Origin of the sequence: Candidatus Arsenophonus lipoptenae, assembly GCF_001534665.1 — a bacterium.
In the GTDB taxonomy this organism is placed as follows: domain Bacteria; phylum Pseudomonadota; class Gammaproteobacteria; order Enterobacterales; family Enterobacteriaceae; genus Arsenophonus; species Arsenophonus lipoptenae.
Map to the genome: position 1 here is coordinate 288,357 of NZ_CP013920.1, position 57,671 is coordinate 346,027.

General features: G+C 27.0%; 39 protein-coding genes and 1 pseudogene (2 of these 40 cut by a window edge). 14 read left to right on the forward strand and 26 right to left on the reverse strand.

Annotated features, from left to right (window positions below):
• A protein-coding gene (locus AUT07_RS01245) for an ATP-binding cassette domain-containing protein (protein WP_083495542.1) crosses the window boundary here: on the reverse strand, positions 1–668 show its 5' portion. 88 nt of this gene lie to the left of the window's left edge; the window shows 668 of its 756 coding nt (coding positions 1–668); the start codon lies at positions 666–668; its stop codon lies beyond the left edge, outside the window.
• A gap of 1 nt (position 669) precedes the next feature.
• Complete coding sequence (locus AUT07_RS01250) at positions 670–1,593, reverse strand: metal ABC transporter substrate-binding protein (RefSeq protein ID WP_083495543.1); 924 nt, start codon at positions 1,591–1,593, stop codon at positions 670–672.
• Between the two features lie 914 nt (positions 1,594–2,507).
• On the opposite strand from AUT07_RS01250, the gene thrS reads away from it, so the two are divergent.
• The 7 genes and pseudogenes from thrS (at position 2,508) to ihfA (ending at position 9,548) form a co-directional block, all read left to right on the forward strand.
• Positions 2,508–4,430, forward strand: a complete 1,923-nt coding sequence (gene thrS, locus AUT07_RS01255; protein ID WP_066283119.1) for a threonine--tRNA ligase — start codon at positions 2,508–2,510, stop codon at positions 4,428–4,430.
• Between the two features lie 4 nt (positions 4,431–4,434).
• Positions 4,435–4,987: pseudogene (gene infC, locus AUT07_RS01260) on the forward strand (translation initiation factor IF-3).
• Positions 4,988–5,058: 71 nt separating this feature from the next.
• On the forward strand, positions 5,059–5,256 hold the full coding sequence (rpmI, locus tag AUT07_RS01265) for a 50S ribosomal protein L35 (RefSeq protein ID WP_066283122.1): 198 nt from the start codon (positions 5,059–5,061) through the stop codon (positions 5,254–5,256).
• 51 nt (positions 5,257–5,307) lie between these two features.
• A complete protein-coding gene (gene rplT, locus AUT07_RS01270) occupies positions 5,308–5,652 on the forward strand; it encodes a 50S ribosomal protein L20 (RefSeq protein ID WP_066283125.1) in 345 nt (114 codons plus the stop codon).
• Positions 5,653–5,859: 207 nt separating this feature from the next.
• Positions 5,860–6,843 carry a phenylalanine--tRNA ligase subunit alpha gene (gene pheS, locus AUT07_RS01275; protein ID WP_066283128.1) on the forward strand — a complete coding sequence of 328 codons (984 nt, stop codon included), beginning with the start codon at positions 5,860–5,862 and terminating at the stop codon, positions 6,841–6,843.
• 13 nt (positions 6,844–6,856) lie between these two features.
• Positions 6,857–9,244: a phenylalanine--tRNA ligase subunit beta gene (pheT, locus tag AUT07_RS01280; protein WP_066283131.1), complete on the forward strand. Its 2,388-nt coding sequence runs from the start codon at positions 6,857–6,859 to the stop codon at positions 9,242–9,244.
• A 4-nt stretch (positions 9,245–9,248) separates the two neighbouring features.
• Complete coding sequence (gene ihfA, locus AUT07_RS01285) at positions 9,249–9,548, forward strand: integration host factor subunit alpha (protein WP_066283133.1); 300 nt, start codon at positions 9,249–9,251, stop codon at positions 9,546–9,548.
• Between the two features lie 4,919 nt (positions 9,549–14,467).
• On the opposite strand, the gene brnQ is transcribed toward ihfA, so the two are convergent.
• The 8 genes from brnQ to ribF all read right to left on the reverse strand — a co-directional run bounded on the left by brnQ (position 14,468) and on the right by ribF (position 27,518).
• On the reverse strand, positions 14,468–15,775 hold the full coding sequence (brnQ, locus tag AUT07_RS01290) for a branched-chain amino acid transport system II carrier protein (protein WP_066283136.1): 1,308 nt from the start codon (positions 15,773–15,775) through the stop codon (positions 14,468–14,470).
• A 435-nt stretch (positions 15,776–16,210) separates the two neighbouring features.
• Entirely contained in the window at positions 16,211–19,435 is a 3,225-nt protein-coding gene (carB, locus tag AUT07_RS01295) for a carbamoyl-phosphate synthase large subunit (protein ID WP_066283139.1), read from the reverse strand.
• Positions 19,436–19,448: 13 nt separating this feature from the next.
• The gene (carA, locus tag AUT07_RS01300) at positions 19,449–20,621 is read right to left on the reverse strand and encodes a glutamine-hydrolyzing carbamoyl-phosphate synthase small subunit (protein ID WP_066283146.1); all 1,173 of its coding nucleotides are present in this window, start codon (positions 20,619–20,621) and stop codon (positions 19,449–19,451) included.
• 600 nt (positions 20,622–21,221) lie between these two features.
• The gene (dapB, locus tag AUT07_RS01305) at positions 21,222–22,031 is read right to left on the reverse strand and encodes a 4-hydroxy-tetrahydrodipicolinate reductase (protein WP_335338715.1); all 810 of its coding nucleotides are present in this window, start codon (positions 22,029–22,031) and stop codon (positions 21,222–21,224) included.
• Between the two features lie 137 nt (positions 22,032–22,168).
• A complete protein-coding gene (gene ispH, locus AUT07_RS01310) occupies positions 22,169–23,110 on the reverse strand; it encodes a 4-hydroxy-3-methylbut-2-enyl diphosphate reductase (protein WP_066283150.1) in 942 nt (313 codons plus the stop codon).
• Positions 23,111–23,255: 145 nt separating this feature from the next.
• Entirely contained in the window at positions 23,256–23,771 is a 516-nt protein-coding gene (gene lspA, locus AUT07_RS01315; protein WP_236860975.1) for a signal peptidase II, read from the reverse strand.
• Positions 23,740–26,550 carry an isoleucine--tRNA ligase gene (gene ileS / locus AUT07_RS01320; RefSeq protein WP_066283155.1) on the reverse strand — a complete coding sequence of 937 codons (2,811 nt, stop codon included), beginning with the start codon at positions 26,548–26,550 and terminating at the stop codon, positions 23,740–23,742. Before ileS ends, lspA begins: the two co-directional genes overlap by 32 nt.
• An 8-nt stretch (positions 26,551–26,558) precedes the next feature.
• On the reverse strand, positions 26,559–27,518 hold the full coding sequence (gene ribF, locus AUT07_RS01325) for a bifunctional riboflavin kinase/FAD synthetase (protein WP_066283158.1): 960 nt from the start codon (positions 27,516–27,518) through the stop codon (positions 26,559–26,561).
• 435 nt (positions 27,519–27,953) lie between these two features.
• On the opposite strand from ribF, the gene rpsT reads away from it, so the two are divergent.
• Positions 27,954–28,214 (forward strand): 30S ribosomal protein S20, encoded by a 261-nt coding sequence (gene rpsT / locus AUT07_RS01330; protein ID WP_066283161.1) that lies wholly within the window; start codon positions 27,954–27,956, stop codon positions 28,212–28,214.
• Between the two features lie 320 nt (positions 28,215–28,534).
• Here rpsT and dnaJ read toward each other — a convergent pair whose 3' ends face one another.
• The 3 genes from dnaJ to AUT07_RS01345 all read right to left on the reverse strand — a co-directional run bounded on the left by dnaJ (position 28,535) and on the right by AUT07_RS01345 (position 32,565).
• Positions 28,535–29,677: a molecular chaperone DnaJ gene (gene dnaJ, locus AUT07_RS01335; RefSeq protein ID WP_066283163.1), complete on the reverse strand. Its 1,143-nt coding sequence runs from the start codon at positions 29,675–29,677 to the stop codon at positions 28,535–28,537.
• Between the two features lie 136 nt (positions 29,678–29,813).
• Entirely contained in the window at positions 29,814–31,733 is a 1,920-nt protein-coding gene (gene dnaK, locus AUT07_RS01340) for a molecular chaperone DnaK (RefSeq protein ID WP_066283167.1), read from the reverse strand.
• A 436-nt stretch (positions 31,734–32,169) separates the two neighbouring features.
• Positions 32,170–32,565 carry a DNA polymerase III subunit psi gene (locus tag AUT07_RS01345; RefSeq protein ID WP_066283170.1) on the reverse strand — a complete coding sequence of 132 codons (396 nt, stop codon included), beginning with the start codon at positions 32,563–32,565 and terminating at the stop codon, positions 32,170–32,172.
• 441 nt (positions 32,566–33,006) lie between these two features.
• Here AUT07_RS01345 and pgl point away from each other — a divergent pair, with 441 nt between their 5' ends.
• Entirely contained in the window at positions 33,007–33,996 is a 990-nt protein-coding gene (pgl, locus tag AUT07_RS01350) for a 6-phosphogluconolactonase (RefSeq protein ID WP_066283171.1), read from the forward strand.
• Positions 33,997–34,019: 23 nt separating this feature from the next.
• On the opposite strand, the gene bioA is transcribed toward pgl, so the two are convergent.
• Positions 34,020–35,303, reverse strand: coding sequence for an adenosylmethionine--8-amino-7-oxononanoate transaminase (gene bioA / locus AUT07_RS01355; RefSeq protein WP_066283172.1), 1,284 nt, complete (start codon positions 35,301–35,303; stop codon positions 34,020–34,022).
• Between the two features lie 97 nt (positions 35,304–35,400).
• Between bioA and bioB the strand changes: the two genes are divergently transcribed.
• From bioB to bioD, 4 genes are read left to right on the forward strand one after another with little or no spacing between them, the layout of a single operon-like run.
• Positions 35,401–36,435, forward strand: coding sequence for a biotin synthase BioB (gene bioB, locus AUT07_RS01360; protein ID WP_066283175.1), 1,035 nt, complete (start codon positions 35,401–35,403; stop codon positions 36,433–36,435).
• On the forward strand, positions 36,432–37,598 hold the full coding sequence (bioF, locus tag AUT07_RS01365; RefSeq protein ID WP_066283177.1) for an 8-amino-7-oxononanoate synthase: 1,167 nt from the start codon (positions 36,432–36,434) through the stop codon (positions 37,596–37,598). The genes bioB and bioF overlap by 4 nt, the downstream gene beginning before the upstream one ends.
• 2 nt (positions 37,599–37,600) lie before the next feature.
• Positions 37,601–38,365: a malonyl-ACP O-methyltransferase BioC gene (bioC, locus tag AUT07_RS01370; protein ID WP_066283179.1), complete on the forward strand. Its 765-nt coding sequence runs from the start codon at positions 37,601–37,603 to the stop codon at positions 38,363–38,365.
• Positions 38,358–39,038, forward strand: coding sequence for a dethiobiotin synthase (gene bioD, locus AUT07_RS01375; protein WP_066283185.1), 681 nt, complete (start codon positions 38,358–38,360; stop codon positions 39,036–39,038). Before bioC ends, bioD begins: the two co-directional genes overlap by 8 nt.
• Positions 39,039–39,975: 937 nt before the next feature.
• Here the strand turns inward: bioD and rhtA are convergent.
• A complete protein-coding gene (gene rhtA, locus AUT07_RS01380; RefSeq protein ID WP_066283188.1) occupies positions 39,976–40,872 on the reverse strand; it encodes a threonine/homoserine exporter RhtA in 897 nt (298 codons plus the stop codon).
• A 1,054-nt stretch (positions 40,873–41,926) separates the two neighbouring features.
• Between rhtA and AUT07_RS01385 the strand changes: the two genes are divergently transcribed.
• A complete protein-coding gene (locus AUT07_RS01385; protein WP_066283192.1) occupies positions 41,927–42,502 on the forward strand; it encodes an anthranilate synthase component II in 576 nt (191 codons plus the stop codon).
• 91 nt (positions 42,503–42,593) lie between these two features.
• Here AUT07_RS01385 and crp read toward each other — a convergent pair whose 3' ends face one another.
• The 11 genes from crp to fusA form a co-directional block, all read right to left on the reverse strand.
• Positions 42,594–43,226, reverse strand: a complete 633-nt coding sequence (crp, locus tag AUT07_RS01390) for a cAMP-activated global transcriptional regulator CRP (RefSeq protein WP_066283195.1) — start codon at positions 43,224–43,226, stop codon at positions 42,594–42,596.
• A gap of 442 nt (positions 43,227–43,668) precedes the next feature.
• Positions 43,669–47,889: a DNA-directed RNA polymerase subunit beta' gene (gene rpoC, locus AUT07_RS01395; protein ID WP_066283200.1), complete on the reverse strand. Its 4,221-nt coding sequence runs from the start codon at positions 47,887–47,889 to the stop codon at positions 43,669–43,671.
• 133 nt (positions 47,890–48,022) lie between these two features.
• On the reverse strand, positions 48,023–52,051 hold the full coding sequence (rpoB, locus tag AUT07_RS01400; protein WP_066283202.1) for a DNA-directed RNA polymerase subunit beta: 4,029 nt from the start codon (positions 52,049–52,051) through the stop codon (positions 48,023–48,025).
• 383 nt (positions 52,052–52,434) lie between these two features.
• Positions 52,435–52,806, reverse strand: coding sequence for a 50S ribosomal protein L7/L12 (gene rplL, locus AUT07_RS01405; protein WP_066283203.1), 372 nt, complete (start codon positions 52,804–52,806; stop codon positions 52,435–52,437).
• A gap of 60 nt (positions 52,807–52,866) precedes the next feature.
• Positions 52,867–53,364 carry a 50S ribosomal protein L10 gene (rplJ, locus tag AUT07_RS01410; protein ID WP_066283210.1) on the reverse strand — a complete coding sequence of 166 codons (498 nt, stop codon included), beginning with the start codon at positions 53,362–53,364 and terminating at the stop codon, positions 52,867–52,869.
• A 264-nt stretch (positions 53,365–53,628) separates the two neighbouring features.
• Complete coding sequence (gene rplA, locus AUT07_RS01415; RefSeq protein WP_066283212.1) at positions 53,629–54,330, reverse strand: 50S ribosomal protein L1; 702 nt, start codon at positions 54,328–54,330, stop codon at positions 53,629–53,631.
• A 3-nt stretch (positions 54,331–54,333) separates the two neighbouring features.
• Entirely contained in the window at positions 54,334–54,762 is a 429-nt protein-coding gene (gene rplK, locus AUT07_RS01420; protein WP_066283215.1) for a 50S ribosomal protein L11, read from the reverse strand.
• A gap of 163 nt (positions 54,763–54,925) precedes the next feature.
• Complete coding sequence (gene nusG / locus AUT07_RS01425; protein WP_066283218.1) at positions 54,926–55,471, reverse strand: transcription termination/antitermination protein NusG; 546 nt, start codon at positions 55,469–55,471, stop codon at positions 54,926–54,928.
• A 3-nt stretch (positions 55,472–55,474) separates the two neighbouring features.
• Complete coding sequence (gene secE / locus AUT07_RS01430; RefSeq protein ID WP_066283221.1) at positions 55,475–55,858, reverse strand: preprotein translocase subunit SecE; 384 nt, start codon at positions 55,856–55,858, stop codon at positions 55,475–55,477.
• 277 nt (positions 55,859–56,135) lie between these two features.
• Complete coding sequence (tuf, locus tag AUT07_RS01435) at positions 56,136–57,320, reverse strand: elongation factor Tu (RefSeq protein WP_066283224.1); 1,185 nt, start codon at positions 57,318–57,320, stop codon at positions 56,136–56,138.
• Positions 57,321–57,399: 79 nt separating this feature from the next.
• A protein-coding gene (gene fusA / locus AUT07_RS01440; protein ID WP_066283227.1) for an elongation factor G crosses the window boundary here: on the reverse strand, positions 57,400–57,671 show its 3' end. The gene runs 1,840 nt beyond the window's last position; 272 of the gene's 2,112 nt are visible here — the last part of the coding sequence; its start codon lies beyond the right edge, outside the window; it ends in the stop codon at positions 57,400–57,402.

A 57,671-nucleotide genomic window follows, 5' to 3' on the forward strand; every position in this document is an offset into this window, starting at 1 on the left:
GTTCTATTAATCAAAATCACTTGATCACAAAACTTAGGTACACTACTTAAATCATGAGTAGAGATTAAAATTAAATAACCAAGATTACGCAATGATAGTAATAATTCAATAATTGTACTTTCTGTTTTTATATCTACACCCGTAAATGGCTCATCAAGTAGGAGAACTTTTCCTTCTTGAGCTAGTGCACGTGCAAAAAAAACTCTTTTTTTTTGACCACCAGAAAGTTCACCTATTTGCCTGTGTTTTAAACCTAGAAGATCAACACATTCTAGTGCATTATTAACAATTTCTTTATCTTTTTTGCTTGGAATACGCAAAATGCCCATTTTACCATAACGACCCATCATAACTACATCAGAGACTAAGATTGGAAAATTCCAGTCAATTGCTTCTGTTTGAGGTACATAAGCAATAATATTTGCTTTAAGTGCTATTTTAATAGTAGTATTATTTAATGTTATATTACCTTTTGTTGGTATAACTAAACCCATAATAGTTTTAAATAAAGTTGATTTACCGCTACCATTAACTCCTAAAAGACCACAAATTGATCCACCAATAACATTAAAACTAGAATTATAAATAGCGGTATATCCATTACTATATATAACAGTAATATTATCAACAACTAAATTAGGGGTTGTTTGAAAAAAATATTTTTTCATATTATGTACCAAACCCTTTAGCAATAGTATCAATTGTAGTTTTTAATAATTCTATATAAGTAGGAACTGGTCCTTCAGATGTAGATAAAGAATCAACATAAAGCACGCCACCATATTTAGCCCCTGTTTCTTTACTAACTTGTTTTGCTGGTTTATCAGAAACAGTGCTTTCACTAAATACTACTGGAATATGGTATTTTTTTACAATATTAATTACTTTACTAACTTGTTTAGGTGAACCTTGTTCTTCTACATTAATTGGCCATAAATAAACTTCTTGAAAACCATAATCTTTAGCTAAATAACTAAAGGCACCTTCACTAGTTACTAACCAACGTTTTTGTAATGGTATTTGTTCTAATCTTTTTCGCAATTGTATATCTATTTTATTAATTTTATTATAATATATTTTAGCATTTTTATTATAAACATTTGCATTTTTAGGGTCATATTTTACAAGTGCTGCTCGTATATTTTCTATATATATATATATATTTTTTGCAGACATCCAAGCATGAGGATTAGGATTACCTTTATATTCACCTTCTTGAATTGGTATAGGCTTTATACCCTTAGTGACAATAATAATAGGAATATGTTTAAAATCATCAAAAAAACGATGAAACCATATTTCAAGACCTAATCCATTCCATAAAATTAAATCAGCATTATGTAATTTTAATATATCTTTTGGGGTTGGTTGGTATCCATGAATTTCTGCACCAACTTTAGTAATAGACTGGACATTAGCAGCATTACCAGCAATATTTTTTACTATATCTTGAATAATAGTAAAAGTAGTAACAACAGTAATTTTTTTTGCATATGTAATTGGATTAATAAGAAGAATAAACACAACAATCTTGAAAAGATTAATAAAAAAATTTATTGGATACTTAGATAAAAAAATATTTTTTTTATACATAAATGTTACCTAACCTAAAATTTATTTAATGAGAATCATTATCAATTATATAAAAAAATGTCAAGGTAATTTGATTCATTATTATAAATGATTAATATAATTAAATTATATGCTATTTAATTTAAAGTTAAATTAAATAATCTTTAATTCTAAAAGAGAAGATTAAGATAAAGAAAATAAGCAACAATCATATTTATGGAATAAATTCCATGAAATTATAAAATTGTTATAAATATTAACTTTCATTATAACTTATTTAATGTGATCATATAAAATTTAATCTAAAACAAATAAACTTAATTAAGTAAAATAAGTTTAAATTAGGATTAAGCAATAACAAACAATAATAATAGATAAATAAATAAAAAATTTAAGTAAACATTTTTTAAAAATTTAAAAACATTAACATAATATTTTATCTTATATAAATATTTTATTATAATAAAACGATCTAATTTTATCAAAAAAATTCTTAAAATGATATGACTAAAACATTACTTACTTAATACTATAATTATAGTAATAATAGTAATATATTTAATTATTTATAATTAATTCATTAAAAATTAATTACTGAAAATCTATAAAACATAATACTCATATAAAAATATTTTTATGATAAATTTATCTTCTACTAATATAGTTTATACCGAAATTTTAAATTTACTAAAATTTAATTATTAATATAATTTTATAATTACAAATATTATATAATTAATTTTTTATCTAATTAATAAAAACTTAAAATTTTATAATCTAATATAAATATTATATCTATATTTTTATTAACATTATAAAATAATAAATTAAAAACATTACTTAATATAGATACAGTATAATTTATAAAAAATTTGCATATCATATGTTAATGATATACTTGATTATAAATTTAGTAATTAAAATAAGGATTTTTAATGCCAGTTATCACTTTTCCTGATGGAAGTTTACGTAAATATCAAAATGCTGTTTCAGTAAAAGATATTATAAAGGATATTAATTCAAATCTTATAAATGACTGTATAGCAGGTAAGATTAATGGTCAACTTATTGATATAAGTGATATAATTAACAATGATGTTAAATTAGATTTTATTACTAATAAAGATATAGATGGATTAAAAATTATTCGTCACTCATGTGCACATTTACTTGGTCATGCAATAAAACAATTATGGCCAACAACTAAGATGGTAATTGGGCCTATTATTGAAAACGGTTTCTATTATGACATTGATCTTGCATATAACTTAACAAAAGAAGATTTAAATAAAATTGAACAAAGAATGCATCAACTTGCTAAAAAAAATTACGATGTTATTAAAAAACTAGTAAGTTGGCAAGAAGCAAAAGATACTTTTATTTTACGTGGAGAAGATTATAAAATTCAAATTTTAAATGAAAATATTAACAAAGATGATCATCTTGGACTTTATTATCATGAAGAATATATTGATATGTGTCGTGGGCCTCATGTACCTAATATGCGTTTTTGTCATTATTTTAAACTACAAAAAGTTTCCGGTGCATATTGGCGAGGTAATAGTAATAACAAAATGTTACAAAGAATTTATGGAACAGCTTGGGCTAATAAAAAACAATTAACTAGCTATTTATTACGTTTAAAAGAAGCAATTAAACGAGATCATCGTATTATAGGTAAACAACTTAATCTTTATCATATGCAAGAAGAAGCGCCAGGTATGGTATTTTGGCATAATTATGGCTGGATAATATTTCGTGAATTGGAAACTTTTATTCGAAATAAACTAAATGAATATCAATACCAAGAAGTAAAAAGTTCATTATTTATGGATCGTATTATTTGGGAAAAAACAGGTCATTGGGAAAATTACAAAGAAAATATATTTACCATATCATCGGAAAATAGAGATTTTTGCATAAAGCCAATGAATTGTCCTGGGCATGTGCAAATATTTAATCGATCTATAAAGTCTTATCGTGATTTACCATTACGGATTGCAGAATTTGGTAGTTGTCACCGTAATGAACCAACCGGTGCACTACATGGTTTAATGAGAGTGCGTAGTTTTACACAAGATGATGCTCATATTTTTTGTACTGAAGATCAAATATTAGATGAAGTAAAAAATTGTATCAAAATGATTTATGATGTTTATTCAATATTTGGTTTTCAAAAAATCACTATTAAATTATCGACCAGGCCAAAAAATAGTATAGGTACTGATATACAATGGAATATTGCAGAAAATAGACTTGCTAAAGCACTGGAAAATCTTAAATTTGATTACCAACCAGGAGAAGGGGCATTTTATGGACCAAAAATTGAATTTACTTTGTATGATTGTTTGGAGCGAGCTTGGCAATGTGGTACTGTACAACTTGACTTTTCATTACCTATTCGTTTAAATGCTTTTTATATCAATGAAAATAACAAACGACAAGTACCAGTAATGATTCATCGTGCTATCTTAGGATCAATGGAACGTTTTATTGGAATTTTAATAGAACATTACGCAGGGTTTTTCCCAACTTGGTTAGCCCCTTTACAAATAGTTATTATAAATATAACAGATTCACAAATTGATTTTGTAAAAAAAATAGTAAAAAAATTGGCTAATTTAGGTATTCGTGTAAAAGCAGACTTGAGAAACGAAAAAATAGGATTTAAAATACGTGAGCATACATTAAAACGTGTTCCTTATATGTTAATTTGTGGAGAAAAAGAAGTTGAATCACATCAAGTATCAGTTAGAACTAATAAAGGGAAAAATTTAGGAACATTCAATATCATGGAATTTATAAAAAAAGTACTCAATGAAATTCGTACTCGTAGTATTTATCAATCTGAGGAATAATGTAATTAAGGGTGGAAAAAAATCAAATGATACGTCAGAATCGTATTAATACAGAAATTCGTGCTTCTGAAGTTCGTTTAACTGGTTTAAATGGTGATCAAATTGGTATTATCAGTCTTAAAGAAGCTCTAAAAAAAGCTGCAGAAGCTGGTGTTGATCTGGTAGAAATTAGTGCAAATGCTGAACCACCTGTTTGTCGAATAATGGATTATGGTAAATTTATATATGAAAAAAATAAATTTCTTAAAGAACAGAAAAAGAAACAAAGAATTATTCAGGTAAAAGAAATTAAATTTAGACCTAGTACAGATGAAGGAGATTATCAAGTTAAACTACGTAATCTAATTAGATTTTTAAAAGATGGGGATAAAACTAGAATTACATTAAGATTTCGAGGACGTGAATTAGCACATCAACAAATAGGTATTGATATGCTTAATCGTATCAAAATTGATTTGGAAAAAATATCAATAGTCGAATCTTTTCCAAATAAAATAGAAGGTCGTCAAATGGTTATGGTACTTGCACCTAAAAAAATATTTAAGCAAAATAATTAGTTTTTATTTAATTTTAATAAAAAAATCAAAGTTGATTATTTATACTTTTACCATACGAAGTGGATATTAAAATGCCAAAAATAAAAACAGTACGTAGTGCAGCAAAACGATTTAAAAAAACTAGTAATGGCCATTTTAAGCGTAAGCAAGCTAATCTTAGACATATTTTAACTAAAAAATCAACTAAGCGTAAGCGTCATTTAAGACCAAAAACTATAGTTTCTAAAGGAGATTTTTGTGCAGTATCTAGTTGCCTACCATACGAATAACAAAAAAAATTTAACTTTTTAAAATAGTATTCTAAGTCATAGGAGAGATATATGGCTCGCATAAAGCGAGGAGTCGTTGCACATGCACGTCATAAAAAAATATTAAAACAAGCAAGGGGTTTTTATGGGGCACGTTCACGCGCCTACCGTGTTGCTTTTCAAGCAGTTATTAAAGCTGGGCAATATGCTTATCGTGACCGACGACAACGAAAACGTCAATTTCGTCAGTTATGGATTATACGAATTAATGCTGCTGCTCGTCAACATGGTTTATCATATAGTAATTTTATTAGTGGTTTGAAGAAATTTTCAATTATATTAGATCGCAAAATTTTATCTGATATTGCTGTTTTTGATAAAGCAACTTTTGCATCCTTGGTTGATAAAATAAAGTAATATAAAAAAATATCTTTTTTTAATTAATTATGTTTTAAAATTAATTATTTGTTATAAAATAAAAATTTATTATATCAATTTAACACCATATTTATTGGCTTTTACGTATTTAAAAATCTAAAAACTAATAAAAGCCTCCTTTTGGAGGCTTTTATATTAAGCATAAGAAAAATAATTAATAATTATTAGATTTAAAAGAGGATATTCATGCTACATCTAGTAAAATTGGTTGCACAAGCAAAAACAGCCATCGCAAAAGCTCAAGATGTTGCTACATTAAATTCAATAAAAGTTGAATTTTTAGGCAAAAAAGGTCATATCAAAATATATATGTTAAAATTACATAATTTTACAGTAGAAAAACGCCCTATAATGGGAAAAGCAATTAATCAGGCCAAAAAAAATATTCAAAATTTATTAAATATACGTCAAGAACAATTAAAAAATATAATTTTATCTGATAAATTGCAAAAAGAAACAATAGATATTTCATTACCAGGTAGACAAACTGAAGTAGGTAATCTTCATCCAATAACACGTACAATTGATAGAATAGAGAAATTCTTTAGAGCACTGGGTTTTTCTATTGTTTACGGTCCTGAAATAGAAGATAATTATCATAATTTTGATGCTTTAAATATTCCAGATTATCATCCATCTAGAAATATCCATGATACTTTCTGGTTTGATACTAATCGTTTATTACGTACACAAACCTCTAGTGTTCAAATTAGAAGTATGAAAGGAAAACAACCCCCAATTCGTATTATTGCACCTGGTAGGGTCTATAGAAACGATTTCGATAAAACACATACACCAATGTTTCATCAAACTGAAGGCCTAATTGTTGATCAACATGTCAAATTTACTAATTTAAAAAGTATATTATACGACTTTTTAAATTATTTTTTTGAAACTAAAATATGTATTCGTTTTCGTCCATCATATTTTCCATTCACTAAACTTTCAGCTGAAATAGACGTAATGCATAAAAATGATAAATGGTTAGAAATATTAGGTTGTGGCATGATCCATCCAAATGTCTTAAATAATGTAGGTATTAATCCTAATTTATATTCTGGTTTTGCATTTGGTATAGGGATGGAACGTTTAACCATGTTACGTTATGAAGTAACAGATTTACGTGCATTTTTTCAAAATGATCTTCGTTTTCTAAAACAATTTAGATAGATAGGATTATTAAATGAAATTAAGTGAATTTTGGCTACGAGAATGGGTAAACCCAACAATAAGTAGTGTAGATTTATCAAAACAAATGACTATGGCAGGCCTTGAAATTGATAATATTAAACCTGTTTCTGGTCAATTTCAAGATGTGTTAATAGGTGAAATTATTAAATGTGTTCAACATCCTAATAATAAAAAATTATTTATAACAAAAATTAATATTGGTACCAAAAAATTACTCAATATTATATGTGGAGATATAAAGTGTCGTAAAGGATTAAAAGTAGCAGTAGCAATATTAGGAGCAGTTTTATCAAATAATTTCAAAATAAAAGTAATGAAAGTACTTGGTGAATATTCTGAAGGTATACTATGTTCATATGCTGATCTCGGTATTTATGATAATAATCATGGTATTATTGAACTACCACATACTGCACCTATCGGGACAGATATTCGTAATTACTTAAAATTAAATGATAATATTTTTGAAGTTAATTTAACACCAAATCGCGCTGATTGTTTAAGTATTTTAGGTATCTCTAGAGAGATTGCAGCCATAAATAATATTAAAATGAATACACTAAAAATTAAACCAGTTAAAAGTAATGATAATATTGTTTTTCCGATTCGTATAGAAGCATTTATAGAATGCCCTCGTTTTTTAGGAAGAGTAATAAATGGTATTGATATGACAGTACAAACTCCTATTTGGATGAAAGAAAAATTACGTCGTAGTGGATTTAATCCCATTGATCCTGTAGTTGATATTATCAATTTTGTATTATTAGAATTAGGTCAACCATTACATGTTTATGATCTTGATCATTTAAATAAAACTATTATTGTTAGAATGGCTAAAAAAAATGAAATATTAATTTTACTTGATGGTAAAAAATTAAATTTAAAACAAAATACGTTAATTATTGCTGATGAAAAAAATGTTTTAGGAATTGCAGGTATTTTTGTAGGTAAACATGCAAAAATAAATCAAAAGACTACTAATATATTATTAGATAGCGCTTTTTTTAATCCACTAACAATTTCTTTCTGGGCACGTTATTATGGTTTTCATACTGAATCCTCACACCGTTTTGAACGTGGAGTTGATCCTCAAATGCAATATATAGCTATGGAGAGAGCAAGTAAATTAATTTTTGAAATTTGTGGTGGTATAGTTGGTAATATTGTTGATATTAGTCATATAAATCATTTGCCTAAAGTAATAACTTTAACTTTAACTAGAAAAAAACTTGATCTTTTAATTGGCCATAAGATTCCAGATACTAACGTTACTCAAATTCTTCAACGATTAGGATTTCATGTAATTAATGAAAAAGAAAATTGGAAAGTAATTACCCCATCTTGGAGATTTGATATAAAAATTGAAGAAGATCTAATTGAAGAAGTAACTAGGATATATGGGTATAATAATATACCACATGTACCGTTAAATGTAGATTTAATTAGACCTTATGATCATGAATCAAATTTATCATTAAAACGTGTAAAAACATTACTAATTGATCGTGGTTATAATGAAGTAATTACCTATAGTTTTGTAAATCCTAAAATGCAATTATTATTATATCCAAATTCTGACATGTTAATTTTACCTAATCCAATATCATCTGATATGTCAGTTATGAGACTTTCTCTTTTACCAGGATTATTAAATACAGTAATTTATAATCAAAATCATCAACAAAATCGTATTCGAATATTTGAAACTGGATTACGATTTATACCTGATGTATTAGCAGAATATGGCATTAGGCAAGAATTAATTTTAGCAGGTTTGATTACAGGAAAACGATATATAGAGCACTGGGCGCAAGAAAAGAGAGAAGTTGATTTTTTTGATATAAAAGGTGATGTTGAATCAATATTAAAATTAACTGGCAAATTAAATAATATTTTTTACAAATCTTATTCTAATTCTATATTACATCCAGGACAAAGTGCTAAAATTTATCTTAAAAATAGTTATATCGGATACGTAGGTGTCATTCATCCTAAAATAAATAATAAATTAAATTTATATAATAGAATACTAGTTTTTGAATTACTGTGGAATAAAATTCAAGACCGTATTATTCCTAAAGCAAATATAATTTCACGTTTCCCAGCTAATCGCCGAGATATTGCTATTATAATACCAGAATGGATTCCGGCAGCAGACGTATTAGAAGAATGCAAAAAAATTATTGTAAATCATATAGTTAGCATAAACTTATTTGACGTTTATTGTGGCAATAGTATAGCAAAAGGTTATAAAAGTCTCGCTATTAGTTTTATATTACAGGACACAGAACGCACTTTAGAAGAAAAAGAAATTAACGCAACTATTGATAAATATGTTGATGCATTAAAACGGCGATTTCAAGCCTCTTTGAGGAAATAAATATATGGCGCTTACAAAAGCTGTAATATCAGAAAATTTAAGCAAAAACCTAGGTATAAGCAAATGTGATGCTAGAAAACTAGTTGAACTTTTTTTCGAGGAAATTCGGCTTTCATTAGAAAATGGAGAGCAGATAAAATTATCAGGATTCGGTAATTTTGAACTGCATGATAAAAATCAACGTCCGGGTAGAAATCCTAAAACTGGAGAAGATATTCCAATTGCTGCAAGAAGGGTAGTTACTTTTCGTCCAGGACAAAAATTAAAAGGTAGGATTAAAAATATAAATTTTCAGGAAACATAAAAATTATCAAAAAGGCCGCTAAAATGCGGCTTTTAGTTATAATTAAAAAATTAAATATTTTCAAATATCTAAGAATATTTATAAAAAATTTATAAATAAAATATTTACTAAGATTTTACATATACCTTAAATATAACTTATATACTAAAATTTCAAATACTAAATATTAGATGTTATTTTTAAATATTTATTTATAGTATAAATTAATTACATAAAATATAATTTTTACTAAAATGATTTCATATTGCATTAAAAAATTTTAAATAATGCTAGATTATATTTTTGAGTATTATAGTATTAAACACTTTATGAGTTGCATAAATAAAAATATGTTAAAAACATAAACATCTCTATCATTTTTTATTCTTTATTAAAAAAATAGAATTGGACTATTTTATATTAAATTTTATTACTAGTATTTATATAAATTATTAATATATTAATCATAATTACTATTAATAATCTTTTCTTAAACCTAAGGTAGTAAATACTGCATATTAGAAATATATATTAAATTTAATACAAATTATGCAAAAAGAATATGAAATAATAGGTATTAAAAAATAAATAGACAAGATTTTTTTATTATGTAAAATAGCTATATATTTTTATCAAAATAATGATAATTAAAGCTACAGGACATACAATACGAAATATTATAGTTGTATGTTAAGATTTCTTATAGTAGCAATATTATTAATATAATATAGTTTTTCCATTAACATGGTGCCATTATTTACTCCTATTCTAGTAATTATAATTGCCATAAAAGCGATAAAAATTAATATTTCTTATACTAGAAGTTAATTAAAAAATCAAAATGTAATTTTATAAAATTAATTCATTTAATATTTAATTTAATTACTTGTCTAACATTTATTCGATTCAGTTTATTAAGTGTTAATAGTAACATTTGTCCATAAATTAATAGATTTTATTAGTCTTATATTAATTATTTAAGCATTATTTTAGTGCTACATCAGCTATAGGTGGTGTTTTCATAACTTTTTATAATGTATATTTTTTAGTTCTTAGTTTATTTTAAAAGCGCTATAGAAGCGAATATATAGTTTTATACTAGATTCAACATAGTTATTTTATAAAAATCATTAAAATTAATTATAATAAAAATAAGAATCAAAAAAGTAATGAAAGCTATTATTTTTGTCTATCATTACATTGGACATATGGGATTACAAATATCAAAAAAGGCGAAAATTAAAATTTAAGCTATTTTACTTATATAAATAATCTTAAAAAGATTATTTAATTTCTTAGATAGTATAATTTGGAATTCATATAGAAACTCTTGTTTTGACAAATTAAAATATTAATAATTTACTATAAATTAAATGTATTAAGAAAATATAATATATTTTTATTCTTCTTTTTACTATAGTAAAATATTAAGTCAAGATTTATTAAAATTAGTAATTAAAAGATTTTTGAACTTATATAGTTTTTACTATCTAAACATAAGTAACACAAGCATCAATTAATTTAACTATTCTAGATAATGAAATAAAAATTGGTGTAATTTTTATATAAAATAATATCTAAATTAATATACTAGCGATACTTTTGCTCAAGAAAATTATCTGTTAATTTAACATACATCACATTGTGATTACATAAACAATTGTCAAGTTACAAGTAAACTTTTAAATAATGCACTTTAACAAAAGTAGGTAATTATTCAGCAATTGCATAAGATAGATAATCTTTATAAAACAACATTACTTTATTTTAATATTTACTAAGAATTATTTAATAGATCGATCTAAATATGCTATAAATAATAAATAGCATAAATAAGAACATTAAATATCACGTTATTCCTAAATTAAGAATAAAATATTTATTTTTCTGCTAAGATATTAAAAAATATTTAGCAAATGAATTAGGAATTTTAATAAATAAATGGATCAGTATCCAAACTAGAATATATTTTAAAAACTAAATTAATATTTTAATATTAAGAAGTAAATATTTCTATTGGAAATTATTTAATTAGATTTTTATTATCTAAAAGATATTTTAACATATATAAATTATATATTAATTCTTTTTATGTTTTATTAACAAATTCCAGCTTAAGTAATCAGTAAATTTTCTATTTTATTCATGGCGAATCATTATTCATATAATGATTGGATTAAATATTAGATTAAATATTATATAAATGTAATGTTATGCTAACATTAATTGCTAATTTTACACTACTTAAATATAAATATAAACTATTAAAAGTATTTAAATTAAATTTTCAAGGAAGTTTAAAAAAAATAATATATTATTCAAATATAACAAACGTATCATCTTTCTATCTATATCTGAAATATATGAAATATTTCATAATAAAGAATTTAATAAAATTCTTATAATGTTATTATTAATTAAATTAATAACAAATATTAAACTTATTTTAGTTCTAAAAATTATTAGATTGTATTTAGGAAAATGGCACTTAATTTTAGTTAAAATTTACTTTACTTAAACAATTTAATTTTTTAGATTTTAAACGTATTTATAGTATACGATTGATTAAGTAATATTAACCGACTAACCTTAAATTTAATCAAATGATCTTTTATAAAATTAATCGATGTAAATAATCAAATAAAATTTTGCTAATATTAATATTAAGGATAGCATAAAAGCTATATTTGCTATAATTAAGAATAACAATGAATAATGTAATAAATAAAAATATTAATATCGGCAATATAAAATAATAAAGCTAGTATTACAAAATTAGCTGATATATTAAAATTAATATTTTTGAAAAACATACTTTATATGAAATGGTTTCTCCATTTGTTAGATTTAAAATAACTGAATACAATTATCATTATAGAAGTAATTATCAAGATATCAAATATAGTAAACCGAATATTAAAAGTGCTGATTGCTTACTGAAATAAAAATCAATTATTAAATATGAAGAGAACTATTGATAAAACTTTATATTTTAAAAATGCAAAAAAATATAAAATTTAAAAACTGGTTTCATTACTATATGACTAGATAACATGAAACCTCATTTATAATTGTGTCTTTTTAATCTTAAGTATTTATATTACAATATTAAAATAGAATGCCATATCAATATATAGTCAAAGTATTATATTAGCTTATTACATTTTAAATAGAAAAATAGCTAATGATTTAAAAAATTATATAAAACAAACAAATTAATGAAAGTCAATAATTTTGGATACATATATTGGATTATCAATCTTGATAAAATAATAGATAAATAATTAAAATTGATTAAATCAATAAAATTAGGAGTAAATAAGCTTGAAAACGACATTGAAGTTTCCGTTAAATATTCATCAGTTCCAGCTTAGAACAAGATAATGAAAAATGTATGTACTAAAAGCAAAAGAATATTTTGCATTTAGTTGATTGTTAATATAATTTTTGTTCTTTTTTATCTAAAAATATAATATGTATTATACAATGCTAATGATGTTATTAATTTATGATTAAATTATTAATACTGTAAGCTATAGATAAAAAATCTAGTAACTTTATTATTAATATAATGCCGATAAAAGTAAAAAATGCCTATTTATACTATTTTTACTGAAATTAAAATGATATCTAAGTTAATAGAATTTGAATATTTATTAAAAATAATTAAAAAATTATATTTCGCCTTTTATATAAATTTATAATAAATCATATTTTACTTAACTAAAAAATTTATATAATCCTATTCTCCAGATCGTGAAGATTGGTTGTTAGAATATCGATATAGAATTTGGTGTTTATATTAAATAAAATATTAATATTATTATTTTATTATACAATATTATTTACTTTTATATATTTAATACTTTTAAATTTTAAATCACTCCAGGAAACTAGATAAAACTGGTTATATGCAAACATTAACAAGAAAAATATTGTAAAGAAATAATTAAACAATGCTTTATTTACTTTAATATTCGTAATTTTTAAAAAATTGTAATATGGATTAAATAAATAATATTAGTCAAATAATATTCGATTATGCTAATTTTTCTATTGTATTTAGTTATATATTTTCTACTATGAAAAACGATTATTTAATTTACTAGCTAGCTACTACTATAAATATTATTCAGTAAAATATATTTCGTATATTCTATTTTTATTTTTATTCCAACAGCCTTAATATTTCCTATTGGTAATCATAATGTGTTAGATCTGATGTTAATAATATGGCTTGATGATTGTATATCATTACATTTTTAGTTATTAAAACTAATTAAAATTTCCACAAAATTAATATCAATATCCTAGATTAGGATTTTACCTGTGGTATTTTTAGTATTTGCTTTTATGACTAAGGATAATTATAGATTAACTATTATACTATTATAATAATGATATCTGGTTTCTTTATCAACAAAGATTCATTAAATAATAAAATTTAGCGGTATAGTAATTATTAGCTCAGCAGCATGCAATAAAAATTATTAAGATATTAGTTATCAATGATATGAACTATATTATTAATTTTTTAAGTAGAACATATTTTACTTTTTATCATGAGATGCTTAATATAAATCACTTTTTTTTGATTTTATATTTCTACTATATTAATTAATGTAATACCGTAGTTAAAATTTTTGTTTAGTTATTTTTATTTAAAAATTAGCAAAACATGTATTTTGTATAAAAATGATTACAAGTAAAAATATAAATTAAATTAAGATTTATTAACATATATATTATATATATAATATAATTTTTATTATAAAAACTAAAAGTTTAATTAATAATTAAATAATATTTACATTTTATCAATATAAATAACTTTTACAATTATGATTGTAATTTATAAAGATCATAACCTACCTAATAATAAATCAATGTTATATTATCCACTAACAATTTATAATTTTTACGTATTTAATTATAAATTATTATAATTTATAATTAAAGTAATCAAATAATAATAAAAAAAATAAAACAATTAATGTAGGAATTAACCAAGATACATTATATTCATATAATGGTAATTTCTTTAAAATATCAAAAACAAAAGGTTGCAAAAAATTAGAATACTTTATAGCATCTAAAAAACCAAATAGTAAACTAGTCAACATAGGTAGTGTTACTACTATGAATGAATTGTTCCACCATTTTAAAGTAAAACTCATTATAATTAATATAATACATGGAGGATAAATAGTCATTAAAACTGGTATAGAGAATTTAATTAAATTACTTAATCCTAAATTTGATATTATCATAGAAAATATGCTAAATATTAACACTAATAGACGGTAAGAAATAGGTATATAATTAATAAAAAATTTAGCACAAGCACAAATAAGTCCTATTGCAGTTACTATACAAGAAATAAAAATTAATATACCTAAGAAAAAACTACCGTAATCACCAAAAATATATTGTACATAAGCATGTAAAATATCTGTACCGTTACTAGCATTAGGCAATAAAGTGCCGCTACTATTACCTAATTTAAATAATGCAATATAAATTAAAGTTATTAATACACCAGCTATTAGTACAGCCCATGTTATATAACGAATTAACATGGCAGAATTTTCCATACAACGAGAGCGTGCCGCATTAACAATAATAATACCAAAAACCATTGCACCTAATGTATCCATAGTCATATAACCATTTATAAAACCATTAAAAAAAGCCATATCGGCATATGATGCTATTGGTGCAATTGATTTACCAGCTGGACAAATTAATGCAGTAAAACTTAAAACTGCTAAAGCAATTATTTTTATTGGAGCTAAAATATATCCTATACTATTTAATAATTTTCCAGGATAAAATGAAACAACTATTACTATAAAAAAATAAATAAAATTATAAATAAATAATGAGCCGGAAGAAGAAATACTTAACAATGGTGCAAGTCCAACTTCATAAGATACAGTTGCAGTACGAGGTACCGCAAATAATGGGCCTATTGCTATATAAGCAGTAAAAGATAATAATAATCCTGGTATTTTCCCAATAGGAATACTAAGTTGATCAATTCCACCACCTACTTTTGCTAAAGCAATCACCGCAGTAATAGGCAATACAACACCTGTTATTAAAAATCCAGTTGCAGCTATCCATACTTTTTCGCCTGATTGTAATCCAATAATAGGAGGAAAAATAATATTTCCAGCTCCTACAAATAGCGCAAAAGTCATAAATCCTAATGCAAAAATATCTTTATATGTTAAATTATATCTCATAATTATCATTAATGTCTTGTTAAAGACTAATTTTAAGTAAAAATATTAATCAATATTATTAATATTATAAAATATAAATTCATCAAAAAATAATAAATTATCTCATTAGTATTATCTCATTAGTATTATAAGTAAGATTATAATTCTTTAAAATTAAAAGCTACTTTTTAAAAGTAATATTTTTAGTAAGATATTCCTTGATAATATGTAAATTTTATAAATTAATATAATGATTGTAGTATATAATATAATGATTATTTTACAAAATTAATGATTTTATAAACTTAAATATCTCAAATACCATATTAAAATTAAATTATTTTAAATATTAAAGTCAAATATATAATTTTACTTATATTGTTATATCATAAAATCAATGTTCAAATAAAATATTTAATTTTATATTTTATTTTACATTATACAATTAATGTATAATTAATAATTAATCATTTTATACATTTCTTGAATAGAAATTACTTTTTCTGTAGGATCAGCATTAAGTGAAATCACAGTTGCAATACTACCATTAATAGTAGTATTATAATATACTTTATACCTTAAAGCATTAAGACGTATCATCTTTGAAATTTCTATTTCATTACTACCATCTATTGTATTTAAAATATAAGTATATTCTCCATTTTTTATTTTATCGTGAATAGTAAGATAATTGTCATTTATTTTATTTACTAAACAAGTATTAATTCCTCCTTCACCTAACATAATAGCTGTATCATAAGTGGCATCTAGTTTAAAACCATATTCAAGTAATTTAATTGCTAAATCAACAACTTTTAATTTATCATTTTTTTTTACTGAAAGCAAAACTCGACCGGATTTTTTAATTATAAAAGAGCAGCTTAATATAGCTTTAGCAAATGCTTCAGCAAATGTACGTCCAATACCCATAACTTCACCAGTAGAACGCATTTCTGGTCCTAAAATAGGATCAACTCCAGAAAATTTATTAAAAGGTAGTACTACTTCTTTTACTGAATAATAAGGTGGAATAATTTCTTTCGTCATTTTTTGTTTAGTTAAAGATTGACCTATCATAACACGAGCTGCTACCTTAGCTAAAGGTATTCCTATTGCCTTTGATACAAAAGGTACTGTACGTGTAGCTCTAGGATTAACTTCTATTAAATAAATATCATTATCTTTAACAGCAAATTGAACATTTAATAATCCTTTAACTCGTAATTCAATGGCTAATTTTTTTACTTGATCGCGAATAATATTTTGTATATTATCAGTTAATGTATAAGATGGCAATGAGCATGCAGAATCACCTGAGTGAACACCAGCAAGTTCAATATGTTCCATAATACCACCAATAAAAACAGTTTTACCATCACATATGGCATCAACATCAACTTCAATAGCATTATCCAAAAAATGATCAAGTAGGACTGGGGTATTATTAGAAACGCTAATTGCTATATTAAAGTATTTATACAATTCAATTTTATTGTATACAATACTCATAGCTCTGCCACCTAAAACATAAGATGGACGTACAACTAATGGATATCCAATACTATTTGCTTTTTCTATAGCTTCATCAATCGTATTAACAGTAGCATTTTTTGGTTGTTTTAAAGCTAAATTAACAACTACTTGTTGAAAACGGTTTCTATCTTCAGCCCTATCAATAGCATCTGGACTAGTGCCGATAATAGGAACACCCTCCCTTTCCAAAAGGGAAGCTAATTTTAATGGTGTTTGGCCACCAAACTGAACAATTACACCTATCGGTTGTTCCACTCTAACTATTTCCAACACATCTTCTAAAGTTACTGGTTCAAAATAAAGGCGATCAGAAATATCAGTATCAGTAGATACTGTTTCAGGATTACAGTTTACCATTATTGTTTGATAACCATCTTCACTTAAAGCTAACGCAGCATGAACACAACAATAATCAAATTCGATACCCTGGCCAATACGATTTGGTCCTCCACCTAAAATTATAACCTTTAATTTATTACTGTCTGGATTAGCTTCACATTCATCTTCATAAGTAGAGTACAAATAAGTGGTATTTATCGCAAATTCTGCAGCACAAGTATCAACTCTCTTAAAAACAGGATGTAATTTGTATTTATAACGTAATTCACGAATTTTAGACTCAGAAATATTAAGTAATTTAGCTAAACGAATATCAGAAAAACCTTTTCTTTTCAAGATGCGTAAAAAGTCAAACGATAGGCCATCAATACCTAATTCAATAACCTTATTTTCTAACATGATCAATTCTTTAATTTGTATCAAAAACCAGCGATCAATATTAGTTAAATAAAATATCTTATCTACAGACATCCCTGCACGAAAAGCATCAGCTATATACCAAATACGATCTGCACCAGCTTCCTTTAATTCTCTATAAATTTTTTTTAATGAATCTAACTCATTTAAATTAATTTTAGAATCAAATCCAGTAGCATCAATCTCTAATCCTCGTAATGCTTTGTGTATAGATTCTTGAAAAGTTCTTCCAATAGCCATTACTTCTCCAACGGATTTCATTTGAGTAGTCAAACGATCATTACTACCTGGAAATTTTTCAAAATTAAAATATGGAATTTTAGTTACAACATAATCGATTACAGGCTCAATAGCAGCTGGTATTTTGCTACCAGCAATATCATTCATTAATTCATCAAGAGTATACCCAACTGCCAATTTAGCAGCAATTTTAGCAATAGGAAACCCAGTTGCTTTTGAAGCTAATGCTGAAGAACGAGATACTCTAGGATTCATTTCTACAACAATTAAACGACCAGTATTAGGATTTACTGCGAATTGAACATTTGAACCACCTGTTTCTATACCAATTTCTCTCAATACAGCTATAGATGCATTACGCATAATTTGATATTCCTTATCTGTTAATGTCTGAGCTGGTGCAACAGCTATAGAATCTCCAGTATGTATTCCCATAGAATCAATATTTTCAATAGAACAGATAATGATACAATTATCATTTTTATCGCGAAGCACTTCCATTTCATACTCTTTCCAACCAATAAGAGATTCATCTATTAATAATTCATGTATTGGTGAAAGATCCAAAGCATTCAGACATATATGTTTAAACTCTATATAATCATATGCAATACCGCTTCCAGAACCACCCATAGTAAATGAAGGACGAATAATACATGGGAACCCTACTTTTTTTACTACTTCTAATGCTTCTTTAAATGAATGTGCAATTCCTGAACGTGCTGTTTCTAATCCTATTTTTTGCATTGCTTTATCAAATCTATGACGATTTTCTGCTTTATCAATTGAATCAATTATAGCTCCAATCATTTTGACTGAAAATTCTTTTAATACACCATGACGATCTAACTCCAAAGCACAATTTAAAGCTGTTTGACCACCCATAGTAGGTAAGATAGTGTCAGGGCGCTCTTTTTCAATAATTTTACGTACCACTTTCCAATTAATTGGCTCAATATATGTAGCATTAGCTAAATTAGGATCAGTCATGATTGTTGCTGGATTAGAATTAACTAAAATAACTCTATAACCAATTTCGCGTAAGGCTTTACATGCTTGTACACCTGCATAATCAAATTCACAAGCTTGTCCAATAACAATTGGACCAGCACCTAAGATTAAAATATTTTTAATATCTGTACGTTTTACCATTTCTGATTACCAATTAACCTACTTTAGTGGCTAAATTTATTAAACGATATTTTTCTACTAATTTAATAAAATAATCAAATAAGTACTCAGCATCTTTAGGACCAGGACTGCCTTCAGGATGTCCTTGAAATCCAAATGCAGGTTTATCTATACGATGTATACCTTGTATACTATCATCAAAAAGTGATTTATGAGTAATTAATAAATTATCAGTTAATGATACTTTATCAATAGTAAAACTATGATTTTGAGTGGTAATCATAATTTTATTATTAACTAAATCTTTTACTGGATGATTACTACCATGATGTCCAAATTTCATTTTAATAGTTTTAGCCCCACTAGCTATTGCAAGTAATTGATAACCTAAACATATACCAAAAATAGGAATATCTGTTGTTAAAAAGTATTTTATCGATGTTATTGCATAATGACATGCTGCTGGATCACCAGGACCATTAGATAAAAAAATACCATCAGGTATCATTTTTAATACTTCAATAGCCGATGTTGTTGCAGGGACAATAGTTAATGAACAATTACGATCAACTAATAATCTTAGAATATTTCTTTTTATACCAAAATCATAAACTATGATATGATAAGGCAGTATTTTATTTATCTTATCATTAATAGGTAATAATTGATCAGTTACTACTTGATTACTTTTTTGAGTCCAAGTATAAAAAAATTTTGTTGTCACTTCTTTAGCCAGATCTAATCCTTGTATTCCTTTGAATGATTTGATCTTTTTCAAAGCTAAATATGGATTTAAATTATTACCAGTGATAATACAACCATTTTGCGAACCTTTTGTCCTTAATAATCTAGTAAGTTTACGAGTATCAATATCAGTAATAGCCACTATTTTCTGCTTTTTTGAATAAGAAGATAAACTTTCTTTCCCACGAAAATTACTATAATTTAATGATAAATCACGTATAACTATTCCTTTAGCATATACAAAAGCAGATTCTGAATCATCATAGTTAATACCTGTATTTCCAATATGTGGATTTGTAAACGTGATAATTTGACGGTAATAAGATGGATCAGTTAGAATTTCTTGGTATCCAGTTATTGATGTATTAAAAACCATTTCTCCTACAGCAATTCCTTCAGCACCCATAGAATGGCCATGGAATTGTGTTCCATCTTCTAAAATCAATATTGCTGGCTTAATCAAAACACCTCCAAAAAAATTAGAATAATTATCATTAAAATAAAATATTATATAAATTTTTTAAGAGTTTTAAAAAAATATTGAGATAATTAACTAAAAATTTATAGGTTTTTATTTCGATTATTATTTTAAATAAATATACATTAGATTAAATCACACTATTAAGAATAGTAAATAAAGATTCATATATTGTAAAATATAATTATCAATATCATTATATACTTAATATATTTACTTACATTATATTTACTTACATTATTAAAATGTGGATATGATATTTAGTAATAGTACATTGTTCTCTAAATTTATTAAAATAAGATAAAATTATTAAATATTTATTAATAAAAATTTACAACTATTAATTTCTAATTTTATTTTTTAAAAATATTGAAAAATTTATTTTAATTCATACCATAATTTAAATTAAATAGTTACCAATTTAATTAATTATTTTTATATTATAAAAATAATTAATACGATACATATAAATATAAATTTAATTAATAAAAAACAAAAATAAATAGAAATTGCATAATAAACTATTACTATCATAAAATATATTATTAAATTAAAATGTAATTAACTTTATAAAAAATAATAAATTTATATATTTAATACATCTTTCATACTATATAATCCATTTTTTTGCCATTTTAACCATAAACAAGCTTTAAGAACTCCATTTACGAAAGCATTACGATTTAGTGCTTTATGAGTTATCTTTATTTTTTCATTATTATTAGCAAAAATAATTGTATGTTCACCTATAATATTATTTACTCTAATCGTTGTGATATTAATATCATCATCTTGTTTATTAGAATTAATATATATATTTGAACTACAATTTTTTAAATAACTAACAATTGAATTAGATATAACATCACGTATCATTAATGAAGTTCCTGAAGGGGCATCTACTTTATTTCTATGATGTACTTCAATAATTTTAATATCACTATATTCAGCAATTACTTTTATATATTTTTCTAATAATTTTAACAATAAATTAATTCCGATACTAAAATTCGCTGCTAGTATAATAGGTATTATTTTTGATGCTTTTTTTATAAAAAGTTGTTCAACTTCATTAAAACCTGTAGTACCAATAATTATTGATTTGAAATATTTTTCACATATTGATAAGCAATATTTCGAATTTTCTGGACCACTAAAATCAATCAGAATATCAAATTTATCTAATACATTAACCAAATTATCAGTAATCTTAACATTTAAACGACTAATACCAACTAATTCACCAGCATCAATGCCGATTATTTCTGAATCTCTTCGTCCTAGAGCAGCTCCTAAAACAACCCTATCATGTTGTGAAATTGCTTTAATTAAATCACGCCCCATACGACCACCTGCACCAGAAATAGCAACACGAATATCTGTATTAATCATCATTTTCTCTTATTTTTAAGATAAAAAACAAAAAAGATAAGTTTCATTATAAAAGGTTTAAGATTTAAAAAATTAATATTTTATGATAATAAAATATTAAATATTATATTATTTTTATTACTTTAATATTACTACATTTTTTAAAATGTAAAACGTAGTTCCTTTGGTAATTCAAAGATAATATTTTCTTTATAACCAGGAATTTCATTGATTTCACTAGCACCTAAAATATTTAAACGTTCGATAACTTGATGCACAAGAATATCTGGAGTGGAAGCACTAGCAGTAAGTCCGATAACTTCTATATTTTTTAACCAATCTTCTTGAATATCGTCAGCAAAATCAATTAAGTAACTAGGCCTTCTTAATTTTTGTGCTAATTCTAATAGGCGATTAGCATTAGAAGAATTTTTAGATCCAATAACTAATATAATATCAGATTTATCGGCTAATTTAAGTACGGCGTGTTGTCGATTACTAGTAGCATAACAAATATCATCTTTACGTGGACCAACAATATTTGGAAATCTACTGTTTAACGCTTTTATAATATAAGCAGTATCATATATAGATAAAGTAGTTTGTGTCATAAAACAAAGGTTATTTTCATTTTTTACTTTTAATTTCCAAACATCATCCGATGATTCAACCAAATATATACCACCTGATTTGTTATCATATTGACCAATTGTACCTTCTACTTCAGGATGTCCCATATGTCCAATTAAGATTACTTCTTTGCCATTACGACTAGCACGTGATACTTCTAAATGTACTTTTGTAACCAATGGACAAGTTGCATCAAATAACATAGTAAAATTACGTTCTTTAGCTTCCCTAAGAATATCCTTAGAAACACCATGAGCAGAAAAAATTAAAATAACACCGTCAGGTACTTCTGACAATTTTTCAATAAAAATTGCTCCACGTTTACGTAATTTATTAACTTCATATAAATTATGGACAACTTCATGACGAATATAAATTGGGGCACCATAAATATCTAATGCACGCGTAACAATACTAATTGCTCGATAAACACCTGCACAAAAACCTCTAGGATTAGCCAGTAAGATTTTCATATTATAATAATAAATTATTTCTCTTCAATTTTAATTTTTTCTCAAAATAAAGAAATACTAAGATAGTACGTTATATGTTATATTTAAATCATATTTATTTAAAACAATAGAGTAATTATTAATGATTTATATAATTAAAACATTTTTAAAAACTTTTTTTATTATAATTAATAGTTACAATAAATATTGTGCCAATAAAAATCATAAAATCAGCGATATTAAATATTGGGAAATGCAAATTATATATATATATATCAATAAAATCAATTACAAAACAATAATTTATACGATCACATAAATTTCCTAAGGCACCACCAATAACCATTGCATAAGCAATATTACTTAACTTTTCATTAAAACTTTTTGCATACATCATAAGAACGAGTATAACACAAATAATAATAGTAATAAATATAAAAAACCAACATTGCCACCCATTTTGATTAGATAAAAAATTAAATGCAGCTCCAGTATTTTGAACATAAGTCAAACTAAAACAAGGAAGGAGATATAATGTTTCATATAATTGAAAATTATTTATAATGAATTGCTTACTAAAAAAATCAATAATCAATATAACAATTATTAGCCATGACCAACCTAAACCGGTTGAAAAAATATAATTTTTATTAAGCAAATTTACGTATTTCACCATTACCATTTATATTACAAATACAACGAGCACATAATTCCGGATAATTAACATCTGAACCAATATCTACTGAATAATGCCAACAACGAGGACATTTATTACCTTCAGCTTTTTTAAAAGTAATTTTTAATCCATTAAGCTCACCGTTATGAGCTTGTACTGGAGCTTTAGTAATATTCATTACTTTAGCATCAGATGTTAATAATATAAAATGTAACTCATCACCTAACTCATTAAGTTTTTTATATAATTCTGTATTCACATATAAAGTCACTGAAGCATCTAATGAGCTATTTATAATTTTCTTTCTACGAGCTTTCTCAAGAACTTTATTAACTTCATTACGAACAATGAATAATGTATCCCATAATTTATCATGAACTATCTTATTACTATTAAACAATCCAACGTAATATTCTTCTGTAAAAACATATTTATTATGTTTGCCTGGTAATTGTTGCCAAATTTCATCTGCCGTAAAAGAAAGTATAGGAGCTATCCAGCGTACTAATGACTCTATAATATGAAATATTGCAGTTTGACAACTACGTCTAGCTAAACTATCATACTTCAAAGTATATTGTCGATCTTTTATAATATCCAAATAACAGGAACTCATTTCAACTGAACAAAATTTCATTAAACAATTAATAACTGCATGAAAATCATAATTAGCATAATGCATAATAATTTCTTCTTGCACGGACTTTGCTCTATTTATTGCCCAAAGATCTAATGACACCATTTGTTTTGGAATAATTTGATGTAAATTAGGATTAAAATCATTTAAATTTGCTAATAAAAAACGTGCTGTATTACGAATACGTCGATAATTATCAACAGAATGTTTTAAGATTTCATTGGAAATAGCAATTTCATTAGTATAATCAGTGGAGGCAATCCATAACCGCAAAATATCAGCACCGAAATTATTCATCACATCTTGTGGACTAATTGTATTACCTAATGATTTAGACATTTTACGTCCTTGTCCGTCAACAGTAAACCCATGAGTTAATACTTCTTTATAAGGAGCTTTATTTTTTACAATAGTTGATAATATAAGAGAAGACATAAACCAACCACGATGTTGATCAGCACCTTCTAAATATAAATCAATTGGATTACCTTTAAATTCTGGACGAATATTTACAACTGTAAAATCTGTAGAACCAGAATCAAACCAAACATCAAGAGTATCAAAAACTTTAACATAATTAAGAGAATCGGATCCTAATATAGTTACTGGGTCTAAATCCCACCAAGCTTGAGTTCCTGATTTCTCAACTTGTTTAGCAATCTTTTCAATTAATTCTAATGTCTTAGGATGTAATTCTTGTGTTTTTTTATTAATAAATAATACCATAGGAACACCCCAATTTCGCTGACGCGAAATACACCAATCTGGACGATTGGTGACCATAGATCTAATCCTATTTTCACTATAATTTGGAATCCATTTAACATTTTTTATTTCTTTTAATATTTGCTCACGTAAATTATGCTTTTCTACACTTATAAACCACTGAGGTGTTGACCGAAAAATAACTGGTATTTTATGTCTCCAACAATAAGGATAACTATGCTGAAATATTTCTTTATATAAAAGTTTATTTTTTACATTTAAAATTTCTATTATAAAATCATCAGCTTTAAATATAAAAATACCATCTAAACCAGGATAAGTATTAGGCAAATAACAACCATATAAATCTACTGGGTTAGCTATTTCAAGGTTATATTTTTGTCCAATAATATAATCTTCTTGACCATGAGCCGGTGCAGTATGAACAAGTCCAGTACCAATATCTAAAGTTACATGATCACTCAAAATAATAGGTACATTAAAATCCATAAAAGGATGATGAAACTGTAATAATTCTAATTCATAGCCATTACATTCTGCTATAACTTGCCATTCTGTTACTGCAATGAGTTGTATTACTATTTCGACAAATGATTTTTCTAAAATTAAACATTCATAATTATTAATTTTAACTAATTGATATGTAAAGTTAGCATTAACAGCAATTCCTCTATTTGCTGGCAATGTCCAAGGTGTTGTGGTCCATATTACAGCTGAAATTGGTAAATTAATAGCTTTTAAACCAAATTTATCATAAACATATTGAGAATCTACCGCACGAAAACATACGTAAATAGCAGGTGTTGATCTATTTGAATATTCAACTTCAGCATCCGATAAAGAAGAACCACATGAAGTACACCAATGAACAGGTTTCACTCCTTTTACCAAATAACCCTTTTCAATTATTTTGCCAAAATAACGAATAGTATTAGCTTCAGTATTAAAATCCATTGTTAAATAAGGATGTTCCCAGTCACCAAGTACACCCATTCTAATAAAATCTAATTTTTGTCTTTCAATTTGTTTTTTAGCATACTGACGGCATATATCACGAAATTTGGAATCTGATAATTTATCTCCTGGTCTACCAATAATCTGTTCAACTTTATGTTCAATTGGTAATCCATGACAATCCCAACCTGGAATATATGGAGCATCAAATCCTGCAAGTCCTTTAGATTTTATAATAATATCTTTTAAAATTTTATTAACCGCATGGCCAATATGAATTTCTCCATTAGCATAAGGGGGGCCATCATGCAATATAAACATCTCTTTATCTTTTTTAGCCTGGCGAATAGATTGATATAAACAATCTTTATACCAACGATCTAATATTTCTGGTTCTCTTTTAGATAAATTACCACGCATAGGAAATGCTGTTTTTGGTAAATTTAAAGTATTTTTATAATTATTCATTTAAATTATTAATCCAATTTTTTGATATCATTAAATATTTTATTAAGATTGAAAAAATTTTTTGCAGCAATTATATCTCTTTTAATTTGTTTTTTTAATTCATTAATAGAAGAAAATTGCTGCTCGTTACGTAATTTTTTATGAAATACAATATCGATATAACACCCATAAATATTCATTTGTACATCTATTAAATGAACTTCAATTTGTTGATTAATTCCATTAACTGTAGGTCGCGTACCAATATTTGCAACTGCTGGTAATGGATGATTAATTAATCCATATACTTCTACAATATAAACACCTTTAATAGGCATAACTAAACATTTAAGTAATATATTAGCTGTTGGAAAACCAATAAAACTACCAAGATGACTACCATGAATTACTCGGCCACTAAATCTATATGGATGACCCATAAGACTCTCAGCTAAAATAAAATTATTTCTTAATAATGCTTGCCTAACAGCTGTACTACTAATTCTTTTTCCTTCATTACAAATGCTTATACTATTTGATACTGTAAAATTATATTGTTTTCCTGCTTTACTTAGGTATTGAAAATCACCCAATCTATTCTTTCCAAAACGGAAATCATCACCAACTACTAAGAACTTAACTCCTAACTTTTTAACTAATAAGTTAGTCACAAATTTTTTTGGAGTTAAAATAGAAAATTTTAAATTAAATTTAATACATAATAAATAATCAACACCATATTCTATAAAATATTTTATTTTATCTCGCAAACATGTTAAACGAGCTGGAGCGTTTATACCTAAAAAAAATTCTAAAGGTTGAGGTTCAAAAAACATGACTATCATTGGCAATCCTAAATTTTTGCTTTGTAATTTTAAATTTTTTAATAAAAATTGATGTCCTTTATGAACAGAATCAAAATTGCCAATAGTTAACACACAGCCACGATGATATGCACGTATATTATGTATACCACGCACTAACTTCATAATTTACTATCTACTCGCATAATAAAAATTATTACATAATGTTTTTCAAAAGTTAATCAAAATTATTTTTGAATATTAAGATAATTTAATATTAAGATATTACATAATTTTTTATTAAAAATAAATACTACATTGTAAGCATTTATTATAGTATGATAATACTAATTTTTAGAAAAATCATATGATGTCAACAAAATTATTTGTATATATAAACATAATTATTTATAAATATACATTTAATAAGCATTACATAATAAATTTACCAAATTTAACAACTTAATATTAAAAATAAATATATTATAAAAATCTAATATATTTAAAACATATATAAATTTATTAATTATAAATTGTTGACATTTAGAGATACAAGAGTTATATAATCTACGATATTACTTAAAATAAAAATTAACATTAAATACGGTTGGAGGTTTGACGTTGGCTAATATAAAATCAGCTAAAAAACGTACAATACAGTCAGAAAAGCGACGTCGACATAATTCTAGCCGCCGCTCTATGCTAAGAACTTTTATAAAAAAAATTTATATTGCAATTAGTTCTAACGATAAAGTAGCAGCGCAAACAGCATTTAACAACATGCAACCAATTATTGATCGTTATGCTAGCAAAGGATTGATCCATAAAAATAAAGCTGCACGACATAAATCAAAATTAACAGCACAAATAAAATTATTATAAATAAATTACTTTAAATTAATACTAAGATAGTCAGTTATACTGTTAAATCATATTGATAAAGAATAAAGATCTTAAAATAGATTAGTTATTAGGTGTTATTAGATTAGTTATTTTTTATAAGTGATAAAATTAATTAAACATAAAAAATAAAGATATAAAGTTTTAAAGATTTATTTATTATATAGTTATACAGATATTTAATTACCTGTTTATCATCATGTATATGATACATAATTGACAAAAATTGTATTGCCTTTTAGTATTTTTTATACATTTATTCACTTATTTATAAATAAATCAATAAACATAATATAAATATTCTATTTAGTTAGATCATCAAAAAATTTTTTTACACTATCTAAAAAACTTTTTGAACGAGGGCTATTTCTGCTACTACTGTCACAATTAAGAGATTCACCAAATTCTTGTAATAATAATTTTTGTCTATCATTTAGTTTTACAGGTGTTTCCACAAAAATACGACACATTAGATCACCAATAATGCCACCACGTACATCTCTAACACCTTTCCCCCTCATACGGAAAATTTTTCCAGTTTGAGTTTCAGCAGGAATTTTAAGATTAACCCTACCATCAAGAGTAGGCACATCGATTTCGCCACCTAAAGCAGCTACACTAAAATTAATTGGAACTTCACAATATAAATTATTACCATCACGTTCAAATATAGCATGTCTTGCTACATTTACCTGGACGTATAAATTTCCAGCTGGGGCACCATTTTCTCCTACTTCACCTTCACCATTTAATCGAATACGATCTCCGGTATTTACCCCTTTAGGTATTTTTACTGATAAAGTTTTATATTTTTCTACCCTACCATGACCATGACATTTAATACAAGGTTCTTTTATAATAAAACCATTACCATGACAACTAGGACAACTTTGCTGGACTGCAAAAAATCCTTGTCGCATCTGAACCTGACCTACACCATGACAAGTTGAACAAGTTTCTGGTTTAATTCCTGCTTTTGTTCCACTACCATTACATACAATACATCTATCTAATGTTGGAATACGAATTTCCTTACTAACACCATAAACTGCTTCTTCTAAAGTTAATGTCATTTCATATTGAAGATCAGCTCCACGAGTAGATGACCTTTGCCGACGACCACTACCAAAGATATCACCAAATACATCACCAAAAATATCACTAAAATCACCACTAGATGAAAAACCTCCACTAAAACCACCACCACTCATACCACTTTGTTCAAAAGCTGCATGCCCGTATTGGTCATAAGCGGCACGTTTTTGTTCATCAGTTAAAATTTCATAAGCTTCTTTAATTTCTTTAAACTTACTTTCAGCTCGTTTATCTCCTTGATTACGATCTGGGTGATACTTCATTGCTAAACGTTTATATGCTTTTTTTATCTCTTTTTCATTAGCGGTTTTAATAACGCCTAAAACTTGATAATAATCTTTTTTTGCCATATTCATATTTACCCGTAATATACGGAAACGGGCGTAGAGTAACCCTCAACGCCCGTACTTGGTTTTTAGTAGTAACATAAGAAATGTAAAAATTATACACTTCCTAAAATACCATTACTTTACCCACTAAGGGCTATTATTTTTTATTTTTATTTTTGTCGTTGACTTCTTCGAATTCAGCATCAACTACATTACCATCTGGTTTAGGTGATGTTCTTGTATCTGTTCCACTTGCTTTAGATTGTGCTTGAGCTAATTCTAGCAATTTGGTAGAACCTTTAACTAAAGCTTGAATCTTTTCTTCAATAATGGTTTTATCTTCACCTTTTATAGCTATTTCTAATTCAGAAATAGCTTTTTCTATGCTAGCTTTATCATCAGCAGATAATTTATCAACTACTTCTTTTATTTGTTTACGTGTACTATGAATCAATTGATCAGCTTGATTACGTATTTGAACTAATTGTTCGAATTTTATATCTGCTTCTGCATTTGCTTCTGCATCACTTACCATTCTTTGTATTTCATCTTCTTTTAAACCTGAAGATGCTTTAATTGTAATCTTTTGTTCTCTACCAGTATTTTTATCTTTAGCAGATACATGCAAGATACCATCTGCATCAATATCAAAAGTAACTTCAATCTGAGGTATACCACGTGGTGCTGGCTGAATGCCATCTAAATTAAATTGACCTAATGATTTATTATCACTTGAACGTTTTCGTTCACCTTGTAATACATGAATAGTTACAGCTGATTGATTATCTTCTGCTGTTGAAAATATCTGACTATGTTTAGTTGGAATAGTAGTATTTTTAGCAATTAACGTTGTCATTACCCCACCCATAGTTTCAATTCCTAAACATAGTGGAGTTACATCAAGTAATAAAACATCTTTTACATCACCAGCTAATACACCGCCTTGCACCGCCGCTCCAATAGCAACTGCCTCATCTGGATTAACATCTTTACGTGGTTCTTTGCTAAAAAAATTAGCAACTGCTTTTTGAACCATTGGCATTCTTGTCTGACCACCAACTAGAATTACATCATTTATATCATTAACATTTAATCCAGCATCTTGTAATGCAACTCTTAATGGTTCCATAGAACGTTTAATTAAATCTTCAACTAATGCTTCAAGTTTAGCTCTGGTAACTTTAATATTCATATGTTTTGGCCCACTTGAATCTGCAGTAATATAAGGCAAATTAACATCAGTTTGTTGAGCAGAGGATAATTCAATTTTAGATTTTTCTGCAGCTTCTTTTAATCGTTGCATAGCTAAAGGATCATTACGCAAATCAAATCCTTGCTCTTTTTTAAATTCATCTACTAAATAATTAATTAAACGATTGTCAAAATCCTCACCACCTAAATGAGTGTCACCATTAGTTGCCAATACTTCATAGGTTTTTTCACCATCAACTTCATCAATTTCAATTATAGAAATGTCAAAAGTACCACCACCTAAATCATAAACAGCAATTGTACGATTTCCTACCTCGCGATCTAAACCATAAGCAAGTGCTGCTGCTGTTGGTTCGTTAATAATACGCTTTACATCCAATCCAGCAATACGACCAGAATCCTTAGTTGCTTGTCTCTGGGCATCATTAAAATAAGCAGGTACGGTAATCACAGCCTCAGTAACAGCTTCACCCAAATAATCTTCTGCTGTTTTTTTCATTTTTTTTAACACTTCTGCAGAAACTTGAGGTGGAGCCATTTTTTGCCCCTTAACATCTAACCAAGCATCACCATTATCTGCAGCTATTATTTTATATGGCATAATAGAGACATCTCTTTGAACTTCACTATCTTCAAAACGACGTCCGATTAAACGTTTAATTGCAAAAAGTGTATTTTGCGGATTTGTAACTGCTTGCCTTTTTGCTGGCTGGCCAACAAGAATTTCACCATCTTGGGTGTAAGCAATAATAGAAGGTGTGGTACGATCACCTTCACTATTTTCTAATACTCGAGCACTCCCACCATCCATAATAGCTACACAAGAGTTAGTTGTACCCAGGTCAATCCCTATAATTTTACCCATCTAAACAACCTCCAAATGAAATTCTTTAATTAATCTATTTACCAACTTAGAATTAAATTTAACGAAAAAATTTTAAGTAATCTTCTTTTTAATCTTAAAAATCTAATTAACTAATTACACTGGATAAATTAATAAATTAACTTATTTAATAACTACGTATTACATTAATTATGGGGACATAAAAAGATTCATCAAGGGGATGATAAAAATTATTTTTTACAAAATGTTTCTAATTTATAGAACTATATAATAGATATTATATATCTGTAGATTTAGAAATCTATGATATGATACAGTTATACACTAAAATATAAAAATATAATAATTATTTTAGAATTAAAACTAATCTTTTACAAACATAAATAGAATAATATTATGCGAGCATTATATTAATAATGCTATCCAAATAAAGTACTAAATAAAAATATTATAGATCTTATATTTTATATACATGCTGACATATTTGCATCCATAAAGTACGTTTTAACTCAGGATTAAAAAAAAGTTCTCTCAATGATACAGTGTTAATAATCCATTTTTTTGAATTAATAGATAAAGGATAACCTAAAATCCAACAAGGACAAATAATTTCTTTTGGTAATAAAAATGCTTTTTTACTTGAAATACAACATACTTGCAAACTATCAATTATCATTGCCTGTAGAATATCTCTAACTAAAAGATTATTTAAATCAATTACTTCCTCTGAAATAATAACTAATTGAATAGATTTAGGAATAGAGAATAAATATTCTCCTTGAAGTACTGAAGAATCACGTAATATCCATTGTGTAATTCCCATATGACTTAATATTTGATCTGAAAATATCACAATAGACCGCCATAATATACATATGAAAATGCTAAACAAAAAATCTAATTGATAATTTTTCTATTCTTATAGAAAATTAAATTTTTTAAAATTTTTTATAAAAGTAATAATATTTTCAGCATAAAAATAAGATTATTATAATAATATATTATCATAAGTAACATTTAAAATATTTAGAAAAACTATTTTTAAAAACGATATACTTTAAAATATATAATTAACATAATAATAAAACTTTATTAATATAATAATAATTATTATATTGAAAATTTTTATAAAAAATAAACAAGAGTAATATTAAAATATTAATTTTTAATTTATCAATCAAATTATTTTTATATAAAAATAAAAAAATTCTCCGCTATTATAAAATAGCAAAATAAATATGTTGAAGAATAGTATTATCACAAATAACTAAAAAAAATTATTAGGAGCTAATTAATGAAACAAGTGGTATATATTTCAAATGCTAAAAGCAAACAAATTCACGTTTGGAGAATAAATGAACAAGGAAAGTTAACATTTTTACAAAATTTGACAGTACCAGGTGAAGTACAACCAATGAAAATTAGTCAGGATGGTAATCATCTTTATGTTGGTATTCGACCTAATTCAGCAATTATTACATATCTTATTGCTGTAGACGGGACTCTTATTCAAGAAAAAATTACAGATCTTCCAGGAATACCAACTCATATTGAAATTGATAAATATAATCGTTTGTTATTTATTCCGTCTTATCATCAAGGAAATTTATCAGTATTACCAATTAATCAATACGGAATACCTGAACCAGCTATTCAAGTTATTAATGATTTAAAAAATCCACATGGATCAATAGTTAGTTTTGATAATTTACATTTATTTGTATCTTGCTTAGGGGAAGATTATATTCGTATTTATACCATTAGTAATGATGGATATTTAAATGAAAAAATTGCTAATAGACTTTTTACTAAAAATGGTTCAGGACCACGTCATTTAATATTTTCACCAAACCAAGCAACTCTTTATTGTTTAAATGAATTAAATGCAACAATTATTCTTTATTCAGCATTTGAACCTTATAAAAAATTGAAAATTTATAATATTTTACCTAATGAATTAAAATGTAACCCTTGGGCTTCAGATATTCATATTACAAAAAATGGTAAGTATCTTTATGCCAGCGAACGTTCTACTAGCATTATTCGTCATTTTAAAATCATAAATAATGGATTTGAATTATTGCCTATGGATTATTATATAACAGAGTATCAACCTCGTAGTTTTACTATAGATCAAACTAATAATTTTTTGATAGTAGCTGGTCAAAAATCCAATCACGTAATAGTTTATAAAATACATAAAATTACTGGTGTATTACAAGCATTAGATCGTTATAAAGTTGGTAATGAACCATCATGGATTACAACTCATTTAATTCAATAATAAATATTTATTTATTATTTTGTTTATTTATTATTTTGTTTTATTACTATATCTCTTATTGCTTGAGTTAATTTACTAAGTTGTTTATTAGTAATAATATAAGGTGGCATCAGATAAATTAATTTACCAAATGGACGTATCCAAACTCCTTTAGCAACAAAATAACGCTGCAATTCAGGAACATTAACTGGCATTTTCATTTCAACAACACCAATAGCACCTAATACTCTCACATCAGCAACTTGTGGTTGATCTTTTAATGGAAAAAGTTCAGTCATTAATTGAATTTCTATATCTTTTACTAATTTTTCCCATGGACTATTCATTAATAATGTTATACTAGCTGCAGCAATTGCACAAGATAATGGATTACCCATAAAAGTTGGTCCATGCATAAAACAACCTGCTTTACCTTTACTAATAGTATCTGCAATATGACGATTAGTGATAGTGACTGACAATGTTAAATAACCACCTGTTAGTGCTTTACCTAAACATAAAATATCTGGAGTAATTTTACTATGTTCGCAAGCAAATAATTTTCCAGTACGACCAAATCCAGTGGCAATCTCATCAGCAATTAATAATATATGATAATCGTTACATAATTTCCTAACTGAAGCAAGATAATTTGAATTATAAATTCTCATGCCACCAGCTCCTTGAACTATAGGTTCGATAATTATCGCGGCAATTTTATCTGCATATTTATTTAATATTTTTTTTAACGAAATTAAATCATCTGGATACCATTTCTCATAAAAACTATATTTTGGAGCTTGAATAAAAAAATTTTTAGAAAAGTAACCTTCATATAAACTATGCATTGAATTATTAGGATCACAAACTGACATAGCACCAAAAGTATCACCATGATATCCGCCTTCTAAAGCAACAAAATGACATTTTTTTTTACCTAAAGACTGCCAATATTGTAGTGCCATTTTTAATGCTACTTCTACGGCTACTGAACCAGAGTCAGCCAAAAAAATACACTCTAATTTATTATCAGTAATATCTATTAATTTACGACATAAATTAATAGCAGCTGGATGAGTAATACCACCGAACATAACATGAGACATTTTCATTAATTGTTGTATAGCTGCCTGATTAAGTATTGGATGATTATAACCATGAATAGCTGACCACCATGAAGACATACCATCAATTAATTTTCTACCATCAGCTAGTTCAAGTTCTACACCTGATGCTCCTACTATAGGATAAATTGGCATTGGGCTAGTCATTGACGTATATGGATGCCAAATATGTTTAGAATCAAAATTAATATCATATAGTTTCATAATATTTTATCTATTAATTTAATTTATTTTAGTTGACATGATAGCGTGGTTATTTAAACTGGCAATACTTTTTATTTTAATATAGAGAATAATAAAGATGAAAAAAACATGGACACTTAACGAGGTAGAATCATTGTTTGGTTTACCTTTTTTTCAATTACTTTTTCAAGCTCAAAAAGTACATCGTTTAAATTTTGATCCTCAACAGATCCAAATGAGTACTTTGCTATCTATTAAAACTGGTAAATGTCCAGAAGATTGTAAATATTGCCCACAAAGCAGTCGTTATAAAACTGGATTAAAAGCTGAACGATTATTAGATATACAAAATGTGATAAAAGCCGCAAAGCTAGCTAAAAAAGCAGGGGCAACAAGGTTTTGTATGGGTGCTGCTTGGAAAAATCCCAATAAAAGAGATATGCCTTATTTGGAAACTATGGTTAAAGAAGTCAAAGCATTAGGTTTAGAAACTTGTATGACTTTAGGTATATTAGATAAACAACAAGCATTTCAATTAGCTGATGCAGGATTAGATTATTACAACCATAATTTAGATACTTCTCCTGAATTCTATGAATCTATTATTACTACTAGAACATATCAAGATAGACTTGATACAATAGATAAAGTTCGTCAAGCGGGTATGAAAGTATGTTCTGGTGGTATTGTTGGATTAGGTGAGAAAGTTACTGATAGAGCAGCATTATTGGTTCAATTAGCTAATTTACCACAAGTGCCAGAAAGTATACCTATTAATATGTTAATAAAAATAAAAGGCACACCACTTGAAAATAATGAAGATGTAGATCATTTTGATTTTATCCGTACTATTGCTGTTGCACGTATTATGATGCCAATGTCTTTTATTAGACTATCTGCTGGGCGTGAAGATATGAACGAACAAACACAGGCGATGTGTTTTATGGCTGGTGCTAATTCTATCTTTTATGGTTGTAAGTTATTAACTGCTAATAATCCAGCACAAGAAAAAGATCAAATACTATTTAATAAACTAAATATCAATCAAAAATCAACAGAAACTAATTTAACTACACAGGAACAAGTAGAGACATTAGAACAAGCAATAATGCAAATTGATACTAAACAGTTTTATAATGCAGCAATATTATGAATTGGTCAAAATTTTTAATTAATCAACTGAATATACGCAAAAAACAAAATTTATGGCGACAAAGAGTGATTATTGAAAAAAATAATGATGCACGTACTATTATCTTTGATAAACGCCAATACATTAATTTTTCAAGTAACGATTATTTAGGTTTGAGTCAACATTTAGAAATTATTAAAGCTTGGCAAATTGGATTAAATAAATATGGCACGGGTAGTGGTGGTTCTGGACATGTTATTGGTTATAGTGATGCTCATGCTAAATTAGAACAACAACTTGCTGATTGGTTAGGTTATCCTCGTGCCTTATTATTTATTTCTGGTTATGCTGTAAATCATAGTATCATAATGGTATTAATGCGTAAAAATGATTATATTATTGCAGATAAACTAAGTCACGCTTCTTTATTGGAAGCTAGTATATTATCACCTGCAACATTGCAACGCTTTACACATAATAATATTGAATCCTTACATCGTTTTTTATCTAACAATAAAAATATTGGTAAACTATTAGTTGCAACTGAAGGAATATTTAGTATGGATGGTGATAGTGCTCCTTTAAAAAAATTACAAAAAGTTACCAAGAAATATCAAGCATGGTTATTAGTTGATGATGCACATGGTATTGGTGTGATAGGAAAAGAAGGAAAAGGTAGTTGTTATCTATATAATATAAAACCTGAATTACTTGTAATAACATTTGGTAAAGCATTTGGTCTTAGTGGGGCAGCATTACTTTGTGATGAAATTACTGCTAATTATTTCTTACAATATTCCAAACATTTAATTTATAGTACAGCTATGCCACCAGCTCAAGCAGTAGCATTAACTGAAGCAGTAAAACAAATTAGACAAAACGATATATTAAGAGCTAATTTGCAGCGTAATATTAACTATTTTCGTCAAGTATCGCGTGAATATAAATTTCCATTATTAAATTCTAATAGTGCGATTCAGCCATTAATTATTGGTGATAACAAACGTTGTTTACAATTATCTCAATTCTTACGTCAGCGTGGATTTTGGGTACAAGCTATAAGACCACCAACAGTATCACCAGGTAGCGCAAGATTAAGAATTACTTTAATGGCTAATCATGAATTAAATGATATTTCAAAACTACTGGAAACATTAAATGAATTTTTTAATAAAACTAAATAACTATGCAAACTATTCTAACTAAAAAACAGGCAATCGCTCATGCTTTTGGAAGGGCAGCTAAAAATTATGATAATATTGCTCTATTTCAACAACAAAGTGGGCAGTATTTGTTTAATTGTTTATCTTCAATACCAAGTAATATTATTTTAGATGTTGGATGTGGCACTGGTTATTTTAGTGATCAATGGAGATTAACAGGAAAACAAGTAATTGCTCTTGATTTATCTGCTGCAATGTTAGCAATTGCACAACAAAAAAAAGTTGCTAAAATTTATATACAGGCTGATATGGAATATTTACCAATAGCTGATGAAAGTATTGATCTATGTTTTAGTCATCTTGCTATACAATGGTGTAGTAATTTATACACTCCATTAAGTGAGTTATATCGTATCACCAAAAAAGGAGGTGTTATTGGTTTTTCTACTTTAATTGATGGTTCATTAAAAGAATTACAACAGTGTTGGAAAAAAATTGATAATAATAAGCATATTAATTCCTTTATGACTTTTCAACAAATTAAGCAAACCTGTCATAGTTGGAAATATAGTTTAAAAAAACAATCATGGCTTTTAACATATCCATCATTCATTTGTTTATTAAGATCTATAAAAGGTGTTGGTGCTACTTATTTAATAAATGGACGTCAACAACAAGGTTTAATGACAAAAAATCAACTAGAAAAATTAATTGATTACTATCCTCATAGTAATAAACAATTTCCATTAACTTATAATTTAGTATACGGAATGCTATATCGTGAATAAATGTTTTTTTATAACTGGAACTGATACTAATGTAGGTAAAACCATAGTCAGCTGTGCAATACTACAAGCAGCCAATGCATATGGTTACAAAACAGCAGGGTACAAACCAGTAGCTTCAGGTAGTGAACAATTAAATATAGAATTAAGAAATTTAGATGCACAATTATTAAAAAAAAATAGCAGTGTAAAACTGAATTATAATGATGTTAATCCAATAGTTTTTACTCAAGCAACATCACCACACATTGCTAGTGAACTAACAGGAAAAATTATTAATTGGTCACTGATGTGTGATGGGTTGCATAAATTAAAAAAATTAGCTGATTTAATTATTATTGAAGGTATTGGTGGATGGTATACAATACTATATAGTAGCTATACTATGGCTGATTGGGTTATAAAACATCAATTACCAATAATATTAACAATTGGCATTAAACTAGGTTGTATTAACCACGCAATTTTAACAACTAAAGCAATAATTAGAAGTGGTTTAACATTAGCTGGATGGATAGCTAATGAAGTTATTTTACCAAATCAATACCAACAAAATTACTTAAAAACATTATATCAGCAAATACCAGCCCCATGTTTAGGAATTATTCCTCATTTACCACATTGGAAAACTAATTTTATTGGCAATTTTATCAAATTAGATAAAATAATAATATAAATATTATATAATTAATATATATTAAAATTATTATATAAATAATTAAATATTACAAAGAGTATTTTTGATAAAAATCTTAGATTTAGATAAAAAAGGATATTTAAGCCTAAAATAATTATTAATTAAAACTATTTCCTATAATGAAATCATTAATTACATTTAAAAAATAAAAATAATTAAAAACAAACAATTAAATATTATTTAATCAAAGAAATTTAATTTATCTTCGTGATTTAAAAAATATATTTTATAAAAAAGATCACAATATAAAAATATTACATTGAAATATAATATATTAATACTATTTATCAAAAAATGATAAAATCATAAATAAAGTAATAAAAAATAAAAATTTAGATATTAAAAAACAAAAATATATAATTTTGCATTAAATCTTGTATTTAAACTAATGATTGACTTACGAGATAAAAATCTAATAATTATAAAAAATTTTATTTATTAAATAATATATCATGAAATATTTATAATATTCGTATATTACATAAAAAGAAGCAGATAAAATACCTTAATAATAATTAAAGATTCTCATAAAAATAATATATAATTATGGAAATTTTTGCTTTTTAATGTAAAAACAACAAGTATATATAAGATAATAATCTCTATTTACTTAAACTTTAATTATATTAATCAAAATAGTAAAATTTTTATAAAATACGCTATTTAATTATAAATAATTAACAATAATTATCCAAATAATTTAAATAAATATTTTATCTCTTAATACTCTGTCTGCTAATTCTTATTTAAAATAATAAATGCTTATTATTAAATATCTGAAAAATCAATTTTAATTAATATATAAATTTTATTATGATATATTATACTTTACTAAGTAAACAAAATTAACAAAAGACTCAAAATAAATCTAAATAAATTAAGCGTCAAATTCATCTAAAATAAAAAATTAATTCAATTAATTTTTTATTTTATCAGTCTTTATTTGTATTTTTAATGTTGAACCAATAGAAGCGGCAATAATGCAAAATAATGCAAACCATTGAGTTAGTGTTAACTGTTCATTTAAAAATATCATACCTATAAAAGCTCCTATAGTAGGTTCTAAACTCATTAATGTACCAAATCTTTTTGCTGGCATACGTGTTAAAGCAAACATTTCAAGTGTATAAGGAAAAGCAGTAGATAAGATAGCTACTGCAAATGCAATTGGCAAAATTGATAAATCAAATAATGGTTTTATACCAACTGTATATAAGCCAATTGGAAAAAAAATTAATGTAGAAACAAAAGAACCTAAAGGTACTGTTGCTGTACCGTATCCAGAACCAGCTAACTTACCGAATACAATATACATGCCCCAACAAACACCGGCAAATATAGCATAAATAATGCCTATAAAATCTAAATTATTCATACTATTGCCAATAGATAACAAAAAAAATAGTCCAATGATAACCATCATTATCCAAATAAAATCTATAATTTTGCGAGATGCAAATATTGCTACTGATAAAGGCCCAGTAAACTCTAATGCAACAGCAATTCCCAATGGAATTCTTTCTAAGGATAGATAAAATAGTGAATTCATTGAACCTAAAGAAATACCATATAAAAGTAAATGTTTTAATGATTTACTACGTAATTGACTGTGTAGTTTTTTTCGCCAAGGCTTAAAAATTATAAAAAGAATAATTGTAGCTAAAAATAATCTTAAAGCAGTAACACCAAATGCACCTATAATTGGAAATAAATGCTTTGCTAATGAAGCACCACTCTGTATTGATAGCATTGCAAGGATCAATAATAATATTGGTAATAACGTTTTATATTTTTGATTTAAAATACATGACATCCAAATATAACCTAAATAAATATTAAACTGAGAAAATGTTAGTTAATCAATAACTAACAATATTCATTAAATAGCATTTAAACTTTATTATATAAAGAATATAAAAACAAATATTATTGTAATATTTATTACAATTCAAAAAATAAAAAATAGTAATTTTAACTACTTATAATAAACTATAACATGAATATTAAAATTCACAATACTAATTTATACTAATCAATGGATTATTATGAGTTATTAGTTACATTTTAATTAATAAGAAATAAATTATAAAGTTAAAGTCTAGTAATTATTACTTTTAATATAAAAATATTACAAAACATAATTTTTATATACTGATTTAACAAAAATTATTATTAAAACTTATAATCAAATTTAACAAAAATAATTTATTTAAAATTAATAAATTTTTTTTATTTTATTCAAATTATTTAAACAAAAAATATATTAATTATTTAATAAATAATAACTATTTTAGTTTCTTAATTTTAGTTTCTTAATTATTTTTTATATTTTAAAACATAATTATTAAAAACTAATTAAAAGTTTGATTTATGATTAAAAATCATAAATTTAATGTACTAAAGGTTTTTAATAATATTAATGACATTAATTTAAACTAAATTAATATTTTATATATATTTTATAATATATATTATAAATAGTTTTTAACTAAAATATAATATATATTAATTATAATAATTAATATATTAAAATAAATCGATATTAACTTTAATTATGTAAATTATAAAAATAAATTATTAAATAAATGATACTTTTCATATTATTGAATATTTAAAATAGATAAAAATATAAATATTTTATTACTTTAATAATATTAAATTAATTAATAATTAATTAAAAATAAATAATATTAACTATAAAATATAATTAAATACAAAAATATTTAATAAAATGATAACAAATTTAAAATTGAATATTATTTTTATAATTATTTAGTTTATGGTAAAATTAATTTTAATCATCAATAATATTTTATTTAAAAAATATTGAAAATCAAATAACTGTAAAACATATGGATATATTAATAATGTTTTTAATGATAGATAATTATGATTCATTCACTTACAATATTTATCAATATCTATGTGAATTAGGAGCTGATGTAATTATTAAACGTAACGATGCAATAAGTATTATAGAAATCAAAAAATTGTCACCATCACATTTAATTATATCGCCAGGTCCTGGTACTCCTAACCAGGCTGGTATTTCATTAAGTGTAATTTCATATTTTGCTGGAAAAATTCCTATTTTAGGTATTTGTTTGGGACATCAAATAATTGCTCAAGCTTTCGGTGCTTCTATTATTAGAGCAAAAAAAATAATGCATGGCAAGGTATCAACAGTTTACCATAATAAGCAAGGCATTTTTCAAAAAATAAATCATCCATTAAATGTTACTCGTTACCATTCTTTAATCGTAGAAGAAAAAACATTACCTAAAATTTTTGAAATTACTGCCTGGACATCAAACAATGGAAATATTGATGAAATTATGGGTATCAAACATAAAACACTAGCTATTGAAGGGGTTCAATTTCATCCAGAAAGTATTTTAAGTGAACAAGGGCATAAGCTACTAAATACATTTATTATGTATTAATACACGTAATATTATTATTTTAATTTAAAAATATATTTTATCACATTGTAATAAAACTTTAACAAAATTTAATGATTACTATTTAAACTTTTTAACGCGTTCCATAAATAACAATAGTTTTACCATGAGCAGAAATAATATTTTGATCTTCTAGCATTTTTAAGATACGTCCAACTGTTTCTCTAGAACAACCAACTATTTGCCCTATTTCTTGACGAGTGATTTTTATTTGCATTCCATCTGGATGTGTCATAGCATCAGGTTGTTTTGCTAAATTTAATAATGTTTGTGCAATACGGCCTGTAACATCCAAAAAAGCTAAATTAGCAACTTTTTCAGAAGTTATTTGTAATCGGTTAGCTATTTGTGCTGATAAGCGTATTAAAATTTCCGGATTTATCTGTATTAACTGACGAAATTTTTTATAAGAAATTTCAGCTATCTCACAAGTATTTTTGGCTCTAACCCAAGCAGTGCGTTGTTGTGCTTCATTAAATAATCCTAGTTCACCAATAAAATCTCCTTGATTTAAATAAGATAAAATAATTTCTTTTCCATCTTTACCTTTCATCAAAACAGAAACAGAGCCTTTTAAAATATAATAAAGTGTTTCTGCTTTTTTACCTTGATGAATAAAAGTGCTTTTAGATAGATATCTATGAACATGACAATATGATAAAAACCATTCTAGAGTAGTGTCTGTTTGTGGTTTACCGAAAATCATGCGCTTAATCCTATATATTATTACTACAAGAATCTAAAACATAAAATATAAATTTTTGTAATCATTGTTTATATATAAATCAAAATTTTAATTAATAGAAAGCATATAACATTTTATAAATATCATAGTTATGATAATTAATATTATTTTATGGTATACAAAAAGATCATTTTTAATATCTAATTTCATAGAGATATAATTACTATATGTAATAAATATTATAGTTTTAATAAACTGATTATTAATCATATCTTAAATAAAGATTATCTTAATAATTTTTTTATTAAACGATAAAATTCATACAAACATATAATTTTTAATTATATGTTTGTATGAAAATAATATCATATATAAATGCTCATTATTAAATAATTTGTAATATAAATATATTTACTAGTGAACATATTTACTATATAAATTACATTACTATAATTTTGTTAATTTAATCTTTATTATTAAATTTAACATTTAGTAATTCTGCTAAATTAGCTGTTGCTTCATCAACACTTATTGTTGATGAAGTAATATGTGTATTTTCCATATGCCGCCTACGTATCCGTTCTTGGTGATATGCATATCCTGTACCTGCAGGAATTAAACGACCAACAATAACGTTTTCTTTTAATCCTCGAAGCTCATCATGTTTTCCAGCAACTGCCGATTCAGTAAGAACTCTAGTTGTTTCTTGGAATGAAGCTGCTGAAATAAAGGATTCAGTAGCTAAAGACGCTTTAGTAATGCCAAGTAAATCACGCCTAAAAGAAGCAGGAACTTTTCCTTCATTTTTTAATTTACGATTTTCCACTTTAACACGAGCATACTCTACTTGTTCACCTTCTAAGAATTCGGAATTACCAGAATTAACAATTGTCGCTTTACGTAACATTTGACGTACAATAACTTCAATATGTTTATCATTAATTTTAACGCCTTGTAAACGATATACTTCTTGAACTTCATTAGTAATATAACTAGCTACAGCATGTGTACCACGCAACCGTAAAATATCGTGAGATGATTCAGGACCATCGGAAATTACATCACCTCGTTCAACTAATTCACCTTCAAATACATTAAGATGACGCCATTTAGGAATCATTTCTTCATATGTTTCATCTTTATCGATCGGTGTAATAACTAATCGACGTTTTCCTTTTGTTTCTTTGCCAAATGAAATAATACCACTAATTTCAGCTAAAATAGCTGGGTCCTTAGGTTTACGTGCTTCAAATAAATCAGCAACTCTAGGTAAACCACCTGTAATATCCTTAGTTCCACCAGATTCTTGAGGAATACGAGCTAAAGTATCACCAATATTAATTTCTACACCATCATCTAAATGAACAATAGCTTTTCCTGGTAAAAAATATTGTGCTGGCATATCCGTGCCAGGAATTAATACATCTTTTCCATTAAAATCAATAATTTTTAATGCAGGACGTAAATCTTTACTACTAGCAGTTCTCTCAGCTGTATCCAAAACAACAATTGATGATACACCTGTTAGTTCATCAGTTTGGCGTATAATAGACTGACCGTCTTCCATATCAGAAAACTTAATAATACCAATAACCTCACTGATTACTGGCATAGTATGTGGATCCCAATGAGCAACAATTTCACCACCATTCACATTATCACCATCACCTTTATTAAGGTGGGCTCCATAAGGGACCTTATAACTTTCTTTTATTCTGCCAAAATTATCTATTACTCTTAATTCTGTATGACGAGAAGTAATAACTAGTTGATTATTAGAATTTTTTACAAATTTAGCATTAAATAGTTTGATATTACCTTTATTACGTACTTGAATACTAGATTCTGCAGCGGCACGTGATGCTGCTCCACCAATATGGAATGTACGCATTGTTAACTGTGTTCCTGGCTCACCTATTGATTGAGCAGCAATAACACCAATGGCTTCACCTTTGTTGATAATATGCCCTCGAGCTAAATCACGTCCATAACATTTCGCGCAAACACCAAAATCTGTTTCACAACTTACAACAGAACGTACTTTGATATTATCAATGGAATATGCTTCTAATTTATCACAACATTGTTCACTTAACAATGTATTACGTGGAATTAAAACATCCAATGTATTTGATATTAATATATCTTCTGCTGTTACTCTACCTAAAACACGTTCACGTAATGGTTCTTTTACATCACCACCTTCAATAACTGGTGTCATTAAAATTCCATCATGAGTACCACAATCATCTTCAGTAACTACCAAATCTTGTGCAACATCAACTAAACGTCTAGTCAAATAACCAGAATTAGCTGTTTTCAAAGCAGTATCTGCTAAACCTTTTCTTGCGCCATGCGTTGAAATGAAATATTGTAATACGTTTAAACCTTCACGGAAGTTAGCTGTAATTGGCGTTTCAATAATAGAACCATCTGGTTTAGCCATTAAACCTCTCATACCTGCTAATTGTCTAATTTGTGCAGCAGATCCTCTAGCACCAGAATCAGCCATCATAAAAATACTATTAAATGAAACTTGTTGTTCTTTTTGACCATTACTATTAATAACAGTTTCAGTTGATAAATTTTCCATCATGGCTGTTGCAACACGCTCATTAGCAGCAGCCCAAATATCAATAACCTTATTATAACGTTCACCAGCAGTAACTAAACCAGATTGAAATTGTTCCTGAATCTCAGCGACTTCATATTCAGCTTCTTCAATAATATTAATTTTTTTTTGAGGTATTACCATATCATCAATACCAACAGAAGCGCCAGAACGAGCAGCATAAGCAAAACCTGCATACATAATCTGATCAGCAAAAATAACAGTTGGTTTTAATCCTAAAACACGATAGCAAGTATTCAGCATTCTGGAAATCTCTTTTTTGCCTAAATATTGATTTACTAAAGAATATGGAAGTCCATTAGGTACAATCATCCATAAAATAGCTCTACCAATTGTAGTATCAACTAACCTAATATTAATTTTAATATTATTATTGATATCTCGTATTTCTTCTTTGATACGTACTTTCACTCTAGCATGTAATGCTGCTAAACCTAAGCGATAAACTATCTCTGCTTCTTTTGGACCAGATAACACCATGCCCTCACCTTTAGCATTTACACAATCACGAGTCATATAATATAAACCAAGTACCACATCTTGAGATGGCACGATGATTGGATCACCACTAGCTGGAGACAAAATATTATTTGTCGACATCATTAAAGCACGTGCTTCTAATTGAGCTTCTAAAGTCAATGGAACATGGACAGCCATTTGATCACCATCAAAGTCAGCATTATAAGCAGCACATACTAAAGGATGTAACTGAATAGCCTTACCTTCAATTAAAATAGGTTCAAATGCTTGAATTCCAAGACGGTGCAATGTTGGTGCCCGATTTAACATTACTGGATGTTCTCGGATAACTTCATCTAAAATATCCCAAACCACCGCTTCTTCCCGTTCAACCATTCTCTTAGCTGCTTTAATAGTGGCAGCTAAACCATGTAATTCTAATTTACCATAAATAAAAGGTTTAAATAATTCTAACGCCATTCTTTTAGGTAATCCACATTGGTGCAACCGAAGATATGGGCCAACTGTGATAACAGAACGACCTGAATAATCAACACGTTTACCTAGTAAATTTTGTCTAAAACGACCCTGCTTACCTTTAATCATATCAGCTAAAGATTTCAAGGGGCGTTTATTAGATCCTGTAATAGCGCGTCCTCGTCTTCCATTATCTAATAATGCATCAACAGACTCCTGAAGCATACGTTTTTCATTACGTACAATAATATCTGGTGCAGCTAAATCTAATAAACGTTTTAAACGATTATTACGATTTATAACCCGTCTATATAAATCATTTAAATCAGAAGTAGCAAAGCGACCACCATCTAAAGGTACAAGTGGACGTAAATCAGGTGGCAAAACCGGTAATACATTTAAAATCATCCATTCAGGTTTATTGCCAGAATGCATAAATGATTCTAATAGTTTAATACGTTTAGTTAATTTATTACGTTTAGTTTCAGAATGAACGATACTTAATTCTTCATGTAAAATTTCACATTCTTTTTCTAAATTAAAAGTTTTTAGTAAAGATTGAATTGCTTCAGCTCCCATTTTTGCTTCAAATTCATCACCAAACTCTTCTAAAGCATCAAGATATTGCTCTTCAGTTAAAATATGTCCACGTTCTAAACTAGTCATACCACCTTCAATAACAACATAAGATTCAAAATAGAGAACTCTCTCAATATCACGTAGTGGCATATCAAGTAATAAACCAATCCGTGAAGGTAATGATTTTAAAAACCAAATATGTGCTATAGGTGAAGCTAACTCAATATGACCCATACGATCACGACGTACTTTAGCTTGGGTAACCTCAACACCACATTTCTCACAGATTACACCTCTGTGTTTTAATCTTTTATATTTACCACATAAACATTCATAATCTTTAACTGGACCAAAAATACGTGCACAAAAAAGCCCATCACGTTCTGGCTTAAACGTTCGATAATTAATAGTCTCTGGTTTTTTGACCTCACCAAATGACCAAGAACGAATCATATCTGGTGAAGCTAAAGAAATCTTAATGCCATTAAATTCTTCGTTTTTAGTCTGTATTTTTAGAAATTTTAATAAATCTTTCATGGAATAGCTCCTGTCGGAGTTAAAATTGTTAAAAAGTGATTAAAAATCACTTTTTAACAACCCAAAATAACATTTATAGTATCAAATTAATTTATAGTATAAAATGAAAAATTAAAATTTAAATATTACTTTATTACTCATCTTCAAGTTCTATATTAATACCTAATGAACGAATTTCTTTTAATAATACATTAAAAGATTCTGGTATAGCTGGTTCCATTTGATGATTTCCATCCACAATATTTTTATACATTTTAGTACGTCCATTAACATCATCAGATTTAACTGTAAGCATTTCCTGTAAAGTATAAGCAGCACCATATGCTTCTAAAGCCCACACTTCCATTTCACCAAACCGCTGCCCACCAAACTGAGCCTTACCACCTAATGGTTGTTGAGTAACAAGACTATAAGAACCCGTTGAACGTGCATGCATTTTATCATCAACTAAATGATTTAGTTTTAACATATACATATAACCAACTGTTACTGGCCTTTCAAACTTCTCACCAGTACGCCCATCATATAAAGTAATCTGACCAGAAGTAGGTAATCCAGCTAAAGTTAATAACTCTTTTATTTCATTTTCTTTTGCACCATCAAATACTGGTGTAGCAATTGGCATACCTTTTTTTAAATTATGTGCTAATCTTAATACTTCTTTATCAGAAAAGGCATTAAGATCAAATACTTGTCTAGTATCATCTCCTAAATCATAAGCTTTTTGAATAAATTCTCTTAATTTAAATATCTCACAATGTTGTTTCAACATCGTATTAATTTTATCACCAATACCTTTAGCTGCCATACCTAAATGAGTTTCTAAAATCTGACCAATATTCATTCTTGATGGGACACCAAGTGGGTTTAATACAATATCAATTGGATTACCCTTATCATCATAAGGCATATCTTCAATAGGATTAATTTTTGAAATAACACCTTTATTACCATGTCGGCCAGCCATCTTATCACCTGGCTGAATCTGACGTTTTACTGCCAAATAAACCTTAATAATCTTTAATACTCCTGGAGATAAATCATCCCCTTGGGTAATCTTGCGACGTTTATCTTCTAATTTTTTTTCAAATTTACTTTTAAGTTCTTCATACTGTTTAGTCAATTGCTTTAATTTATTTTGTTGTTCTTTATTAGATAGTGATAATTCTAACCACTGTTCACGTCGTAATTCATTTAACCTATCTTCTTTAATACCACTATTAATTAATAGTGTTTTAATTCTAGTAAATAAACCAGTTTCAAAAATACGTAATTCTTCAGTTAAATCTTTTTTTACATCACGCAATTGTATTTCTTCAATTTCTAATGCACGTTTATCTTTTTTTACACCATCACGAGTAAATATTTGAACATCAATAACTGTCCCTGAGACTCCATTTGGCACTCTCAAAGAGGAATCTTTAACATCCGAAGCTTTTTCACCAAAAATTGCACGTAATAATTTTTCCTCTGGTGTTAACTGTGTTTCACCTTTAGGAGTGACCTTACCAACTAAAATATCATCGCCAGTTACTTCAGCTCCTATATAAACAATACCAGATTCATCTAATTTAGATAACGCAGCTTCTCCTATATTAGGGATATCTGCAGTAATTTCTTCTGGACCTAACTTAGTATCACGAGATATACAAGCTAATTCCTGAATATGAATAGTAGTAAATCGATCTTCTTGTACAACTCTTTCAGATACTAAAATAGAATCTTCAAAGTTATAACCATTCCATGGCATGAATGCTACACGCATGTTCTGACCAAGTGCTAATTCACCAAGATCTGTGGATGGGCCATCAGCTAAAACATCGCTACGCTCAATTAATTCACCTAATGAAACACATGGTATCTGATTAATACAAGTATTTTGATTAGAACGTGTATACTTTGTAAGATTATATATATCAATACCAGCCTCCCCAGCATACATCTCATCTTCATTAACTTTAATTACGATACGTGAAGCATCTACATACTGAACAATTCCACCACGTTTAGCTATCACTGTTACTCCAGAATCAATAGCAACAGCACGTTCCATACCAGTTCCAACAAGTGGTTTATCTGTACATAACGTAGGTACTGCTTGACGTTGCATATTTGCACCCATTAATGCACGATTAGCATCATCATGCTCAAGAAATGGAATTAATGAAGCTCCAACAGAAACTACTTGTTGTGTTGAAACGTCCATATATTCTACCTGATCTTGTCTAAATAAACTTGCTTCACCTTTATTACGACACGTAATTAGTTCTTCAACAAAACTACCATTATCATCTAGAACAGTATTACCCTGGGCAATAATATAATTACCTTCTTCAATTGCTGATAAATAATGAATTTCATCAGTTACAATGCCTTGTTTTACTAAACGATAAGGTGTCTCTAAAAAGCCATATTCATTTGTTTGCGCATAAACTGATAACGAGTTAATCAAACCTATATTAGGCCCTTCAGGAGTTTCAATTGGACATACTCGCCCATAATGAGTTGGATGTACATCACGAACTTCAAAACCAGCTCGTTCACGTGTTAATCCACCTGGACCTAATGCTGAAATACGACGTTTATGTGTAATTTCAGAAAGTGGATTATTTTGATCCATAAACTGCGATAATTGACTAGAACTAAAAAATTCTTTAACTGCTGCAGAAATTGGCTTAGCATTGATCATATCTTGCGGCATTAATGAATCTAAATCACCTAATGATAATCGTTCCTTCACAGCACGCTCAACTCTAACTAAACCAATGCGAAATTGATTTTCAGCCATTTCACCTACTGAACGAATACGACGATTTCCTAAATGATCAATATCATCAACTTCACCTTTACCATCACGAATATTAATGAGTTTTTTCATAACATCAATAATATCTTCTTTACTTAAAATACTAGCCCCATCAATTGATGTTCGATCTAATGATCGATTAAATTTCATACGTCCTACAGCCGAAAGATCATAACGTTCTTCAGAAAAAAACAAATTTTCAAATAAATTTTCTGCTGATTCAAGTGTAGGTGGTTCACCTGGACGCATCATACGATAAATTTCAATTAACGCACTCAATCTATCTTTAGTAGGATCAATACGTAAAGTTTCTGAAATATATGATCCATGATCTAAGTCATTAGTAAATAAAGTCTCAATTATATTGTAACCACATTGTCTTAGAAGTACTAAAATATCTAAAGACAACTCTGTATTAGCTGTACAAATAACTTCACTAGTACTTTTGTCAATATAATCTTTTGCGATCACCTTGCCTACGATATATTCAATAGGAACTTCAATATTAGTAATATTATCTTGTTTTAACTGATTAATATGACGAGCTGTAATACGCCTACCTTTTTCAATATATATTTTACCTTTAGCTTCAATACTAAATGAAGCTGTTTCACCACGTAACCGTTCAGGTATTAACGTCATTAATAACCTATTGTCATTAATTTGAAAAATTGTTTTCTCAAAAAACATAGCAAGAATTTCTTCAGTATCATAATCCATAGCACGTAAAATCATAGTAGCTGGTAATTTACGTCTACGATCAATACGAACAAAAAGATTATTTTTAGAATCAAATTCAAAATCTAACCATGAACCACGATAGGGTATAATACGTGCGTTATATAAGACCTTACCTGAAGAATGAGTTTTACCCTTATCACTATCAAAAAATACACCAGGACTACGGTGTAATTGAGAAACAATAACACGCTCTGTACCATTAATAATAAAAGTACCATTACCTGTCATAAGTGGAATTTCACCCATATAAACTTCTTGCTCTTTTACATTCTTTACTACATTATCTATAAATTCACGATCATAAATCACAAGACGTAATTTAACGCGTAAAGGAGCAGAATAAGTAATACCACGAATTTGACATTCTTTGACATCAAATACAGGTTCACCAAGATGATAACTAATATATTGTAGTTCAGCATTACCGCTATAACTTTGAATTGGGAACACGGAACGGAATGCTGCTTCCAAACCATTCAATCCTTCTAAATCTTGTTCTATAAATTTAGCAAATGAATCAAGTTGTATAGATAATAAATAAGGAATATCTAAGACTTGCGGACGTTTGCCAAAATCCTTACGAATACGTTTTTTTTCGGTATAGGAGTAAACCATATTGGTTCCTCAACTTACTGATCAGTGGCCTAACTTTTCTGTCCTAAAGGACAGAATCTGAAATTCTATTTTAAAAATAGAAAATAAATTAATTTATAAAACATTTAATTGCTATTTTATTTTCTGAAATAAATGCAATGGATTTATTAACTATCAACTTTGGTCATTATAATTACAAATATAGTTTATTAAATCATTAATAAAAATAAAAAGCATAAAATATTATATAAGAATAGCTCAGTAATTAAACAATGTAAAATATTACTAATACTTAAACTAACAATATATATACACTTTATATTACAATACAAAAAAGCTGGTGACTAAAAATCACCAGCTGTCAGCCTATAATTAGTAATTAGACTGCCAAGTCAAAGTAAAACTCATTTAACTTTAACAGAAGCGCCAGCTTCTTCTAGCAATTTCTTAACAATTTCAGCATCTTCTTTGCTTATTGCTTCTTTAATTGTTACAGGTGCAGAATCAACCATATCTTTAGATTCTTTTAATCCTAAACCAGTAGCTTTACGAACTGCTTTAATAACGGCAACTTTGTTAACACCAATATCAGATAAAATAATATCAAATTCAGTTTTTTCTTCAGATTCTTCAACTTCACTAGATATACCATGTGAAGCAACTTCAACTATTGAAGAAACACCAAACTTATCTTCCATCAAGCTGATTAATTTAACAACTTCCATAACAGACATCTTTGCTATAGCATCAAGAATTTGTTCTTTAGTTAAAGACATAACAAGAGTTCCTAAATTTTAGAAATATTTTTACATTTAAAAACAATGACTGAAATAGACTTAAGATACCTTTTTTTGATCACGTAGTCTTAACATAATGCGCATCAATCTACCTATAGAAACTTCTTTCATAACTGACATAAGACGAATAATCGCTTCCTCATAAGTTGGAATAACTGCTAAATTATCAATTTCTTTAGCTGTAATCAACTTACCTTCAAAAGATCCGGCTTTAATTTTGAATGATGGATTATATTTATTAAATTCTTTTAATAAACGTGCAGCGGAACCTGGATGTACTTTAGAACAAGCAATCAAAGTTGGACCAATGAACACATTTTTAAGACATTCAAAATTTGTACCTTCAACAACACGTCTAACTAGTGTATTACGGATAATACGAACATAAACACCAGATTCATGACATGATTTACGTAACTTAGTCATTCTCTCTACAGAAACTCCACGAAAATCTGCTACAACTACAGACAAAGCATCTTTGATTACATCATTGACTTCAGTAACAATGGTTTTTTTTTCTTGAAGATTTAGTGACATTGGCTTTCACTCCTGGACTTATTTGGTTATTCCTGGAATTATATCACTTTAAATATCCACAAACTGTATATAATTTAAAATTAATATTTATAATATCTAGTTTGTAATATAAAAAATATTAATTATATCTATTATTTATAATAATATACCAATACTAGTAGTAATTAATCTAAATTTATATTTTCTTTTATCAAACTAGTGATTACTTTTAGTCTATTTTATATAAAATTTTTATAAAGGTAAAGATAAAAATGATATTCAAAACTAAATTAACTTAATTAATCCTGTTTGACTAACACTAATACCTATACCCATAGTAGTAGATAAACTAATTTTCTTAAAATAAATACCTTTAGCAGAAGATGGTTTTGATTTCTTTAATGAAATTAAAAGTGATTTTAGATTTTCTTTTAATTTACCATCGTCAAAGTTAATTTTGCCAATAGTAACATGCACAATACCATTCTTATCATTACGATAACTAATTTGTCCTGATTTAATATTTTGTATAGCTTGCACAACATTTAATGTTAATGTACCATCTTTAAGATTAGGCATTAATCCCTTAGGACCTAAAACTTGACCCAACTGACTAATAATAGGCATGGCATCTGGAGATGCAATAACAACATCAAAGTTTATTTTACCAGATTTAATTTTATTAACTAAATCTTCAGTGCCAATATATTCAGCACCAGCATCTATTGCTGCTTTAAAATTTGTTTCTTGAGTAAATACAGCTATACGAATAGAACGACCTGTACCATATGGCAAAATAGTAACACCACGAATATTTTGATTAGATTTACGTGCATCAATACCAAGATTGACAGCAACATCAACACTTTCTACAAATTTAACAGTAGCTCTTTCTTTTAAAAGAGCAATTGCTTCATTTACATCATAATCTTTATTTATATCTATTTTTTCATAAATTTTTCGCATACGTCTAGTCAATTTAACCATTAATTAATGCTCCACTTCTAAACCCATAGAACGAGCAGTTCCTTCAATAGAACGCATCATTGATTCAATATCATATCCTGTCATATCTGCAGATTTAGTTTTCGCTATCTCACGAATTTGCATATAATTTACTGTGCCAACTTTATTTTTTGTTTTTCCAGAGCCTGATTTAATGCCTGCTGCTTTTTTAAGCAAGACAGAAGCTGGAGGAGTCTTTATTATAAATGTAAACGAACGATCTGAAAATATCGTAATTATAACTGGTATTGGTAATCCTTTTTCTAAATTATCTGTTTTTGCATTAAATAATTTACAAAATTCCATAATATTCACACCATGTTGACCTAATGCGGGGCCAACAGGAGGGCTAGGGTTAGCCATGCCTGCTGCAACTTGAAATTTAACATAACCTTGTATTTTTTTTTTAGTCATATATAACTTCCTCTAATTTATTAATTTTATTTTTAATTTTTTATGTTATTAATCATATAAGTAAGAATTTTTTATACCATAATTAAAAGTAAAAATACTATTTTACCATCATTTTATCATTTTATGATAAAAATAAAATTATTGATTTATTAATTATATTTTTCTACATTTTTTCTACTTGGCTAAAATCTAACTCTACTGGTGTTGCTCTACCAAAAATAGATACAGATACTTTTAGACGACTTTTTTCATAATCAACTTCTTCCACTACACCATTAAAATCTGCAAATGGGCCATCACTAACACGAATCATTTCTCCTGGTTCAAATAACGTTTTTGGACGAGGTTTATCACCAGCTTTTTGCAATCGATGCATAATGGTATCAGCTTCTTTATCACTAATTGGAGATGGACAATCAGGTGTGCCACCAATAAACCCCATAACACGAGGTACACTACGTACTAAATGCCAACTATCATTATCCATAGTCATTTGAATCAGAACATATCCAGGAAAGAATTTCCGCTCACTTTTACGACGCTGGCCACTTCTAATTTCCATGACTTCTTCAGTAGGTACCATAACTTCACCAAATTTATCTTGCATAGAATATAATTTAATATGTTCTCGTAATGATTCAGCAACTTTAGTTTCAAAGCCAGAAAATGATTGAATCACATACCAACGTTTTTTAGAAGTTACATACATATATCAAAACCTCAAGCTTGTAATAAATGAAATTAAACGTACTAATACTCCATCTAATCCCCAAAGAATGAGAGCCATTACAATAGTAACTATCGTAATAATTAATGTTGTCTGTAATGTTTCCTGACGTGTAGGCCAAATAACTTTACGTATTTCAACAAGAGCTTCACGAGAAAATTCTAACGTTGCCTTTCCTTTTGATGTATATAAAGCAATACCACCTGCAAGAAAAAGAATAAAAACAACTGATATAAAACGTAATGTAGAATTGTATTGCCTGAAATAATAGTTACCAACAATAGCAATAACTATAAGAACAGTTATTAATATCCATTTTGCTATATCAAAATTACGTCCTTTTTCTTTAGTATTACTATTAGCGTTCATAAATTAAACCTTTAAAATATTTTTATAAAATCTTTACAAGATTTTTAAGTTTTATATACTTTATATTATTATAATATACATATAATATATTATGAATCATAATCATTAATAATGATATAAAAATTAATATGTATAATATATTAAAAAATTATATAATAAAAAAACAACAAAACAATAGTATTGTTTTTAGTTTTTGGATTAAACCTATTTAATCTTTAGGTAAAGAACTAAAAGGGCATCATTTTTTAGGATGCCCTTTTAGTTCTTTACCTAAAGATTAAATAATTATTTTTGAAATAACCCCAGCACCTACTGTATGACCTCCTTCTCTTATTGCAAAACGTAATCCTTCATCCATTGCAATTGGCGCTATTAACGTTACTTTCATCTTAATATTATCACCTGGCATTACCATTTCTATACCTTCCGGTAATTCTATTGTACCAGTTACATCAGTAGTTCTAAAATAAAACTGAGGACGATAACCCTTAAAAAACGGTGTATGACGCCCACCCTCATCTTTATTTAAAATATAAACTTCTGATTCAAATTGAGTATGTGGATTAATTGAACCTGGTTTTGCCAAAACTTGTCCTCGCTCTACATCTTCACGCTTAGTACCTCGTAATAATACACCTATATTTTCACCAGCTCGACCTTCATCCAAAAGTTTACGAAACATCTCTACACCAGTACAAGTAGTCTTAGATGTTTCTTTAATTCCAACTATCTCAACTTCTTCACCAACTTTTATAATACCACGTTCAACTCTACCAGTTACAACAGTACCTCTACCTGATATAGAAAATACATCTTCAATTGGTAATAAAAAAGGTTTATCTATTGATCTTTTAGGTTCTGGAATATAATTATCTAATGCTTTAGCTAATTCAAAAATTTTTTCTTTCCATACTTTAGCACCTTCTAATGCTTTTAATGCTGAACCCTTAATTACTGGTGTATCATCTCCTGGAAAATCATACTGAGAAAGCAACTCGCGTACTTCCATTTCCACTAATTCTAATAATTCTTCATCATCAACCATATCGCATTTATTTAAAAAAACAATTATATAAGGAACTCCTACCTGACGACCTAATAATATATGTTCACGAGTTTGTGGCATTGGACCATCTGTTGCTGCAACAACTAAAATAGCGCCATCCATTTGTGCCGCCCCTGTAATCATATTTTTTACATAATCAGCATGACCTGGACAATCCACATGTGCATAATGACGAGTAGATGTATCATATTCTACATGAGAAGTAGAAATGGTAATACCACGAGCTTTTTCTTCAGGTGCATTATCAATTTGATCAAATGCACGAGCATTGCCACCATAGGCTTCCGCTAATACAGTAGTAATTGCTGCAGTTAAAGTTGTTTTACCATGATCAACATGACCAATTGTACCAACATTAATATGTGGTTTTTTACGTTCAAATTTTTCTTTAGACACAATTCTATTCCTTAAATAGAATTCTCTCAAATTAAAACTAAAAGAGAGAACTAGTTAAAATAGTTACACCTAAATCTCATTACTTAGATTTATGAGATTCAATAATTGCTTGAGCAACATTAATTGGAGCTTCATTATACTTAAAAAATTCCATGGAATAAGAAGCCCGACCTTGAGTTTGCGAACGCAAATTTGTAGCATAACCAAACATTTCCGATAATGGTAACTGTGCACGCACTATCTTACCAGTAGTTATATCTTCCATGCCTTCAATTATACCACGACGACGATTCAAATCACCAATAACATCACCCATATAATCTTCAGGAGTTTCAACCTCAACTTTCATAA

Coding starts and splice junctions, on each gene's coding strand:
- rpoC (WP_066283200.1), bottom strand. CDS start 47,889: ATGAAAGATTTATTAAAATTTCTAAAAATACAGACTAAAAACGAAGAA.
- rplT (WP_066283125.1), top strand. CDS start 5,308: ATGGCTCGCATAAAGCGAGGAGTCGTTGCACATGCACGTCATAAAAAA.
- rpmI (WP_066283122.1), top strand. CDS start 5,059: ATGCCAAAAATAAAAACAGTACGTAGTGCAGCAAAACGATTTAAAAAA.
- bioA (WP_066283172.1), bottom strand. CDS start 35,303: ATGAAACTATATGATATTAATTTTGATTCTAAACATATTTGGCATCCA.
- rhtA (WP_066283188.1), bottom strand. CDS start 40,872: ATGTCATGTATTTTAAATCAAAAATATAAAACGTTATTACCAATATTA.
- secE (WP_066283221.1), bottom strand. CDS start 55,858: ATGAACGCTAATAGTAATACTAAAGAAAAAGGACGTAATTTTGATATA.
- pgl (WP_066283171.1), top strand. CDS start 33,007: ATGAAACAAGTGGTATATATTTCAAATGCTAAAAGCAAACAAATTCAC.
- brnQ (WP_066283136.1), bottom strand. CDS start 15,775: ATGAGATATAATTTAACATATAAAGATATTTTTGCATTAGGATTTATG.
- bioF (WP_066283177.1), top strand. CDS start 36,432: ATGAATTGGTCAAAATTTTTAATTAATCAACTGAATATACGCAAAAAA.
- thrS (WP_066283119.1), top strand. CDS start 2,508: ATGCCAGTTATCACTTTTCCTGATGGAAGTTTACGTAAATATCAAAAT.
- nusG (WP_066283218.1), bottom strand. CDS start 55,471: ATGTATGTAACTTCTAAAAAACGTTGGTATGTGATTCAATCATTTTCT.
- dnaK (WP_066283167.1), bottom strand. CDS start 31,733: ATGGGTAAAATTATAGGGATTGACCTGGGTACAACTAACTCTTGTGTA.
- ribF (WP_066283158.1), bottom strand. CDS start 27,518: ATGAAGTTAGTGCGTGGTATACATAATATACGTGCATATCATCGTGGC.
- AUT07_RS01385 (WP_066283192.1), top strand. CDS start 41,927: ATGTTTTTAATGATAGATAATTATGATTCATTCACTTACAATATTTAT.
- bioB (WP_066283175.1), top strand. CDS start 35,401: ATGAAAAAAACATGGACACTTAACGAGGTAGAATCATTGTTTGGTTTA.
- ileS (WP_066283155.1), bottom strand. CDS start 26,550: ATGAATAATTATAAAAATACTTTAAATTTACCAAAAACAGCATTTCCT.
- rplJ (WP_066283210.1), bottom strand. CDS start 53,364: ATGTCACTAAATCTTCAAGAAAAAAAAACCATTGTTACTGAAGTCAAT.
- ispH (WP_066283150.1), bottom strand. CDS start 23,110: ATGAAAATCTTACTGGCTAATCCTAGAGGTTTTTGTGCAGGTGTTTAT.
- crp (WP_066283195.1), bottom strand. CDS start 43,226: ATGATTTTCGGTAAACCACAAACAGACACTACTCTAGAATGGTTTTTA.
- rplL (WP_066283203.1), bottom strand. CDS start 52,806: ATGTCTTTAACTAAAGAACAAATTCTTGATGCTATAGCAAAGATGTCT.
- pheT (WP_066283131.1), top strand. CDS start 6,857: ATGAAATTAAGTGAATTTTGGCTACGAGAATGGGTAAACCCAACAATA.
- carB (WP_066283139.1), bottom strand. CDS start 19,435: ATGGTAAAACGTACAGATATTAAAAATATTTTAATCTTAGGTGCTGGT.
- rpoB (WP_066283202.1), bottom strand. CDS start 52,051: ATGGTTTACTCCTATACCGAAAAAAAACGTATTCGTAAGGATTTTGGC.
- dapB (WP_335338715.1), bottom strand. CDS start 22,031: ATGATGATTAATACAGATATTCGTGTTGCTATTTCTGGTGCAGGTGGT.
- rplK (WP_066283215.1), bottom strand. CDS start 54,762: ATGACTAAAAAAAAAATACAAGGTTATGTTAAATTTCAAGTTGCAGCA.
- dnaJ (WP_066283163.1), bottom strand. CDS start 29,677: ATGGCAAAAAAAGATTATTATCAAGTTTTAGGCGTTATTAAAACCGCT.
- ihfA (WP_066283133.1), top strand. CDS start 9,249: ATGGCGCTTACAAAAGCTGTAATATCAGAAAATTTAAGCAAAAACCTA.
- lspA (WP_236860975.1), bottom strand. CDS start 23,771: ATGGTAATGGTGAAATACGTAAATTTGCTTAATAAAAATTATATTTTT.
- rplA (WP_066283212.1), bottom strand. CDS start 54,330: ATGGTTAAATTGACTAGACGTATGCGAAAAATTTATGAAAAAATAGAT.
- AUT07_RS01250 (WP_083495543.1), bottom strand. CDS start 1,593: ATGTATAAAAAAAATATTTTTTTATCTAAGTATCCAATAAATTTTTTT.
- bioC (WP_066283179.1), top strand. CDS start 37,601: ATGCAAACTATTCTAACTAAAAAACAGGCAATCGCTCATGCTTTTGGA.
- pheS (WP_066283128.1), top strand. CDS start 5,860: ATGCTACATCTAGTAAAATTGGTTGCACAAGCAAAAACAGCCATCGCA.